The organism is Bacillus sp. FSL H8-0545, from assembly GCF_038006105.1.
GTDB lineage: Bacteria > Bacillota > Bacilli > Bacillales > Bacillaceae_G > Bacillus_A > Bacillus_A cereus_U.
Window position 1 is genome coordinate 3759086 of sequence record NZ_JBBOUO010000001.1, and the last position, 55365, is coordinate 3814450.

Consider the following 55365-nt stretch of genomic DNA (forward strand, 5'->3'; position numbering starts at 1 on the left):
GTTCATCAACAATTCCCACTTTACATGAAGGGATTTTCGAAGCACTTACACCTTGACTCATACAGCGTGCTACATCTCTTAAAAGTGTTGTTTTCCCCGTTTGCGGTGGGCCTATTACCATCGTGTTTAACCATCGTGATTCATAAAGATATGGCAGAAGCGGCTCAGCAATCCCTATTTTTTGACGGGCAATCCGAATATTAAAAGAAGAGACATCCCGAATCATTTTCACTGCACTTTTTTCTGTAATGACTTTTCCAGCTAGACCAATTCTATGTCCTCCTCGTAGTGTCACATATCCACGTTTCAATTCCTCTTCCATCGTATAAATTGAGAATTGACTTAATTTATTCAATAAATGGATTGCATCTTCCGCTGTAGCGATATAGTCATAAAAAAACACTTCTCCATGTGCGATACACTCTAGTGGCCTTCCAATTCGAACACGAATTTCCTCTAGAGCATCGTATTGTTTACAGCCTTCAACTAACTGTCTCATCGTTTTCGGTAAAACTTCTAATACTTCTTTCATAAGCTTCTCCCCACTATACTCGACTTACTATTTCAACAACGCGATAAAAATGCAGCCAATTCCAAGCGCTAGAAAAAAGAGTTTCAAGAAAGAAATCTCACTTGCTACACTCGCTATGCCAATTGTCATTGTTAAAATTAATACGGTCGGTCCAACAAACGCCAACATACCATTTATAAACAATGCTTTCTTCGCATCATTCACGTAAAGCATAAGCAAAGCGGCGAATATTTCCGCGCTACCTGAAAACAACCGAAGTAACCCCATAACAAGCACGGATGTTTCCATTGCCGCTAGCCACTGTTTCATTCTCCCACCTTCTCCCATAACAGTTACTACTTCCTTATTCTGAAAAAAATATATTTGTACAACCATATGCAGAGGTTGTCTATTTCAGAAGTAAAAACATAATTTTTCTCTATCGATTTTATTAAAATCTGAATATTCTCATTAATTTATGGTATATTTAATAGAAAAGGAGCATAGATGATGAAGGAAGTTACTTTATTACCACTCGATTTACGATATGCAAATGTGATTTTTGAGCTATCAAGCAATCCACATGTGAAAAATGCATTAGGGATAAAAGTAGATTCAGTGGAAGATACAAAGGCATTCATTCTTTTTGCAATTGGAGAGGAACGAAAAAAACACTCCTTATCAAGAGTGATTGTAAGTGAGGAAAATGAAGTAATTGGCCTCACGACACTTAAACATATTAATTACGAACAAAAGCACTCACATATTGGAAGTTGGCTCGGCTATCAATATTGGGAAAGAGGATATAACGAAGCTGCTAAAAAAGAGATCTTTAAAATCGCTTTTTTAGACTTGCAACTTACATACGTATTTGCCGGTGCTAAAACGATTAACATTCGCTCTTTAAAAGCACAAGAGAAACTACCTTACATTTCATTACATGCGGAAAAACAATTTCCAGACGTACACGCTGCTTTGGAGAAAGAAGTAAAATCACCTTGCGTACTGCATGTTGTATCATGCGAAAAATTTTCAAATTGGTTGGAAGTACGAAATGAGGGGGGAAAATATGAAGGGATTGAAAATTAGTTTAACAATTGTAGTAGAATTAGCTATTATTTATCTTTTTTCAAAAATGGTCGGCTGGTCATTTATGGAGAGCTTTTTCCTTGGCAGCCTAGCAATATTTGCAATTACGTGGTTAATTATTATGAGTACCTTTAGAAATAACAATATGGATCATGCAACGAATAAAACTTTTACCGGTATTGAAACTGGTGAAATACGCCCGTTTCAAATTGTTTTGACTCCATATATTATGGGTACCCTTTCACTCGTCACAGTTAGTTTTGTTATAACCGCAATTTACTATCTTCCCTATTTCCTATAAAGTGAAACTATAATCAGTGGGGGAGTTGTTCATCCCCCACTGATTATTAGCCCGCAAATAACGGGATAAAAAAAGCACTCGTGATAATCACGAGTGCTTTTCTACTATGCACGAGAAACGTATTTACCTTCACCAGTGTTGATGATAAGCATTTCGCCTTCGTTAATGAAGATTGGTACTTGTACAACAAGACCAGTTTCTAATTTAGCTGGTTTTGTTACGTTAGAAGCTGTGTCACCTTTAATACCAGGCTCTGTTTCTGACACTGTTAATTCAACTGTGTTCGGAAGTTCAACACCAAGTACTTCATCTTGGTATGTCATAATAGATACTCCCATGTTTTCTTTTAAGAATTTTAATTCGCGCTCGATTTGGTTTTCGCCAAGTTCGATTTGCTCATAAGTTTCGTTATCCATAAATACGTGAGACTCACCGCTCGCGTATAAGTATTGCATACGACGGTTTTCGATGTGTGCTTTTTCTACTTTTTCACCTGCACGGAATGTTTTCTCTTGAACAGATCCTGTGCGAAGGTTACGTAGTTTAGAGCGAACGAATGCAGCACCTTTACCTGGCTTTACGTGTTGGAAATCCATTACTTGCCAAAGGGCATTGTCCACTGAAATTGTTAAACCTGTACGAAAATCGTTTACTGAAATCATGTAAAAAAATCCTCCTGTGTATTACAAAATAATAAGTTCTTTTGGTGATTTCGTTATTACTTCATTACCTTCACTTGTTACAATGATATCATCTTCAATACGTACCCCGCCAACACCTGGAATATAAATACCTGGTTCTACTGTTACAGCCATACCTGGTTCAAGTACTGTATCAGAACGGAACGCTAAACCTGGTGCTTCATGGATTTCAAGACCGATTCCATGACCAGTAGAGTGTCCGAAGTATTCACCATATCCTTTTTCCGTTATGTAATCACGCGTTAATGCATCAGCCTCACGACCCGTTAAACCAGCTTTAATACCGTTCACACCACGTAGTTGTGCTTCTAAAACGATATTATAAATTTCTTTTAATTTATCAGATGGTTCACCGACTGCAATCGTACGAGTAATATCAGAGCAATATCCTTTGTAATAAGCGCCGAAGTCTAATGTGACGAAATCTCCTTTTTCTATCACTTTTTCAGATGCCACGCCGTGCGGTAATGCCGAACGAAGACCTGAAGCAACGATAATATCAAACGAAGAAGATGTTGCTCCTTGTTTTCTCATGAAAAATTCAAGTTCATTTGACACTTCAATTTCAGATACTCCCGGGCGAATGAATGATAGAATATGCTCAAAGGCAGCATCTGCAATCTGTGCAGCTTCCTTTAATATCTTAATCTCTGAATCAGTCTTTATCAAGCGTAACTTTTCTACAAGCCCAGAAGTTGGGATGAATTCAGCTTCGATCGCTTCATTATGCGTTACGTAAGAGCTATATGTAAGAGTATCTTGCTCAAAGCCTAGCTTTTGAATTCCAAGTTCTTTAACTTGTTTCGCAACTTCATCAAGAATTAATCCTGCATGCTGCACTATTTCGTATCCAGCCGCTTGCTTACTAGCTTGCTCTACATAACGGAAATCTGTAATAAATAGAGCACGCTCTTTTGAAATTAGTACAACACCAGCTGTTCCTGTGAAATTCGCCATATATCTACGGCTATGTTCATTCGTTAATACGATACCGTCAATACCAGCCTCATCAAACGCACTTCTTAATCTCTCGATCTTTTCCATTACTTTATGCCTCCCTCAATTTCTCCATTAATGCAAATAGCGCTAGCTTATAGCCATAAAAACCAAATCCAACAATTTGTCCCGCACAAACAGCCGCTGTCACAGATTCATGACGAAACGACTCACGCCCGTGAATGTTAGAAATATGTACTTCAATAACTGGAATCGACACGCTTGCGATAGCATCCCGAATCGCGTAGCTATAATGCGTAAATGCTCCAGGATTTAAAATGATCCCTTCATATATATCTTCAGCCTCATGAATGATGTCAATAAGAGCACCTTCATGATTCGATTGGAAACATTCTAATTCCACTCCCATTTTTTCTGCTTCTTGTTTCATATCTGCTTCAAGCGTCGCTAACGTTCCTTTTCCGTATACATTTACTTCCCTAACGCCAAGGCGATTTAGGTTCGGACCGTTTACGAGGAGTAACTTTTTCATTTTCTTAAAACTCCTTAATATTAAAGAATGTCTATACGACATTTTAACATAGGAATCACTTGTTTGAATAGTTTGTCTTCTCGAGCCCTTCTCCTCTATTCGTATTATTCGATTCGAATGCTACAGAATACGAAATAAAAACACCATATAATATAAAGATACATATTGTCGTTACAATTGTTTCTTTCGGTAAATGGAGTGCACTTTTAATAACAGGTGCCATTAGCCCCATCCCCAAAAATAATAATGCCCACCAAAACAAACCGTATAGTACGCCAGGTAATACTCCTTCAAACTTTTTAAAAAGAGCTTTATAGAGAAATGCCACTAAAATTGAAAGAAGTCCCATACAAACGATACCTAGTACATTTCCCCAAACCCCTTCTTTCCAATCTCCAAATGCAAACGGTAAAAGTAAATAGTTAGGGCCAGCTTCTGTAAATGAGAATATATGAAGGAAATACCATATCCCTCCCCAAAATAAGCCACCAAATAAACCAATTTGTACAAAGTTTCTTATTGTTGATTGTTCTTGATTCACATTGACACCTCCGCTCAATAGTATGCCCGAAACTATTTTGAAGCATGTTTAAATCCTGCAAAATTTGTCTATAAAAAGAATAAGAAATGTCCGACTCTCGTAACATTTTCACTTGTCATCTACCTGTATTTGTCGATAAAATAAAGGAAACTCGGTGATTGTCTTATTTCAAGATGACAGAACCAAGTATGACAATTGCCTCTTTTTCTACATAAGAGAGAAACAAATACAGGTTGGTGTTAACATGGCAGAAGAGTCAAAACAAATATATGGCGGGCAGGCAGTCATAGAAGGAGTTATGTTTGGCGGTAGAGAATATACTGTTACAGCGGTTCGTCGTAAAGATAAATCGATTGAATTTTATCGTTTACCACGCGTTCGTAATAAAGCATTGTCTCTACTAAAGAAGATTCCATTTTTACGAGGTATTGCCGCTATTGTGGATGCAAGTGCGAATGGAGCGAAACATTTAAACTTTGCTTCAGAACGATTTGATGTCCACCCAGAAGATGATGAACAATTTGCAAATAAAAAAGAAGAACAATCAAAATTAACGATGGTATTAGGAGTTGCAGCAGTTGGCGTTTTATCGTTCATATTCGGTAAAGTAATTTTCACAGCAGTTCCTGCACTTTTAGCTGAATTAACGAGACCGATTTTCCCATCTCATACAGGGCAAATCATTGTCGAAAGTGTCATTAAGCTCATGCTATTATTGAGCTATATATACTTCATTTCTTTAACCCCACTTATTAAGCGGGTATTTCAGTACCACGGTGCGGAACATAAAGTAATCAATGCTTACGAGAATAATCTTCCACTGACTGTAGAAAATGTTCAAAAGCAAACTCGCCTCCATTATCGCTGTGGCAGTAGCTTTATTATATTTACGGTCATTATTGGAATGTTTGTCTATTTCCTCGTCCCTACAGATCCGCTTTGGGCAAGGGTAGTAAACCGAATTTTATTAATTCCAGTTGTTCTCGGTATTTCTTTTGAAGTATTACAATTTACCAATCGATTACGAGATGTCCCTGTTTTACGAGTACTTGGATATCCAGGGTTATGGCTGCAACTATTAACAACGAAAGAACCAACAGATGATCAAGCGGAAGTTGCAATCGCATCGTTTGAAGAATTATTACGTTTAGAAAACAAACAATAATTATTTAAAAATGGTGTTCAACTCCTTTCCTCATCGTTAATATACTAATTTTAATATATGTTTTTAGGAGGTGTCCCTTATGAACGGTCGTTCGTTTACATTCGCTATATTTGTGCTTATTATCGGATTAGCAATATTCGGCCTTGTTTCATCTGTCATTACAAATCCAATGCTAGTATTGAAAAACATTGGTATCATGTTGGCTGTCGTCGGTATCTTTTACTTACTCTACAAAATGTTTACAAACTCTAGTGGTTCTGCAAATTCGCAAAGCTCATATAAGCGTGCAGCGAAACAATCGAACCGCAAACACGGGAAACAAAATGTAGCACCCCTAAGCAATTCTTTCTTGAAACGAAATGCTTCTGATGACAAGGGGAAAAAGGGTAATTCTCCATCGTTGAAAAGAAAAAGAAAACAATCTCATTTAACTGTCATTGAAGGTAAAAAAAACAAAAAGAAAGACCGTGCTTCCTTTTAGGAAATACGGTCTTTTTTTACCCCGGTTGGTGCGGGGCTAATAATCAGTGGAAGATGCGAAAAACCCTACTGATTAAAGTTTCCCTTTATATGTTGAAGCACTTCTTTCAAACTTTTTTCTTTCATACTTTCGATACGAAGGTGATGGTTTTCAAATTGCAAATTTCTTGTCACATCATTAGGCACGACGATACATTTTAATCCTGCTGCCACCGCTGCTTTCAATCCATTTAATGAATCTTCAAATACAACAGCTTCTGATGGTTCAATTCCTAATTCTTCTATCGTAACTTTATAAAGAGCTGGATCTGGTTTTACCTTCTCTACATCTTCTCGCGTTTTAATCACTTCAAAATAATCTCTAATTTGTAGCTCTTCTAAAAAACGAACGACCCACTCCCTAGATGAACTAGAGGCTAATGCGATTTTCAATCCAAGTTCTTTCGCTTCTTCTAAATATTCTTTTACCCCGTCACGCGCTTTTGGTATTTTCATTTTCTCTTTATGTAAAGTTGTTACTTTTCCCTTTAATGCATGCTCGTTAAATTTTTCTTTTAATTGCTCTTTTAAATATGCATAAAGCACTTCATCTGTCGTTCCAATACATTTTGCAAATTCCTCTAAAGGTAACTCGCCGCCGTATTCACGAACAGCATCTCTGAAAGAGTGAAACCATATTGTTTCTGTGTCCACAATTAATCCATCAAAATCAAAAATAATTGCTTTCATTATTCTCCCGTCCTTTTCGATTGAAATAAAAAAGGAAACGCCACACGTTCCCCTTAATTACTTTTCTCTTCATTTGCTTTTTGAACACCACGAAGTGTTTCTACTCGAACTTCATCTTGTTCAAAGTATTGTACTAAATCACCGATACGGTCAATTGATTCCCAACTTAAATGATGTTCAATTCCTTCTACATCATTATAAATTTTGCTTTCATCCACACCGATAATGCGCATAAACTGTTCTAACAATTCATGACGATATACGAGACGTTCTCCGATTTTTTTACCTTTTGATGTTAATACAAGCCCTCTATATTTTTCATAAATTAGATATTCGTCTTTGTCTAATTTTTGTACCATTTTTGTTACAGAGGATGGATGTACACTAAGCGCTTCAGCAATATCAGATACACGGGCATAACCCTTTTCATCAATCAACAAATAAATTTGTTCAATATAATCTTCCATACTAGGGGTAGGCATCGGTTTCCTCCATCCAATTTCATTTTGCTTATTCCGTACGAAGCAATCAATAAAATGATACACCAGAAAGAATAACGTGACAAGGTGGAAACGAGCCTAAATATATAAAACAAAAAAAGAATACAGGTTCCCCTTATGTAAAATATTGAATTTCTGCATCAGGAAAATACTCATATATATAACCTCTTATTGTTTCTTCCAATACTTCTGCATCATCCTTTTGATATACATATTTCCCAATCCCGTATCGTCCCCATTTATATTTACGCTTCTCTTCATCCATTTCAAGCTTTGTATTTGGATAACGCTCTTGAATGACCTTTTTTGCCGGTTTCGTAAAGCGATGCTGAATTAATTCGAACGTTAAATTTGGTATCACCATATCTTTCAACGCATTGTACAATCGCTCAAATAATTCTCGGTATCCTTCTTCCCACCCTTCATGCATATAAATTGGCGCAACAATAAAGCCAAGCGGATAATTAGCCCCCGCTACTTTACGAGCAGCCTCAATTCGCTCTTCAAATAGCGACGTTCCCGGTTCAAAATTTTTAATCACATAACGTGAATTAATGCTAAATCGAAAACGCGTTTTCCCATTATGCTTTGCATCTAATAAATGATCAACGTGCGAATATTTCGTAACGAAACGTAAACGTCCATGTTCACTTTCTCCGATAAACTCTATCGCCCGCTTTAATGCATGTGTTAAATGATCAATTCCAACGATGTCTGATGTACACGCCGCTTCAAATCTTGTTATTTCAGGGGCCCTTTCATCCATATATTGCTTTGCCTTCTCAAATATTTCATCTAGATTCACATACACGCGAACGTAAGGTTTACTCCCAAGTGTCGTTTGCAAATAACAATAATGACAATGCCCCATACATCCTGTTGCAAGCGGGATTGCATATTCAGCTGACGGTTTTGATGTATCGAACTTTAACGTCTTCCTCACCCCAACGACAAGTGTCGCTTTTGCATTACGATACTTTTGCAATTCATTTTCGCCTGGCAAATTTCTAATTTGATTGTGTGATGTCGTTTCACGAATTTCCAATCCCATCTTCGTAAACTTCTCATAAAGCTCTTTTCCAAGCGGATATTCGAGTGCCCTCGGTTCAAAGTAAACGAGTTTTGGCATAAATGGTTTCATGTGCTTCCCTCCTCTCGTTAGTATGGGAAACAAAGAAAAATTAACACAGATTAAAGTTTTCCACTTCAGTAACTTGTAAAGCAAGTTACTGGATGTTATAATTTGGATAACAGCTACCTTGCAAGGCAAGTTACCTGGATAAAAGGTGGTGAAATCATGCACAGTCAAATGTTAAAAGGTGTACTAGAAGGTTGCATTCTATATATCATTTCACAAGAAGAAGTGTACGGATATGAACTAAGTACAAAATTAAATAAATACGGCTTTACATTCGTAAGTGAAGGAAGCATCTATCCTTTATTGTTACGTATGCAAAAAGAGAAACTTATTGAAGGTACATTAAAGGCTTCCTCTCTTGGACCGAAGCGAAAATATTATCACGTAACTGATAAGGGATTAGAACAGCTTGAAGAATTTAAAAAAAGCTGGGGAATGGTTTCAACGACGGTAAACAACTTATTACAGGGAGAGTGATAGGGATGAAGGCGAAAGATTTAATCGAACTAAATAACCAAAAGCGTAAATTATTAACTACAGAAAATGAAAACACCTATAGTGACATGTTAATATACATCCGCTTGGCTAAAGTGCCAGAATACCATGCGGAAGAACTGCTAATTGAAATTCTAGATCATCTTATTGAAGCGCAGCAAGAAGAAAAAACTGCTTATGATATTTTCGGCAATGACTTACAGGCATACTGTGACGAACTAATTGCTGCCCTACCGAAGCCAAGTTTATGGGAACAATTATCGATTCCTTTATTTATAACTTGTTACCTGTTAGCAATATACTTTGCTGTTTCATCCGTGATTGCATTTACATTACCCCTATTTTCAAATGAAACACGTTTTAAATTTGTACACATTGATTTCATTTATCTACTTGCATTTATATTATCTGTACATCTTATGATACGTTTTGCCCTCGATTTTATTAATACTGATTTATTTAAAAACAAAACAACCATTTGGGGGCATATAGGAAGTTTTTTAATACGCCATAGCTTATGGATACTATTAATCGGTATTTCCTTTTTATTTATTAAACAGCCCTATACTACATTACAAATTTCACCTTGGATTGGCGCTTTGCTTGCCATCTCTTGCTATGCACTATATAAACTTTCCTTCAAAAAAGAATACTTAGAATTTAAAAAGGAGTAATGAGGTTATGACCGAAAAAGAAATGGTTAAGTTAAACAATGAAAAAAGAAAGTTATTAACAACTGAAAACGAAGTTGCTTATGGTGATATGTTAGTATATCTTCGGTTATCTAACGTACCCGAACATCAAGTAGAAGAACTTTTATTAGAAATATTAGATCATCTCATCGAAGCACAAGCAGAAAATAAAAATGCTTATGCTATTTTCGGAAATGATTTACGATCTTACTGCGATGAACTTATATCAGCTTTACCAACCCAAACAAAGCTGGAAAAAACTTCTTTAATCGGTTTTGTTATTAGCTTACTTCTTGCTATACAGTTTGGAATAGATGCACTTGTTTCGACTTTCATTTTAATCTTCGGGAAGAATATCGAACAATTAAGCCCAGCTTTTAGCATCCCTGGAACCACTTTGTTCGTTTCACTTATTATACTAGGCATACTTTTCATTTTATATTTATTAAAGCGCTATTCCTTTGATCAAAAGATGAATTGGAAAAGAAGGATTCTATTTGGATTCGCATTTGCTACTCCATTTTGTTCAGCTGTATTTTTAAATGTCTATTTTAAAAAACAACCTTATCTCATTTATCATCTAACCTTTTGGCAAAACGCCTTAATCGCTATCCTATTTTTTATTTTATATAAATTACTATACAAAAAATCAAATTTTTAACAGCCTTTCAAACGGCTGTTTTTCTTCTGTCTAATTTTACAAATTGAAAAATTTCATAAAGAAAATAAGAAAAATGCAAAATAATTAAAGTTAATTGTTGACGTGATGCTTTTATTATCGGTATCATAAATCTTCGTGAGCAATTATTTTTCGTTATACGATTTTTTTATTATTACTGAGTTTTTGAGAGGAGAAATTTGATGTCAGTTAAGAAGAAAACGCAAGTACGCACCGGCAAAATGGTACGTGAACTAATGTTAGCAGACGAAGATGTAAATGCTTCGCTAATTATGGTATATAGTGAAAACGGTGTAAACGCAGAAATTAAAATCGAGGGCTTAACGCCGAAATGTAACGAAGAATTATTTTTGAGCGGAAACGTGGATTGGAACAAGAGTGTTATTTATAAAATTGTTGATTTCACTGGGAACGCGGAAGTTGGTAAAGTTACATTAACAGCGATGAATAAGAACAATGTTTCCCTAGAAATTGAACGCGTTATGTGGAGCAAAGAAAATAAAGAAGCTGCTGAGCAAGAAGAAACAGTTGTAGAAGCTACTCCGAACAAAGAAGTAGTTGTAGAAGCTCCTAAAGCAGTTACACCCGCTCCTAAACCTATTGTGCGTGTAGAAACACCTGCTGTAGCACCTAAGCCTACTCCGGTACCAACGCCGAAGTCAGTAAGTGTTGAAGCAGCTGTAGAACTATCTACTCCAGCACCTGTAAAAAAAGCAGTACCTACTCCAGTTACAAAGCAAGAGACAGCACCGGTTACTCCTGTAAAACCGAAACAACCTGCTTTGACTGAAACAAATACAAAACTACAAGAAAATTATGTTAAACTTGTGAAAAAGACAATTGAAGTTTGTCAAGATTACGAGCTTGGCATCGACATAGATGATTCTATTGAAGGATTAAAAAAAGAGCTACAAAGCCAAGGTATTAGCGTTACATTCGACAAAGAAATTATGGACGTTGTAAATCGCCTTCGTTCTTTACAAGATAAAGGAATCAAAGTAGAAAAAGTACTTAATTTACTATAACAAAATAAGGAGATGGCAATTGCCATCTCCTTATTTTTTATAATTCCATTCATTACTTTCATACTTCTCTTTTGCTAAAGTTTGAACTTCATGTAACTGTTCTTCTGTTAATTCATACGGCACAAGCTCTACCTCTAATCCTTTTTCAAATCCAGTTTCAAATGCTGTGATTAACTGTTCAATCGTAAATGTACGATCTGTTAATTCGTTAATTGCTACTGCTTTAGAAGAAAACATGCTCTTCATACGCTCTTTTACACGTTCATTCGGGAATAAAAATAGATCGTATAACTCATCTAAATCTATTTCTAACGGAATCGAACCGTGTTGTAAGATAACACCTTTTTGACGGGTTTGAGCACTACCTGCGATTTTTCTTCCTTCAACTACAATTTCATACCAAGATGGTGCATCAAAGCATACGCCTGAACGCGGATTTTTTAAATTTTCACGATCCTCTTCTGTTTTCGGAACTGCATAATATGCTTCTAATCCTAATGCCTTAAAACCGTCTAATAAGCCTTGTGAAATAACACGATACGCTTCTGTAACTGTTTTAGGCATATCCGGATGATTTTCAGACACAATAACACTGTACGTTAATTCTTTATCATGTAGTACACCCCTACCGCCTGTTTGACGACGAACAAATCCATATTTCTTTTCGTTAACTACATCCATATTTATATCTTTTTCAACACGCTGGAAATACCCAACTGTTAATGTTGGTACTTCCCATTCGTAAAAACGAATTGTTGGGGGCATTTTCTTTTCACTTTGCCAATTTAATAAACATTCATCTAACGCCATATTAAATGCTGGTGAACATTGACCAGAGTTAATATAACACCATTTTTCTTTTCCCATCCTGCACCTCATATAACCAATTATTTTTCACATTCTCTAGTCTACCAAATTCGACAAAATTTGTGAAAGAATACGAAATTTCTTCTTATATACAAATGAATCTGTTGCATAAATACATATGGGCATTATAATATTGAAAGTAGGATAAGAAAAAAGGGAGCGATAGAATCGTGTCAACAAACTTGATTATTATACTAGCCGCAATTGCAGCATTCATCGGCTACACTGTATGGATGTATTTCTATCAGAAAAAATTAATTAAAACACTTTCAGAAGAAGAATTTCGCGCTGGCTACCGTAAAGCACAGCTTATCGATATTCGCGAAGCGGATGAATTTAACGCGGGACATATTTTAGGTGCGCGTAACATTCCATTATCACAAATTCGCCTTCGCCACAAAGAACTTCGCCAAGATCAACCGGTTTATTTATATTGCCAAAGCGGATTCCGTACAGGTCGTGCAGCTCAATACTTAAAAAAACAAGGCTACACAGATTTCTACCAATTAAAAGGTGGATTTAAATCTTGGTCAGGCAAAATTAAAAAGAAATAACATACAAAAACTAGCTGTATAATTCAGCTAGTTTTTTCATTCCATATTGTTCGCAATGTACAGTAGATTTTGTTTAATCACATCTTCATCTTTCTCATCTACATTACGATATAATAGCTGATATTCAATCCCCTTCTCTTTCCATATAAGCGTAGCAAATTCGTCCCCTCGCTCGTAATCATCCTTATTTTTAAAATAAGCAGGTGCTCCATTATTCAATTTCATTTGTTCTTGAAATCGATTCTCTTCTACGAGGTATGGAAAACTGTAAGAAAAGTTGGCCACTGTTAATTCTATATAATCGTGCCTTCCTTTCTCTTGTTGCTTATATTTAATCGTTAAGACAGCATTCTTCTTTCCCATCGTTCTTACCTCTCCCTTCACATCACTCGTAATGTCATAAGGTAAAAACGTTGGAACTTTAAACTTCGCCGGAAAATATTTTGGAAGTTCCTTTAGCGGAATCGGATCAGTAACACGGTCCTTAGCCCCTCCTGTTGTTCCTACAAATGTTTTTTCTTCTTGCATCGTTTGCTGAAATGAACATGAGCTAAGTATTACACTAGAAAACACGAAACAAATGATGCCTTTTTTCAATTTGTTTCCGCCCTTTCATACCGCTCTCTTAACGAGCGAAGCGTTTATACTCTCTTCTATTCGCTTCGTTATCAAACACCTCCTCCGAAAACTTTCCACGTTATTCTCACACATTTTGACAAAAATTCTTTGCAGACATACAAAAAAGACCTCGCTATTCTTACGCCCAAATAAAAAGGTTACGCGAATAACAGAAGTCATGCTTATAACATAGATTGTGAAAAGCTTTTCAGGTCAAGATTTTTTCATTCTTATTATTTTCCCCTTATAATTAAGTAAAGAGGTGATACATATGGCCAATATAAAACAAATTGCAAAAACTGCTGGTGTATCTATATCAACGGTTTCCCGTGTCCTTAATAATCATCCTTACGTAAAAGAAGAAAAGCGTAAGCGTGTTTTAGATGCAGTTGAAGAATTGAACTATGCAAAAAATATAAATGCTATCCATTTAATAAAAGGTAAAACATATACGATTGGCGTTATGCTACCTTTCATTAATGTTCCGTACTTTAGCACGATCATTGAAGGAATCGGAAACGAAGCGTTAGCAGCTGGATATCATATTAATTTATGCCAAACGAATTACGATAGTATTGAAGAAATTCGCGTTCTTGAAATGATGAAAATGAAGCAATTTGACGGGATGATTATTTGCTCTCGCACGAGTTCATGGGAACAAATTGAACCGTTCGCAAAATTTGCCCCTATTATTTCATGTGAAAAAATGAACCATCCCCTCATTTCATCTGTCTATGTAGATCATTATGAGGGCTTCCGTCTCGGTACTTCCTATTTACTCAGTAAAGGTCATGAAAAAATCGGCATTTGTTTAGCAAGAAAAACAAGTGTTAATTCAATCGAGCGTGAAAAAGCTTTTGCCGATACCCTTCGTCACGAAGGAAAAACAGTTCACCCTGATTGGATTTTCCATCAATGTTATACGATGCAGGACGGGGCAAAAATACTTCACCGTATTTTAAACATGAAAAATCGCCCAACCGCTATTTTCACAGCGAACGATCAAGTTGCTGCTGGTTTATTAACAGAGGCAAAAAAACATGGCATTCGCATACCTGAAGACCTCGCTATCCTGGGATTTGATAACCACGAAATTTCAAAAGCATTAGAAATTACAACTATTGAACACCCCGGTCTCACGATGGGATCACGTGCTTTTTCTTTATTTCATAAACAGATGCAAAACGAACAAATTATTGGGAACTCAGAAGAACTTTCATTCCATTTAATTGAGCGAAAAACAGTCTGAAAAAGGAGCGTTAATTATAGCGCTCTTTTTCAGCTCTTCACCTATTGACTTTATATTTTTCATCTCATATAATTAACCTAACGAACGGTAGGTAGGGGATGAAAATGACAGCAAACCGCATTAAAGCTGTAGCACTTTCTCATTTCGCGCGCTACGGCTACGAAGGAACTTCATTAGCAAATATTGCTCAAGAAGTTGGGATTAAAAAGCCATCGATTTACGCACACTTTAAAGGAAAAGAAGAGCTATATTTTACATGCTTAGAATCCGCTCTTCAAAATGATTTGCAGAGCTTCACAGACGATATCGAAAATTTTTCCAAATCGTCTACTGAAGAATTGCTCTTAAATTTGTTAAAAGGCTATGCAAAACGATTTGGTGAAAGTGAAGAATCAATGTTTTGGTTACGAACTTCTTATTTTCCGCCGGATGCATTTCGCGAACAAATTATTGATAAAGCGAATGTACACATTGAAAATGTCGGAAAACTTTTATTCCCTGCGTTTAAAAGAGCAAGCGAACAAGATGAACTGCATAACATTGAAGTAAAAGACGCTTTGGAGGCTTTTTTATGCTTACTTGACGGCCTTATGGTTGAACTACTATACGCAGGTTTAAATCGTTTTGAGACACGTTTAGAAGCTTCTTGGAAAGTATTTTGGCGCGGACTTTCAAACTGACGGATTGCTCCTTTGCAATGCGTCGTTTTGAAGCCCTTTACCTAACGACTGGTAGGAAGGAGAAATGACATATGGCATGGATTTATGTAATCATAGCTGGTATTATTGAAATCTTTTGGGTGATTGGACTAAAAAAAGCGGAGACACCACTTGAGTGGATAGGTGTCGCTCTATTAATTACAGTAAGTTTCGTCCTATTATTTAGAGCTTATAAAGATTTACCTGTCGGTACTGTGTACGCAGTCTTCACTGGAATTGGCGCAGGTGGAATCGTTCTTACCGAGATTTTCGTTTTCGGAGAGCCATTCTCAATTGTAAAAGTATTATTAATCGGTTTAATCTTCTTCGGCGTAATTGGTTTAAAACGAGTAACAGAAGAAAAAGAAGCGAAGGAGGCCGCATAAAATGGCTTGGGTATTTTTAATTCTAGCTGGTATTTGTGAAATTGTTGGTGTACTCTTTATGAAAGTAGCCACTGAAAAGAAGGGCTGGGCACCAAAAGTTATTTTAATCGCTAACTTCGGCGTAAGCTTCTTCTTCTTATCCCTTGCAATGAATACATTACCGATGGGAACTGCTTATGCAATTTGGACTGGAATCGGAACTGCCGGAAGTGCACTTCTCGGTATTCTTATTTTCCGTGAATCAGCGGATTGGCGCCGCCTTGCCTTCTTAAGCTGCATTCTGTGCGGCGCTGTTGGCTTAAAATTATTAGGCTAACGTGAGGTGAATGTCATGTGGAAAGAAAAAGGAAAACAAATGTTAGCATGGATTACACTCGGGATCGTCATTCTATTACAAATAAGTTTTCATATAATAGACTGGTTGTTTCATAGAGTAATATCCATTCTTACATTCCTTCCTAACATGGCACTTGAAATTGCATCTATCGTTTGGTCAATTATTGCCTCCATTGCAATCATCATTATATGGAGTATTGCCAAACTATGGAATAAGTTATTTAAAAAGGACAGTTCTTCTGAAAAAGAGTAACTGTCCTTTTTTCTGTCTATTTAGATTTTCTATAGAAATTTGATACGATAAGACAAAGCAGACCAACTATGACAACACTCATACCAATCCCTTTATGCAAACTAGGAAATAGCGGTGGTATATCCGAATAAAAATTTGCTAATATGAGACCAATTGAGCATAAAAGTGCCCCTATTCTATACAACCATTTTCTTTTTTTCATCATTCTCCCTCCTAAAATTTTCATACCCTCCTTTCTTTTGGACATACTACCTAAAAAAGGAGTGGATCCTATGCAAAATTCTATACATAAGCAGATCCTATTTTTATTTTTTCTCTTTCTCATTCTCATCATCGTTTTCAGCTTTATATTACATACTCCGAAAGATTTGCCGAATAGCGTTTCTGTTTATAAACTGCTGCTTTCATATTGTCATTATTGAAGAAGGTGCCTTTCATGAGGCACCTTTTAAAATTCTCTTTTTTCATATACTTTTACTGAAACGAAGAAAGATGCTATGAACATGCATATTGAACCCCCGAATAATAAGCTATTATATAATTGAATTTGTTCCAGGTTGATTTGAAAGAACGTCTCTAAAATAACAATCGGTGCTATAAATATGAATATCGTAATAAAAACAGTTTTTTTATACCCTAGCCAAAATGATATCGGTAAAACAAAGCTTAAATATACTAAAATAAAGCTAATACTAGCAACCACTGTCGTTTCAATAAATTCAAATACATTAGCTCCATTCTTCATTCCCATCGTGAAACAACCAATCGTTACGCTTATGAAAAGAATAATAATTGCTACTATATACTTTGCAAATACAATTTCTTTTTTCAATATTGGTAAACTATTTAATATAACTTCACTCTCATTTTTACTATCCTCATTAAATGTTTTAACGGTTGCCATAACTGTAAAAATGACTGACATAATTATGAATAAATTTTTCGTATCGGTTAAAGCCATATAAAAGAAAATAGGATACAGTATGTACCAAATTAAAAATTTCCATTGGACGATGAAATCTTTTAAAATTAGTTGTTTCAAAGCTATTCTCCCCCCTCACAAATCACGCTCATTATACAAATTAATTGAGAGTAACATAGACATGATTTATAAAAGAAGCAGCCCTGCTATAAAACAAATATTTATGAATATACTAGTGTTCCAAGCATTTTCTACACCTAACCATACGTTACTTACAATCAGTTCACTTAAATACCCAAATGCAATTCCGATAAAAGGAGAAATTTGTTTGGCACTGCTATACCCTACTGAAAATTCAATCGGAAGTACGATTATGCTATAAACAAAGCCACCTGTTATTCCTCCAAGAATCGCTCCCCATAGCATAAATCCAGTTATATGTTCATTTTGTAACTGAATTAAACCAACCACAAGTGAGAAAATCCCACCTAAAACAACTAAAATGCTTACAAATATGTATTTTGCTATGACAATTTCTTTTCGTTGAAATGGAAGACTATTTACTAGCATTTCACTTTTATTTTTATTCTCATAACTCATTGACAGCATCATTCCAAGAACAGGTATAAACATGCTAAATGTCGTCAGAAAACTATCACTACGAAAATCAACAATAGCAAGGAAAAACAAACATATAAGATAAGCAAACCCTAACTTTCTTTGCAACATCATATCTTTTAAGACTAGTTGCTTGATCATTTATTGCACCTCCTAATATGAAAATGCCCCTTCTATAACTCTGTCTCCTGAAACATTTTCATTGAGAGCAACATGGATATGACTATACTTACTAACAATCCGATACCAAGAACACTCATTGATAATATAGCATCTTCAGAGTGAAGTACTTTTAGCATGATTGTTTTATCACCAAAAACATTGCACATAAGACCAATCATACCCATTAAAGGAAAAATCATAATCACATTCAAGACAGTAGTAGCTTTATATCCTCCAATGTAATTAGTAGGTATCGTTACTACACAATAAATCAAAGTTGCTACTATTGCTGAAAATATTGCATATCCAGGAATAACTATATCTCTGTTCAATAAAATATTTCCTAATATTATGACTATAAAAGTTGTACTCAGACCGGCTATAATAAATAATGTGGTTGCAATATATTTAGCTATAACTATCTCTTTTCTTGTTATAGGCAAACTCACTAATACTTTTTCTGTTTTACTTTTCTCTTCATAATAAAAAGAAATATATATAATCGTACTACATGTTATAAATAATCCTATTGCAATCCCCATTGGTTCTACGGAATTTCTAAAAATAGATAAAATAGGTATTAAAAAATAGAAAGGAAACATCTTCTTCTGTAAGAAAAACTCCTTCAAAATCAACTGTTTCATACAAATTCCCCTCTCTATAAATCACGCGATCCATAAATTTTAATTGTTAGAAACATAGAAGCGATATATACACTAGCCAATATAATTCCTCCAACTATAAATACGCCAAGATGTGATGGATTCATAATCCAATTAATGAATGATGGTGCTGTTTCGTTCAGCCCATCCCCTATAAATATCCATGCAATTCCACCTACTGCCATCGATGCTCCTGACAATATACTTCTTGCTATCTTTGATTTCGTTCCGTAATAACTAGGAAAAAATGCCGCAACAAAAACCAAAGCGTAAACAGCCCCATTTACTACTCCATACCACGGAATTTCAATATACAAATTAGGATGGTATGCACCGATATCATCAATAACAGCGATACCTCTTATAAGAAAAACAACTAGCATAGTGGAAACCATGCCCCCTACAATGAATATTGCACAGGAAATATATCTAGCAATAATGATATCCTTTCTGCTTACCGGTAAACTATTTATAATAATGTCACTTTTATTCCTTTCATCCATAAAGATTAACGTCATAACGGAGGAAAGAGTTATAAATAGACAGCTCATCGGAAATAACATTTCACCATCTGGCTCTAATATAAAGAATAAAAGGGGCATACTCAGATTCACTAACCAAGTTACACGAAAAAAGAATAAATCTTTATATATGAGCTGACGCATAGGCACCTCTCCCTTTCGCAGTGTAAACGATGATATCATCCAAGGTCGGTTTTTCTAATATTACTTCTTGCCCAAACCAATCGATAATTGCTTGTTTATCCTCTGCTAAACCTTCAAAGCCAAATTTATTTTTTCGTAATCCAACAAATAGTTCTTTTCCTTCTCGATCTAATAAATCATTGCTTCCCTTTACGATTACGTAGTTCTCCATTAATTCATCTTTCTCACCAGTAAATATAATTTCTCCATCATTGATAAACGTAATATAATCTGCGATGCGTTCTAAGTCTGTAGTAATGTGCGTTGAAAATAAGACAGACACTTCATCTTCCATTACAATCTCTTGCAGCATATCAAGCAATTCACTTCGAACAACTGGGTCTAATCCTGCTGTTGGTTCATCCATAATGATAAACTCTGCATGGTGCGAAAGTGCGATTGCAATCGCAAATTTCATTTTCATCCCTTTGGATAACTCTTTAATCTTTTTATACTTTGGAACTTGTAATCTCTGCATATACGATTGATACTGCTTTTCGTCCCACTTTTTATATAACGGTGCAATAATCCGTTTCATTTGCTCACACGTTAAATCTTCGTAATAATGATTTTCATCATATACAAAACCGATATTTTGTTTTATTTCTTTTTCGGCTTTCTTATTGTCCTTACCAAAAATTTTTATATCACCGCTCTCTTTTCTGATTAAATTCATAATCATTTTGATCGTCGTACTTTTCCCAGCTCCATTCGGTCCGATAAATCCCATAATATATCCACGTGGCAATGTAAAACTTACATTTTTCACTGAGAAATCTTGATAAGTTTTACAAACGTTTTTTAGCTCTAACATCTCTTATTCCCCCTCGTATAAACACGCAATCATCTGTTGCAACTCTTCCAGTGAAAGCTGCAACACTTTACTTTCATTCACAATCTCTTCCACTTTACTTTCCAATAGACGTAGCCGCTGTTCTTTTAATAGTTCATTATTTTTACGTGAAACATAAGTGCCCTTCCCAGCAACAGTTTCTATATATCCTTCTTTTTCAAGCTCCTCGTACGCACGCTTCGTTGTAATTACACTAATTTGTAATTCCTTCGCTAAGCTACGAATAGACGGTAATTGGTCTCCACCCTTTAAACCACCATTTAAAATAAGCTGGCTTAATTGTTTCCTTATTTGCACATAAATAGGGTCTTGGGAAGAATTCGAAATAATAATATTCATGTTTTCCTCCAGTGTGTATATACTGTATATACCTTATATACACAGTATATACAAAACATCCTATTTTTGGCAAGAAAAAAAGACCAACATTTTCCTGTTGGTCTTTCGTATATGTATCACTTTTCAAAGCGATCTAACATTTCGTCTCTCATTCCGAAACTAACAACCGCAATTCCTACATACATAAAAAGAAGGAATGCTGGATGAACTGTATTGTACCAGCTGCTATCAACAATTAAATAAATCGTTAACGCCACAACAAGAACAAACGCTAAAATAAACATATAAAAGTGTCTTGTATTATCCATGATAAACTCCTCTCTTCTCTCTTCACCATTCAACAGTATATTGTATCGAATAATTCGATATGACTCAAGGTTAACTTTCTGTTATGTAATCAAGTTCTACCTTTACAATGTCCTCACACGCTATTGAAATGATTGTTCCTTGTTTATCAATCGCTGTCACTTCTCTATTATCCATTACACGGTGCGCTACTCTTTCTAACACTTTTCCTTGGTCTCTGTAACAAAATTCTTTTACATCTTTAATTGTTTCTCCATTTTCTAGATGGTATACCATTCTATAACATCTATATCCCACGCTTCCACCCCCGCCTTGCTCGTTTTTTCACATATACATAAAAATGAGTAATTTCTACCTCATCACATCTTCTTAATTTCAATAAAATTCTAACAAAAATAAATACTTTTATCAAACCGACTTTTTCAACAAAATCACCTATAAAACCGCATCTTTACAGCAATATGAAACAAAAAATATAAATTTTCAACATTTTTTCATTCTAGCCGCACCAATGTTGCAAAAAAAAAGAACCCGCATGTAGCGAGTTCTTTTTATTCCAATCACACTTGTACAGGTGCTAGCTTTTCATAACGTAAAACTGGTTTACGAGCAGCCAATGTTTCATCCAAACGTTTAATTACCGTTGTATGTGGCGCTTCTTGTACAACTTCTGGATTTTCTTCTACCTCTTTAGCAATTTGAATCATCTTATCAATGAAACCATCTAATGTTTCTTTTGATTCTGTTTCTGTTGGTTCAATCATAATACATTCTTCCACATTTAATGGGAAGTAAATTGTTGGTGGATGGTAACCGAAATCAAGCAGACGTTTTGCAATATCTAATGTACGCACACCAAGTTTCTTTTGACGACGACCTGATAATACAAATTCATGCTTGCAATGTCTGTCGAATGGAAGATCATAGAATGGTGCTAATCTTCTCATCATATAGTTCGCATTTAATACAGCATACTCAGTTACTGCACGTAGTCCATCTGGACCCATAGAACGAATATATGTGTATGCACGAACGTTAATTCCGAAGTTACCATAGAATGGTTTCACACGCCCAATTGCTTCTGGACGATCATAGTTGAAGTGATAGCCATTTTCCGTTTTCTCCAAAATCGGTTTTGGTAAGTACGGAATTAAATCAGCTTTCACACCTACTGGACCAGAACCTGGGCCACCGCCGCCATGCGGACCTGTAAATGTTTTATGAAGGTTTAAATGCACAACGTCAAATCCCATATCTCCTGGGCGTGCTTGGCTTAATACCGCATTTAAGTTTGCACCATCATAGTATAATTTACCGCCTGCGTTATGGACAATTTCTGCCATTTCTAAAATATTTTCTTCGAATAGGCCTAATGTATTCGGATTTGTTAACATAAGTGCTGCTGTTTCTTCGTTTACAACACGTTTTAAATCATCTAAGTCAACAAGACCATGTTCATTTGATTTCACCGTAATTGTTTCAAAACCAGCTACTGTTGCAGACGCCGGGTTTGTTCCGTGAGCAGAGTCAGGAACAATTACTTTCGTACGGTTAAAGTCACCATTTGCTTCATGATATGCACGGATTAACATTAAACCTGTCCATTCACCATGTGCACCAGCTGCTGGCTGTAACGTAACAGTATCCATACCTGTAATTTCAATTAAATGTTCTTGTAAGTCGTACATTAATTCCATTGCACCTTGCACTGTTTTTTCATCTTGAAGTGGATGAATATTGGCAAAGCCTGCGAAACGAGCTACGTTTTCATTAATTTTCGGATTATATTTCATCGTACAAGATCCAAGTGGATAGAATCCAGAATCAACGCCGTGGTTACGGTTTGAAAGAGCTGTGTAATGGCGCATAATATCAAGTTCAGATACTTCTGGAAGCTCTGCATCTTCAACGCGAATATAATCGCGCTCAAATACATCTTCTAATTTTACTTCTTCTACATCTAATTTGGGTAAGCTATATCCTACGCGTCCTTCTTTAGTCACTTCAAAAATAAGTGCTTGGTCTTGGTTCTTCATTGGATAGCCCCCATTTCGTTTACAAGTGTGTCAATTTCCTCTTTTGTACGAAGCTCTGTTACTGCTACAAGCATATGATTTTCATGCTCTTTATAATCACGGCCTAGGTCGTAACCACCGATAATATTCTTTTGTATTAATACATCATTTATTTCTTTAACTGGACGTTTGCAATCTACAACAAATTCATTAAAGAATGGTCCAGCGAACGTTACAGTGAAGCCTTTCGCTTCGAATTGACGCTTTGCATATTGTGCTTTAGAAATATTTTGACGTGCCATTTCTTTCACACCTTGTTTTCCAAGTGCAGTCATTGCAACTGATGCTGCTAATGCATTTAACGCTTGGTTTGAACAAATGTTAGACGTCGCTTTATCACGGCGAATATGCTGTTCACGTGCTTGTAACGTTAATACAAATCCACGTTTACCATCTGAATCTACAGTTTGTCCGACAAGACGTCCTGGAATTTTACGCATAAATGCTTTCGTTGTTGCAAAGTAACCACAATGAGGTCCACCAAACTGCGTTGGGATACCAAATGGCTGTGCATCACCGATTACAATATCAGCACCAAATTTTCCTGGTGGTGTTAATGCGCCTAATGATAATGGATTTGAAGAAACGATAAATAATGATTTTTGTTGATGAACGATTTTTTCGATATCAGCTAACTTTTCAACTTGTCCGAAGAAGTTTGGATATTGAACGATTACGCAAGCAACTGTATCATCTACTTCACTTTGTAATACGTCTAAATCTGTTACACCGTTTTTATGATCAATTTCAACAACTTCAAGATTTTGACCTTTTGCATATGTTTCAAGTACCGCTCTTGATTCTGGATGAACTGCATTAGACACAAGAATTTTCTTTTTGCGAGTATGACCAGCTGCTAACATTGCCGCTTCAGCTAATGCTGTACCTCCGTCATACATAGAAGAGTTCGCTACATCCATTCCTGTTAATTCACAAATCATTGTTTGGAACTCAAAAATTGCTTGTAATTCCCCTTGTGAAATTTCTGGTTGGTATGGTGTGTAAGCTGTATAAAATTCTGAACGAGAAATTACATGATCAACAATTACTGGAGCGTAATGATCGTATACACCTGCTCCTAAGAAAGAAGCGTATTCTTTTAAGTTCGCATTTTTGCTAGCCATTTGAGATAGCTCTTTTAAAAGCTCTGGCTCTGATTTTGCTTCTTTAATTTTTAAATCCCCTTTAAAACGAACACTCTCTGGAATATCAGAGAATAACTCATCAATCGTCTGAACGCCGATTGTTTGTAACATTTCTTTTTTGTCTTCTTCTGTCATTGGAAGATAACGATGCAACATGAAATCTACCCCTCTCCCCGTTACTTTGAACGTTTATAAAATGGTGTTGGAACAACTACTGCTTTGACGCGTTTATTACGAATTTCAATTTCTACTTCTGTATCAACTGTTGCGTATTTCACATCAATTAGTGCTAAACCAATGCTTTTCTTTAACGTTGGAGATTGTGTACCACTCGTTACTTCCCCGATTTTTTCTTCTCCTATAAATACAGGGTAATGCGTACGAGGAATACCGCGTTCGATTACTTCGATGCCGACTAATTTACGAGATGCACCGTTTTCCTTTTGCTCTTTTAACGTTTCTTTCCCAAAGAAATCTGCTTCTTTATTTGGTTTTACCGCAAAGCCAATTCCCGCTTCAATCGGTGTAATATCTTTTGATAACTCTTGTCCGTATAACGGAAGTGTTGCTTCGAAGCGAAGTGTATCACGAGCACCTAAGCCACATGGTTTTAACCCATCTTCTTCTCCAACTTCAAGAAGTTTCACCCAAAGTTTTGCAGCATCTTCACTCTTACAGTAAATTTCGAATCCATCTTCACCTGTATAACCTGTACGAGATACAAGTGCAGGAATTCCATCTACAAGAATATCGTTTTTAAATTTAAAGAACTTAATTTCTTTCAAATCTTCTGACACAACTTTTTGTAAAATGTCTTGTGCTTTTGGTCCTTGAATTGCAAGTTGCGCAACTTCACTAGAAACATTGACTACCTTTGCATCGCCAATTACATGACTTGCTAACCATTCGTAATCTTTCTCGATATTTGATGCATTGATTACTAATAAATAGTCTTCTTCACCACGTTTGTAGATTAATAAATCATCTACTGTGCCGCCATTTTCATAGCACATAGCTGTATATTGTGCGCCTCCTACCTTTAAGGTAGATACGTCATTTGTAACAACACGTTGTAAAAATGCTAAACTATCTACACCCTTTACCTCTACTTCTCCCATATGAGATACATCGAACAAACCTGCTTCTGTACGTACAGCTTCATGCTCTTCTTTAATGCTTGAAAATTGAACTGGTAATTCCCAACCACCGAAGTCGATTGTTTTCCCACCATACTTCGCGTATACATCAAATAACGGTGTACGTTGTAATGTAATCATGCTCTTTCCCCCTTATGCTCTGACAAATCAATAAAAGTTGCTTCCCATATCTAAACATTTTCATTCTGAAAAGATAAGGTTATACGGAATCTCAGTATATTTTTTTATGAAAGCGTAAATAAAAAGTTACTTTCTTGGATAAAATACGAAAGATTCCACACATTTCACACCATTATCCTAACATCATTCGCTATATTTCATCAATATTCTAGCATAAAAAAAAATTTAGAATTTTTTATTCTTAATCATATTAAATACAACTTTCGAGATTTAGTCCTGAATCATTGCCTATTCTTTAACTTTTAGTAATTGTGATAGTGCCTTATTACGAGGCTTATAATAAAGATTTTTAAAATAATCACTTTAGTTTATAAAAGGTGGGAGAGTCTTAATGAATGTCGATATTTCCGTAGATCGAACGTGGCAAAACAATTTTTTAAAAAGAATTGATGAAGATGGTCCTTGGACAAATTGGGATTTATATCATTTAGCTTATAAAACAGAGAAATCATTACTCGTTCCTACTTTTGATGGATTGCAAGCACCGAAACATTTATCACATTTCACGCCGCTTCCGCATCAATTGGAGGTCGCTCAAAATGTCATTGAACAAATGAATGGTAAAGCGATTCTAGCAGATGAAGTTGGACTTGGAAAAACGATTGAAGCTGGACTTATTTTAAAAGAATACATGGTTCGAGGACTTGTAAAAAAGGTACTCATTCTCGTTCCAGCTTCTCTCGTATCTCAGTGGGCATATGAACTTAACACAAAATTTTTTATTCCTGCGGTCGCTCAAAAGAAAAGTTATTCTTGGGAACAAGCTGATGTCATCGTTTCATCAATCGATACTGCGAAACGTTCACCGCATCGCGATATCGTTTTAAACCTAGAGTATGACCTTATTATTATCGATGAAGCACATAAACTAAAAAACAATAAAACAAAAAACTATGAATTTGCACAGCGATTAAAAAAGAAGTTTTGTTTATTACTAACCGCAACTCCTGTTCAAAATAAAATTGATGAAATCTTCAACCTCGTTTCTTTATTAAAACCAGGTCATTTAGGCAATCAATCTAATTTTGAAGAATATTATGCTTCAAAAAATCGTTCCACTGAATCCGATGAAGATTTAAAAGCTCTTATCAATAAAGTAATGGTTCGAAATAGACGCCATAACACTGGCATTGATTGGCCGAAGAGGCATGTACGAACAATCTTCGTTGAATTTAATGAAGAAGAACAAGCTTTGTATAATGAAATTGAAAATTGGCGTGAACAAAATGCCTTTACATCTGCTTTCTCATCCTTAACTTTAAAACGGGAAGCATGTAGTAGTCGGGAAGCTGTTTACTATTCATTAAAAAAACATGTAGAAAAACGGCAGAAAGAAAATGAGCATTACATAAAGGACCCACATATTGATGTGCTGATGGATAAAATTAATCATATTCCGTTCAACTCCAAAGCAAATAAAGCACTAGAGCTTATAAAAGAAATTGACGATAAAGTCATTATTTTCACTGAATATAGAGCTTCACAAATGTATTTACAATGGTTCTTACAACAACATGGCATTTCCTCTGTACCATTTCGCGGTGGATTTAAGCGCGGGAAAAAAGATTGGATGAAGGAGCTTTTCCAAAATCGTGCCCAAGTATTAATTGCGACCGAAGCTGGTGGTGAAGGAATTAACTTACAATTTTGTAGCCATATGATTAATTACGACTTACCGTGGAATCCAATGCGACTTGAGCAAAGGATTGGACGTATTCACCGCCTTGGACAAAAAAATGATGTTCATATTTATAACTTAGCAACAAAGCATACTGTTGAAGAGCACATTTTAAAACTACTATATGAAAAAATTAATTTATTTGAACGTGTAATCGGTGAACTCGATGAAATTTTAACGAGAATCAACATGAAAAATATTGATGCACATATTCAAGAAATTTTCGCGCAGTCAAAAAGCGAGGGTGAAATTCGAATCAAGATGGAAAATTTAACATCTATTATCGATTTTGCGAAACGCAATGAAGCAGAGGTGCAGGACTATGCAGCAAAATGAAATTCATAATTACTTATACAACTTTTTTGAGGCGAATAACTGTGAAATTTTAGAGCGTTCCCCTCACCTATTAGACGTGCAGTTAACAATTGAAATGGATAAATTATTAATGAACCGCCCTTTCTATTGGCACTATCTTGAAAAAACAGGAGGCGTTCCGAACCCGATGCGCCTTACTCTTATTACAAATCCGGAAAACGAAGAAAACGACGGTGAACTTATTCATTACGGTTCACCACGTTTGCATCAAATATTTGAAACGACAAAAGAACTAGGCTCATACATACGTTTATATGAGGAAGTGAAACATAGCGGGGCAACTCATACCCCTCTTCACCCTTGGCTTGGTGTAAATATAAAAGTATCTTATCAATGCGACCGAAAAAAAGACATACTTCATTCCATCGGTATTCATCTTATTTCCGGGACAATGCTTGCAAACTTTCATGACACTTTAGCAGAGATCAAACTCACACCGAAAATACCTGATTTTTGTTTTACGCTCTCACCTATCATTAAGCCACAAAGTGGCTTACAACGTATAGAGGATGCTTTAAAAAGTATAATTGCTGAAGATGACCACACGTGGGCAAAAGAAGCGAGAGTGCGTTGGAATCACGATTTAGACCTTTTAAATCGATTTTACGAAGATAGCGATGAACTTCCAGAAAGCTATGAAATTGAAAAGCAAGCATTACAAGAACAATACGAACCACGTATTACAATACAAATTATAAACGGCGGTCTCTTTTATGTTACCGCAAATCATTTTCTATCTTAAAGAAAGCTCCTTCAACTGTTGAAGGAGCTTTCTTTAAGATGTTTTTCCATCCTATTCTCTATCGTCATTACGCTCTTGTTGTTTTTTCTCTGTCATACGTTTTTGATTTGCACGGTCCTTCGCGCTTACATGATTTGCATCAGTTGGAAGATTTTCTTTTGAACGACCAATTCCATTGCTCATCTTTTCCCCTCCTTTTTACACACTTCAGAATGCACCTTTATTTTCAGCTAAAAGCACAATCCTTATACAAAAAAATAAGAGCAGCCAGTAGCTGCTCTTACTCATTCACGTATTTTTGAAACATATCATGGATGCCTTGATTTACGAGATTCGAGATCTGTTCGTCAGATTTATTCGGATAACGATCACGCAATCTGATAGATGCCTTCACCATTAAATTTTCTAATACAGAACGGCCACCTTCTCCATAAATAATTTCAGCATACTTAACAAGTCTTCCATCCTCTAATGTTGCTGGATTATGATTGAAGAAAAATTTACTCATTGTCTCCACCTCTCTCTTTGATAACGTTTACATTTATATAGATTATTTATGTTATTTATTTCACAATATTGTATGCATGTATATTTAATTAGTTTCATTATAAAGCAACATATCAATAGTAAATATGTGATTTTCCGTCCATTTTGTGAACAAAGTAAAAAAATGAAAGCGTTTCCTTTATTATATACTAAAAAAACTTACTACGCTAGGGGCAATTTCTTAATCTATTAAACATCTACTTTTCTTTTTTTTCATTAACCTTATACAATTTTCAGAAATTATATTATAAAATATATGTATGACTTAAGGAGGCCATGTATGAATCAAAATAAAAAAGCTATATTAGATCTTGTCTTTTATCTCGTATTCCCATTCCTCATTTGGAAATTTGCAAAACCTTATATCGATCCTTATTACGCAATGTTAATTTCCTCTGTTCCGGGAATTATTTATACACTGTATACCTTTAAAAAAGAAAAACAGTTTAACGTTACAGGGTTCTTTATTTTAATTACACTTATTTCTAATACAGCGGTAGACTTAATATCTGGATCAGCGGAACGAATGCTATGGAATGATGCATATTATCATATCGTACTTGGCTGCATCGTTATATGTACAATCTTTATGAAAAAACCACTTATGTTATATTTCGCAGCGGATATCGCAGCGCTGCAAGGCCATGACCGCGATAAAAGTCGTGAGCTTTACCGGGATAGTCGCATATATCCAGCACTGCAATATTTAACACTATTTTTCGGTCTTCAATTTATATTAAAAAGTTTCTTGAAAATCTATTTCATCACTGTTTTCGGTGTAGATGGATATGGTGAAATGAGAGCTATTATGACCGCTGTTGGGTGGGGCATTTCTATTTGTATCGGAATTGGATTTGTATGGGTAAACAATAAAATACATGCGGTTACTGAAGAAAAAGAATCTGTGCAATAAACCAAAATCCCCTAGCATCTTGTTATACTAGGGGATTTTGGTTTTGCTAAACATATTACGAAAAAGTTAGCTTGATTTTTTTCTTTTATTTTTTACATTTCGATAAAACAAAGCAGCGCTCAGTGGCATAACACCAAACCATTTATTTAAGAATGGCTCTTTCTCCGCACGACGTTGTTGTTTCTGTTGTTTTCGATCCTCTTTTGGAGCATCCATATATGACACAAATTGCTGTGTCACAAAGCGTACATAATCATTAGTAGACATATTATCATCACCTCTACTTTATTAGTATGTCCACTTTTTTATTCATTAATCTTTTGCTTTAATTCATTCATAATTTGCTTTACCGACTTATTTGTCGTATCGATATGAATATCAGCCTCTTCATAATAAGCTCGGCGCGATTCAAATTTCGTTACAAATGCAGCTATATCTTTCTTCTGAAATAGTGGACGTGTCGTATCTTCCCGAAGCCTTTCTGCAATTACATGTGGATCGCAATATAAATACACAACAGTTCCATTTTCCTTCATCCACTTTCGATTTTCCTCTCGTTCAATAATTCCTCCACCAGTTGTAATAATTACATTCTGAACCGGTAGTGAACGTAACATTTCACTTTCATATTCGCGAAAAACCATTTCGCCTTCTTCTGCAAAAATATGCCGAATCGCTTTCTCTTTCTGCTCTTCGATTTTTTGATCTGTATCTACAACTTCCATATGGAGTTCTTTACTTAACGCTTTTCCAATTGTTGTTTTCCCAGCTCCCATATAGCCGGTTATGTATATAGATTTCATTTTCGTTCCTCTCAATCATCCGTTATTATTTGTTATTATAACGAAAGATGCTACTTTATTTAATAAAAAAAACGTTTTGTTCTTCTTATGAAATGAAGAACAAAACGTAACATACTCCCTATTTTCTCGCAATCAAACAAGCTGGCTCACTTTTACTTATAAGTACCTCTTCTCACCCACTGCGTTGCAACCCATTTCTCGCCTTTCGTTACAGGTGCTCCTCCATGTAACGTAAGCTCATTTAGTGATTGGTCTTGATAAAAATACTCAAAGTATACTGCCATTCCCTTTCTAGGGTGTACAGAAAGATTTAATTTCGGAAAGAATGTCTCCCCGCCTTCCTCTACATCATTTAAGTACATCACAAGAGTACTTATACGATTATTAGCAGCTGATCTACTATGTTCCGCAAAATAATCATAGTGCGCTTTATATTCTTGATCCACTTCATAATTTAAAATGTGCAATCCTTCTCCATGCGCTACAGGAACATTCATGATAGATGAAATTCGTTTTTCAATCTTCGAAGTTAGTTCATTCTCTTCCAAAAATGCACCGCTACTCGTTCGAATATCATTTACATCACGTGATGAACCAATTTTAGACCGCTCTATTTTATTTTTAGAAAATTCGATTAATCCGTCACATTCTTCATCACTTAATACATTTGCTAATACGACAATAAGGGGTTCTTCGAATTTTGAAATAATTTGTATTTCCCTATCTTCTGTCATAATCGTATTTCCTTTATGATCAAAAATAGTTTGTTCCTTATTTTCATCTATTTGATTGTTAGTTGTCATTTCCTTATCTCCCTAGAAAAAATGATTGGATAGCATGAATATATCATATTCTTTCTACCTTTCTCTTTTTTGAGAAAATTTAAACTTTTAACTATCCTTTTTATCCCTTTCCACAAAAAAATTGACTCTCAACACATTGGAAATTAATGCTTCTCCCCCGCGTATTTTACACATTATCCTTCTACCCAATCCAATATTTTATTATCCCTTTTCCTATAGCGAAAGCTCACTTTGTAGAAAACTCTCTTTTTTGTAACACATTGCAATGAAATGTTAATAACATCATTTTCAAAGACGTACTTTCCACTCCCTTCTCCTCTTTCATACTGAAATAAAAAAACATCCTCTTTTTTTTTTGCTGTAAGTCTCTTTTTATATCTGAAATAGCTCGATCAATAAGTTCCTCCATAAAAAAACTTTGTTCTATTTCAGAATAAAATTTTTTTTCCGAAAGTAACATATTCGTTTCGTACATCAAAAAAGAAATGAATAAAATAAGAAAAATAATTGTTCCTGGCATTGCAAATCCATCTTGTTTTCTCATGTCTCTATCTCAATTTCACTATAGCGTACAGCCACGCCTTTATATATTTCACCACTTATATCTTTCACATATATATAGAGCAAATGAGGTGTTAATTTATACGAAATCGCTTCAATCCTTTGCAATATAGATTCCCTTCCGCGCATATTTACTTTTCTTATTAAATTACTATTCACTTTTTCATACGTCACTTCATCGCCATTACGAAGTTGGAAGTGCAAAATATGTTCATCATTTTCTAGTGCTATCTTCCTCCCACTTAATACTTCACGAAACTCTAATTGCATTTGTCCTAAAAACACATCCCACTCCCATTCATTTAATCCTTTTGAATGTGTATTTTCTATTCCCATAATATGAAGACGTGGTAAAAGTAAAAAGAACATTGATAAAAGCAACAAACATGCAATCATTTCTATTAACGTAAATCCCGCTTCCTTTTTACCTTTTCTCTGCATAAAGGCATTGCTCCATCGCTTTTCCTCTCATATCTTTCCACATCGTACAAACCTCATCTCCTCTCCAATATGTGTAATATACAATTCCTTTTATGACTTGCTCTTTTTCTCGCTTTTCCTCATTCTCATACATAAATAAGGCCGCTTCTTTTTTTAATAGTATTAATGCTTTATAGCTCATTTTTATATTTTTTCTTTCTTGCATAATTAATAATGTTTGCGGGAGCAATAACGATACCGCCATCATTATTAAACTTAACGCTACAACCATTTCAACCATTACTGATCCTTTTTGACACTTCACGATACGTAAATCTCCCTCTGCCAAGCTGAAATACAATCTCATATTTATACCCTCGATAGGAAAGTAAAATCGTACCACCTCTATTAATATTCCCGCTCGGATTATATGTCATCGGATTCGGAAAGGTATGCAAATCAATTTGGACATCTTTATCATATTCTCTCTTAACAATTAAAAAGCCCGTCTCCGATTCCGAAATATAATACATCTGTTTCCCTTTAAACCAGCGTAACGTATAATGTTTTTGACGCTTAATCGCCAACTGCTGCATATACAAAATATCATTTGAAAACTGTTTCAAAAACTGCTCGGCTCTTTGTTTTTCATATAATGAAGTAACGTTAAAATGCGTAACAACACTCAGTACAGAAATAGCAAATAAGACAAGTAGCATTTCTAAAAGAGTAAAACCTTTTTGTTTCACGATTTCCCGGCTGATACTGTGCCATCATCGGAAATATGGATTGGTTCACCTTTCGGACAAGTTTTAGAAGTAATATACTTTCCTGTTTCAAGTTCCTCTATTGATGGAATCTTATTATGTTGCAATTGATATGCTTGTATTTGTGCTTCTATAGATTTCACATAGGCTGCACATCCTTTTCCTTGCACAGATGAGCGCTGTGTAACTACATTTGGAATAATTAATAGTAATAATACAGTTATGACAACCATAACTAATAACATTTCTAAAAGAGTAAAACCTTCCTCATTCTGCATGTAAATCCCCCCCTAAATTGAATTCATCATTTGAAACATCGGCATAATCATCGCTAAGTACATCAGAATGACTATAACCCCAAGACATGTAAATAAAATGGGTTGAATCACAAATAACATACGTTTAATTTTTTGTTCTACCTTTTCAATAATGTGCTCACTGTAATCACCAAGCTCATTTGCTAAATTACCGTTTGCTTGTCCATGCGTAATGATATAAGAAAGTTCTTTCTCATAATAACCGCTTTTATCAATAATAGATTGTAACGGTTCTCCTGCAATTAATTGCCGCTCAATTCGGGCTGCTTCATACTGAAAGAATGGATGATACTTTTGCTTCATCATTATTGTTAATGCTTCGTGCACTGACAATCCACCGTGTAATAAACCACTTAATTGAGCGGAAAAATAATGCGAATGATTTAAAATAGAAAATGTTTTCATAAGGGGAATACGGATCATAATCTTTACCTGTTGAGTAGGCGGAAGTTTTCGGAAATAAAATATATATAAACTAAATCCCGTTATAACGATAAGAAAAATGATATAAATGAAGTAGGGTAATAATTTAATTGCAACTAAAATTTGCTCCGTAAGTGGTGGTGCTGTAGAATGTAAAGAACTATACATCATTTCAAACTGAGGCAATAAAATGAGGTTAAAAACAGAAAGCATAATCATTAAAAAAAATGATAAAAACATAGGATATTGCATTACTTTCATCATATCTTTCCTATATTTATCCTTCTTGTAAAGAAGTACACTCCCTTGTTGCAAAGCAAAAGAAATATCACCGTGTCGCTCTGCATAAAACAAATAACTTAACACCTCCGGATGAAACATTAATTGATGAAAAGAAGCGTGCAAACTTTGTCCATTTTTCAATCCCTCGATCATATGCTGTAACTGTAACTTCTTCCCTAACGGTAGTTGAAACTGCAAAAATTCTAACGCCTGTAAAAGTGAGTAACCTTTCTCTAATAAATCACTTAATCTTTTCCATAATAATACTTGATCACTTAAACTCCATTTTCTCTTAAACATATACATCTTCTTCTAAAAAGCCTAAAGCATATCCTTTTCGCACCGACGATTCCAACGTTTCATAGTGATACGTAACATGTTCTCCACTTGCTTCTTTAATCGCTTGTTTTAATTCATATCCATATAACAGTTCATAAATGCTTGCCTGCCTCACTTGCCTCATTGATTTACATAAAGTTGAACACTTCCCTCTGCAAAACGGACATTTTAATTCAACGAGTCGCTGAGCAGCTACAGCCAATAATGATTGTTCAATTTCTTGCCTTGTAATACCATAATCCATAAATCGTAGTATCGCTCCTTTCGCATCATTTGTATGCAAGGTTGTCATCACTAAATGTCCCGTCAAACTGGCCCTTACAGCTACTTTTGCTGTTTCTTCATCACGAATTTCGCCAACTAAAATAATATCTGGATCGTGACGCAAAATAGCCTTTAATCCCGTTTCATATGTGATACCAGCTTTTTCATTTATTTGAATTTGTAATAAACCGTCTTTTCTTCTCTCAACTGGATCTTCCAGCGTAACGATGCGACGTGTTTCTCCTTTTCTTGCTACTTCTAATAACGCATACATTGTCGTTGTTTTTCCAGAACCAGTCGGCCCAGTAAATACGAGTAACCCATGAGAATGCTTTAAAAAAGAGAGTAATTTTTCCGCTGTACTTGGAAATAACGAAAGATGAGACAACGGCTGAACAGATGCTTGTAAATGGAGGCGAATAACTAGACTTTCTTGATATACTGTTGGAAGTGTTGAAAGGCGTAAATACACTTCTGATCCATCAATTTGCAAATATAATGAACCATTTTGAGGCTTTCTCCTCTCTCCTATATCCATTGATGCTAAAAACTTAAAGTGCGAAACAAGCTTTTCTCCAAATTCCTTTTCAATACACCTTTTCGTAATTAAATCTTTCCCTATACGTAATTGAATCGCCACATCCTTTTGCCTGGGCACAATATGTAAGTCTGATGCTTGCACCCTACAAGCTTCTTTCATAATCATATTTGCAAAAAGCTCGACACTATTCATCAAGTTTCCCTCCTCACTATGTATATATCATGAAAAAATGCACAAGAAAAATTAGAGATTTTGTATTTTCACTAAGAGAAAAAGGAAAAATATGTTTGTGAAATTATGAACAATTTCCGAATTATTGTCTGAAATTACCTATATGGAAGTTTATCTGTATTATAATGTTAATATCTTGGATAAAGTGATAAAGGTGGAGATCCTAATGGAACAAGCTTTAAAAATTACAGGTGTATTATCTGACCCTACTCGTTATTATATTTATAAATATATTTCGCAAAAGCATAATTACGTAACTGTACAAGAAATTGCAGATGAGTTTAACATTCATCCAAACGTAGCGCGTTTACATTTATCTAAATTAGAAGATGTTAATATGCTCAAATCAGAAACAAAAAAAACTGGGAAAGGCGGCAGACCAAGCAGACTATACGTCTTGTCTCAAGATGTCATCCAGTTACAATTCCCATTTCGCGATTATCAATTATTAGCGCAGATAGCATTTAATTCACTGCTAAGCTTAGGTAGCGCTGGTGAAAAAGCGCTATATGAAACAGGGAAACAATTCGGCAAAGAATTAATGCAACAACATATGCATCGCTTAAATGTAAGTGCAGAAGCATTGACGATAGAACAAAAAATGCTAATCGCAAAAGAAGCATTCTCAACAGCTGGTTTATCTCCTGCTTTTGAATTAAGTACAGATGGCACAAAAATTTTCTATGATGTACACAATTGCCCATTTAAAGAAGTTGCTGCGCATCATCCGACTGAAATTTGTAATATGCACGGAGATATGATGAAGGGGATTTTTGAAATCCTATTCCCGAACGTGGAATTAACACGAAACGATAGTCTACTAGATGGCTGCAAATCTTGTAACTATAAAGTGAAACTTTAATCAGTGGGGGTTTTGTTCATCCCCACTGATTATTAGCCTTCACCAATCGGGCGTTTACGGGCAGCCCGACTCCCACCTAACTTCTTTGCTCCAGCCGAATTTTGAGGTGGGAGTTTTACTGCCCGTTAATGCGGGATAAAGTTCAAATTTAGTTTTTCAACTAAGAAGAAGTCAATATTATAATTGGCTTCTTTCTTTTATATGAATGAATATTTACAATAGTTAGAAAAATAAACTATAATGAAAAGAGGTTTTACTTTTTTTTAGAAAAGGAGGGAGATGGCATGGAGCGCATGTTTCGCGTTCTCGGCTTTTGGACTGGAATTTTCTCGGTTATGTTTTACGTAGGGGATATGCATTCGACCGCACTACTATTTTTAGGACAAACAGGATTCTTCGTACTTTTAAGTTATTTAAAATTAACAGAGCGTATGTATATATACGTATTCGGGGCATATTTAACCGTTTTCTTCATCGGATTTACATGGTACACAACATTTTTACTTGTCCCTGGAGCTGGACATTAAAAGATGGCAATTTGCCATCTTTTTTTTAATTCCGCAATTCCCTAGTTGACTTATGGGTTTTATTACCTTATATTCTATATAACACATTGGAATTAGGGGGAATTAACATGAATACACTGCTTGTCGGAATTAACATCACAGTCATGCTCATTTTAGTTGGCGTATTGTATTATATGCAACGTAAGCATGTATCTTTTAATAAACGTGTATTTACTGCTTTAGGAGTCGGAATTATCTTCGGTCTTATATTACAATTTATTTATGAGCCTACTTCTAAAGTAATTATCGAATCAAATACCTGGTTCGGTTTAATTGGTAACGGTTATGTGAAGTTACTTCAAATGATCGTTATGCCACTTATTTTAGTATCTATTATTTCAGCATTTACAAAATTACAATTAACGAAAAACCTTGGTAAAATCAGTGGTCTTATTATCGGAATTTTAATTCTTACTACAGGAATTGCCGCAGCTGTCGGTATAGCTGCAAGCGCAGGATTTGATGTATCAGCAACAGGATTACAACAAGGTGATGCAGAATCCGCTCGTCTGAAATTAGTAGAAGAAAGATTTACTTCTATTGAAAAGACAACAATTCCAGACAAATTATTAGAACTGTTGCCTACAAATCCGTTTCTTGATTTAACAGGTGCTCGTCCAACATCAACAATTTCTGTTGTAATATTTGCAGCATTTATCGGTATTGCCTTTCTCGGTGTAAAAAGAAAGCATCCAGAACAAGCAGAGCTATTTAAGAAGATGCTTGATGCTGTATATGCAATCGTAATGCGTATGGTAACGTTAATTTTACGCCTGACTCCATACGGCGTATTAGCTCTTATGGCAAAGACAGTTGCTGGTAGCGATATAAATGCTATTTTAAAACTTGGTAACTTCGTGTTAGCTTCTTACGTAGCTCTTATCGTAATGTTTATCATTCACTTATTATTAATCGCATTATCTGGTTTAAATCCAATTCAATATTTGAAAAAAGTTTTCCCTGTATTAACATTTGCATTCACATCTCGCTCTAGTGCTGGTGCAATGCCATTAAATATTGAAGCACAAAAAGAAAAACTTGGTATTTCTGAAGGAATCGCTAACTTCGCTGCATCCTTTGGGGTATCTATCGGTCAAAACGGTTGCGCAGGTATTTATCCAGCGATGCTTGCTATGATGGTCGCTCCAACTGTAGGAATTGATCCATTACAACCACAATTCATTTTAACTTTAATCGCTGTCGTTGCTATTAGCTCATTCGGTGTTGCCGGCGTTGGTGGCGGTGCAACATTCGCAGCGTTAATCGTACTATCTACAATGAACTTACCAATCGGCATTGTCGCTCTTGTTATCTCAGTTGAACCATTAATCGATATGGGTCGTACTGCTCTTAACGTAAGTGGTTCTATGACAGCAGGTCTTATTTCTAGTAAATGGCTTGGTGAATTAGATCAGGATACGTACAATCAAGATGCTGTAAAAACTGGTGAGATTGCATCATAATAAAAAGGACGCTAACAATTTACTGTTAGCGTCTTTTTTTATTATATTCCATCTCTATACATCTTATCTTGAAAGTTATCACTCCAAGTATTCTTCTAGTTGCTCTTTTAACTCCTCTTCAATCTCATAGTAAGATTCATCAACAAGTTCCCCTATTTTCTTACTCCCCAAAATTCTCGATTGAATTGGCATTCCTAAAAAAACATTTTCGCATTTCCAAATTGGAATGATGTAAAATTCAATCATCTCCTCTTCTTCATCTAATACCGCTATAGAAACTGATGAATAATAGCCCATTTCAAATGGATTCTCCTTATCTCTTGCAAATTCCATACATAATTTCATATTTTTTTCTATGTATAAATGTGAATACTCTTTACAAAGTTTAAGTGATATTCGCTCTATTTCCTTTTCCATACATTGAATTTTCTCTTTCAATTCCAATGTAAAATTTTGTTCTTTATACTTCATTTCCGCCTCCTTACACACAGAAAAAGAGAATACAATAACATATTCTCTTTTCTCAAATATATTTCATTATCTCACAGCCCGTCCTTTTACAAATAACCATTTTGCTCGCACCATGTATGAAATTGTCCTACATCTACTCCAACTAACACGATATCCTTTAGCTCTACAGCAATACTTTGTTCCCCAATTACAATAGCAAAGTGGGTTTCTAATTGTTTTTCATTTTTCTTTACAGTTCCAATTCGGTTCCGATGCGGCCCATCTTTTATATATGCTTTTTGTCCTACAATATCAAAGTTCAAGATTCTCACCTCTTTTACTGCGCTCAAATTGGAAATACAATCTCCACCTCGGAAAATTTCCTTTCATTGCACTATTTCTCTATATATATGACGAAACAATAAAAGAGTCCTTCCTTCTTTACAATTATTTTTTCTTTGTTTCATTTTTATGATTAAAACGTAAAGATTATAATAAAATACACTTGGAAGCGCTTTCTACGTAACTTTTTATGTTATAATATAAAAGTAGAACTTCGTAAAGAGGGTTAAAAAATGAATACAAACATGATTAAAAAAGTAATTGAAGCATTAAAAGTATATGGCTTTCAGGATGTATCATTCTGTGAAGAAACGAAGCAATTTTTATTTCATAACGAAACCGATATTATGAGCGGCTATGCAGCAATAACATATAGTAGTCAATTCGAAAAATTTAACGTACAAATTCATCCAATTGAAACGCATCACCAAGCAGAGTTACAAGAGGTTGAAAGACATATACAAGCTTGCATACGAAAAGTAGAGTATTTAAATGCACTTCTTACTGGACAAACAAAGCTAGATGATAAAATTATTATTATGTAAAAAAAAGAACGTGATATCCTCACGTTCTTTTTCTTTATATGTTCATCTTTTCTTTCAATTGTAATCCTGTAATGGATTGTAATACATCCATTACCTCTCCAAAAGTCATATCAAAAATCGTTTTATCTTCTATGTATGGAAACTGTCTAAAACGCTTTTCTAACATTTTCACTGCATCCGATGTGAAATTTGCGCTATCAATGCCAAATTCTGTTTCAAGAAGCACGATCCAATCTAACACGTGAAAACCTAATCCATTTACGAATGAAATCAGTTTTTCTTCTGGCTGTGAAGCTAAGAATACGTTTCGCTCCATCTCACTAAAAAGTTCTTCTCCTAAAATTCCTGCTAACTCATCATCATGTTCGCGTTCAATAATCTCTTCATAACCGTAATCATCAACAAGCTCTTCTACTTCTTCACTATCTGCAAAAAGTAATTGACTAAGAATTGCATCTTTCTTAAATTCACTGTTTTGTACAACTTCTAAAAAACTTGTTTCCCATCCATTTTCTAATTTCATATTTATAACTCCTTTATATGCTTTACTTATAATAACTGTGCCCAAAATAGACTAATGGTAACCTTCACTCTTTTTTGCAAGAAATATTTCTCGCTACATTCCCACGTCTAACATTCCACTTTATTCAATATATATGAGACAAGCCCCTCAATTTCTCCTTCGAAAATATCAACTTCTCGTAAATGGTAGAATGTAGTTTGCAACTCATTGCCCTTGTGATATATATAAATTTTCTTTTCTAAAGCAATTGCCATCCCTAATTCTTTATGACTTCCATTCCCACCCTCTAGTATGAGTAAGAAAACATCAGCTTCTCGTATCGCTTCTTGTTCTTCTTCACCAATCTTTTGCAATTGTTCTCTATTGGTTGCTCTTTCATTTTTCGTCCAATCATATGTATGCTGCCATCCCACTTCTTTCAATTGGCTTGATACGAAACGAACAAGATGTTTATTTTGAAATCCTGAAGCAATATAAAATTTCATTTATATCCACTCCTTCAATATGTATGGGGAAACTCCTTTTTTAGCGTTAATGGGATTTTTTCAAAAAAAATCCCCATCTTTAGAACTTATTTGCGTTTCAATGATGGGGTGCCTCATGATCTTCTTTTATTTTTTGTTTTTTATAACTTTCATCAGCTAACATTTCTAGTTCAGCTGTTATTTCTGATTTTTCAAGCTCTCGTTCTTGTGAAAATTTCCGTGAAATATAAACAATAACACTACCAACGTACAACACAAAGCATATAATAAGTGCAGTATTTTCATAGAGACTTAGCTCCAACACAGTCACTCCTAATCCATTCGTATTTTCACGCTTAATCAATTGGAATTTCCCTATTAACCATTTGTTATTGTAACATAAAAATATCAATTCTTGGAATCTTTCATCCTACTAAAAAAGACATGATTGTTTAATCATGCCTCTGAAATATGTTGAATGATAGTTTTAATCGCTTCTTTTCCATTATATTTTTTTAATGCTGTTTTATACATCTCATTATTATGAGATAGCTCTTCTATATGCTTTATAAGCTCGTTCACCGTTACATCCTCTTCGTATAATACCGATGCATACCCTTGTCTTTCAAAGGATTCAGCATTTAAAATTTGATCTCCACGGCTTGCAAATTTCGATAACGGAATTAAAACCATCGGCTTTTGCATTGTTAAAAATTCAAAAATCGCATTGGATCCCGCACGTGAAATAACAAAATCTGTTGCTGCTAATATATCCGGCAACTCTCCATGTACATATTCAAATTGTCTATATCCTTCTTTATTTTGTAAGGATTCATCAAGATTTCCTTTTCCGCAAAGATGCACAATTTGATAATTTTTCAGAAGATCTGGAAGTGCCGACCGAACCGTTTCATTAATTTTCTTTGCTCCTAAACTTCCTCCCATAACAGTAATAACTGATTTCTTACGGGAAAATCCTAGAAACTTTAAACCTTTTTCAAGATTTCCTCTTAGTACGTCTTCACGTACAGGCGATCCTGTATATATTACTTTTTCTTTCGGTAAGTGCTTCGCAGCTTCTTCAAATGTAACAAATATTTTCGAGGCAAAACGGAGCGCAATTTTATTTGCTAGTCCAGGTGTCATATCAGATTCATGTAATAAAACTGGCACCCTATTTAGCCATCCTCCAATTACGACTGGTACGGATACGAAACCACCTTTTGAAAAAATAACATCCGGTTTTAGTTTACGAATTGTTACGTACGCATCCATAACACCCTTCATCACGAGAAAAGGATCTTTTATATTTTTTAAATCAAAATAACGACGTAGCTTCCCGCTTGCAATACTATGATACGGAATTCCTTCTTTTTCTATAATCGTTTTCTCAATCCCTTGATGAGAACCAATATAAGAGATACCCCAGTTCTGCTTTTGTAAATGTGGAATAATTGCTAAATTAGGCGTTACATGCCCTGCCGAACCGCCACCTGTAAAGACTATTTTTTTCATACGTCTCCCCCTTCTACACTATAGTACACTAAAATACCTTGCCTCAGGGTGAGAAAATACCATAGCCGTTACAGACGCTTCTGGCTCCATCATAAATCCTTCTGTTAATGAAATACCAATTTCTTCTGGATGAATTAAGCGAAATAATTTTTCTTGATCAGCAAGTTCTGGGCATGCTGGATAACCAAATGATACGCGTATTCCTCTATATTTTGTACGGAATCTCTCTTCCATCGTCAGTTCAGGTGAATCTGAAATTCCCCAACGATCACGAATAAGCATATGTGTTTTTTCAGCAAGTCCTTCTGCTAATTCAAGTGCTAACGACTGAATCGCATGACTGCGTAAATAATCTCCCTTCGCCTTCCATTCCTCTGCAATATCTCGAACCCCTTCTCCAACGGTAACAGATAAGAAAGCGACATAATCCATCTCATCTCCAATCGGGCGTATATAATCTCCTAAAGTACGGTATGGTGCTTTCCCTTGTCTCGGAAATTCAAATCGCTCTATGATACGTGTGTGATCTTCCGGATCGTATATAATTATATTTTGTCCATCACTTTGCGCCGGGAAAAATTGATACACCGCTTTTGGTTTTAACCAAGATTGTCCTTCCACCAATAATTCGTCTATTAAATCATTCAATTCATGCGCTCTTTTATCTCCCTCTTTCAAAAGCTTCTTCACATTTCCTTTTAATCCAAGGTGATGTCCAAGTAGCATTTGTCTATTTAGAAATGGAGCGAGATGTGCAACGGGAATATCGCGTAATACAATTCGTTTTGTTGAATCAGGTAACATAACCGCCGCCTTCGCTAATGGCTCAATTACTGCGGGAATTTCTATTTTTTTCTCCTCTTGTTTCACAATATGAAGATGGCGTTCCTTTTTATCTCGCTTCATCTTTTCACGTTCTTCTTCTTTTTGTAATTTGTTAATAATATCAAGACCCGTCATTGCATCACTTGCATAACATACGAGCCCTTTATAAGATGGAGAAATACGATTATCTGTAAATTTCCTCGTTAGTGCTGCACCGCCTACAACAATTGGAATATCAATATTCGCTGCTTTTAAATCTTCAGCCGTTGTTACCATTTGTTGCGCTGATTTTACTAACAAACCAGAAAGACCAATAATATCAGGTTTCTTTTCTTGTACTTCTTGAACAATTCGATCCGAACGAACATTAATTCCTAAATTAATAATTTCATATCCGTTATTTGATAAAATAATTTCAACGAGGTTTTTCCCAATATCATGTACGTCACCTTTTACAGTCGCTAATAATACTTTCCCTTTTTTCGCACTATCACTAGATTCCATATGTGGCTCTAAATAACTTACGGCAGCTTTCATACTTTCAGCACTTTGCAATACTTCAGCAACGATAAGCTCATTACCATTAAATAATCGCCCCACCTCATCCATTCCTGTCATAAGTGGACCATTAATAATATCCAGAGGTTTTCGTCCTTCTGTAAGCGCGAGACTTAGATCTTCTTGTAGTCCTTGCTTCGTACCTTCTACAATATAATTTGCCAGTCGTTCATCAAGCGTTAGCGTTTCTTGTACAACGATATCTTTCTTTTTGGCAACACGATAAAAGTTTGTGAATTTTTCTAACGTTTCTTTCGTCGTTTCAAATAATAATGCATCCGCAAGACGTTTTTCTTCCTCTGGAATTGACGCATAGCGCTCTAATTTTTCCGTGTTAACAATCGCATAATCTAATCCTGCTTTCGTTGCATGGTATAGAAAGACAGAGTTTAATACTTCACGTCCAGCTGGTGGTAAACCAAAAGATATGTTACTCACACCTAGAATCGTTAAACATTCTGGTAACGCTTCTTTAATAAGACGAATTCCTTCTATAGTCGCTGCCGCTGAGCCTATATATTCTTCATCACCTGTTCCTACAGGAAACACAAGCGCATCAAAAATAATATCAGATGGGCGTATACCATACTTCTTCGTTAGTAATTCATAGCTTCTTTTAGCAATCTCTATCTTTCTTTCTGCACTAACTGCCATACCATCTTCATCAATTGTCCCTACAACTATCGCAGCACCGTATTTCCGAAGAAGGGGTGTCACTTTTTCAAAACGTTCTTCTCCATCCTCTAAATTAATAGAATTGATAACACCTTTTCCTTGAATATAAGTAAGAGCTTTCGCCATAACATTTTCATCTGTTGAATCAATCATAATCGGTACTTTTAACACTTTCGTAACTTCTGCCAAGAATCTTTCCATATCTTCTATTTCATCACGATCAGGGTCTGCCATACAAATATCAATAATATGAGCATTTTTCTTCACTTGCGCTCTTGCCACTTCAGCAGCCTCTTCAAATTTCCCTTCTGCTACTAATCTTTTAAACTTACGCGATCCAATTACATTCGTCCTTTCTCCAACAAATAAAGGCCTCATAGAATCATCGTATTGCAACGCTTCTAGTCCACTAATTCCATGTCCAACCCTTTCATGATGCTCACGAGGATTAATTGAGGCAAGCGCCGATTTCATTACACGTATATGTTCTGGTGTTGTGCCACAACAACCACCAATAATATTAATCCATCCTTCTTCAGCAAAACGTTTTACTTTTTCAGCAAGTGACGCTGGAGATTCGTGATAATGCCCATCTTCATCAGGAAGACCAGCGTTTGGATAACACGAAATATAACACTCCGATAAATCAGATAGAGAACGAATATGTTCCCTCATAAATTCTGGACCAGTAGCACAATTTAATCCAACCGATAATGGCTTCATATGCTCTACCGATAAATAAAAGGCTTCGATCGTTTGACCCGCTAAAGTCGTTCCCATCGGTTCAATTGTTCCAGAAATCATAATGGGTACTATTTTGTTTAGTTCTTCAAACGCCGATTGAATTCCAATGTACGCAGCTTTCACATTACGCATATCTTGACTTGTCTCAACGAGTAATACATCAACTTCTCCTCTTAATAGTCCTCTCGCTTGCCTTGTATAGGCTTCGATTAACTCTTCAAAAGTTACACCACCTGTAACACTAATCGCTTTCGTCGTTGGTCCCATCGCTCCCGCAACATATACTTCTTTCCCGCTTTCTTTGACCGCTTGCTTCGCCAAAAACGCTGCCCTTTCGTTTAACTCTTCATCTAAATGAGACAATGCATAATCACTTAATACAATATTCGTCGCGCCAAATGTATTCGTTTCAATAATATCTGCTCCAGCTTCAATGTAGACTTTATGAATATTTAAAATAACATCCGGTCTTGTTTTTACTAAATATTCATTACAACCTTCGTATTCTTCTCCTCCAAAATCTTCCGCTGTTAAGTCTTCTTGCTGGATCATCGTTCCCATTGCACCATCTAATATTAAAATTTCATGTTGTAATCTCTCTTCTATTCGTTTCATCAATTAATACCCTCTTTCACTTCTTGCTTTTCTCTCACATATTTCACGAGATGTTCTGTAATTTCATATTTTAAAAACGGCGTAATAAGATAAATACCGTTAAAATATTTCATCGCCGCATCAATCAACTCTTGTGAAATACGAATTCCTTCCTCGATAGCAGCCTCTTTCGTTTTATGTCCATCCATTCTTTGTCTTACATCTTCAGGGAGCGTAATACCCGGTACTTCAAAATGAAGAAAATCTGCATTCCGCTTACTTACTAACGGCATAATTCCAATAAAGATAGGTTGTTCCAAATGCTTTGTCGCTTCATATACTTCTTCTATTAAAGCAACATCATATATCGGCTGCGTTAAGAAATATTCAGCTCCAGCATCAATTTTTCGTTCCATTCGCTTTACCGCTGCTTTTAAATGCCTTACATGAGGATTGAATGCCCCTCCGACAGAAAATCTTGTTGCCGGACCAATTGATTTCCCTAAAATAGAACGACCGTCGTTCATCTCTTTAATCATTTTAATTAGCTCTATAGATGACAAATCATATACAGAAGTTGCACCTGGAAAATCACCAACGCGCGCTGGATCACCAGTTAAAGCTAGCACTTCTTCCATACCTAATGCTGATAATCCAAGCAAGTGAGACTGTAGTCCAATGACGTTATGGTCTCTACACGTTAAATGCGTCAATACTGGAATATCATGCTTCGTTAATAATGCACCCATAGCCATATTCGAAACGCGAGGAGATGCTAATGAATTATCTGCTAGAGTAATAGCATCCGCTCCAGCCCTTTTCAGTGCTCTTGCCCCTTCAAAAAAACGCTGCGTGTCTAACGTTTTCGGTGGATCTAATTCCACTACAACTGTCGTTTGTTTCTTTGCCTTTTCTGCGAGAGTAACATGAACTCTCGAACGTTTCTCATGTGTATGGACCACTTTAGGCCTTACAATCGTCTTCTTTGCTATTACAGGTGCAACATTTGCAATAGCACGTTTCATTCCCTCAATATGTTCCGGGGTAGTACCACAACAACCACCTAATAAACGAATACCTTGTTCAATAAAGTTTGGTGTCATCTCTTCAAAATACGCTGGACTTCCCTCATATACGTAACGCCCTTCCACATAATTCGGGAGACCTGCATTCGGATATGCTGATAAATATCCATTTTGAGGAATCGATATCATTTTGAAAGCTTCCGTCATATGAAGTGGCCCCAGTTGACAGTTCAATCCCACAACATTGGCACCGTAATCCAAAAGCTGTTTTAATATTTCATTGACATCATTCCCATTTTGAGTCGTACCTGCCTCATGTAACGCTAACTGAGCAACAATCGGAATATTCGTTTGTTTACGCAATACTTTAACGGCATGCAATAATTCAAATTCATCATAAAAAGTTTCTAATAGTAATCCATCAACCTGTTCTTCTAGTAAAGCACCTGCCTGCTCAAGTAACATAAATTCTCTCTCTATATCAGTCGTTGTAACAGCACCAATATGTTTCATACCTCCAATTGTCCCTAAAATTGCATTCCGCTCTGTTACTGATGCTTTCGCAATATTCACTGCCGCTTTATTAATTTGGACAACTTGATTTTCTAGACCATACATGCGGAGTTTCGCTTCATTCGCACCATACGTATTCGTTTGAATAACATCCGCTCCAGCAGCTACATATTGTTTATGGATCGATATAATTAAGTCCGGGTCAGACAAATTCAATTCTTCAAAACTACTTTGTAAACCATGCGAATGTAATAACGTTCCAACCGCACCATCACCTATTACAACTCCTTTTGATAATAAATCTAGTAATTTCACGAATCTCCCTCATTTCTATCAATATAAAAACCCCCTCTTCACTTTGAAGAGGGGGACATAATTGTTCCTCCTCTTATTATGCAAAACACACGTTTTGCAGGTTTTAGCACCGTTTCAAACATTTAGTTTGAAGGTTGCCGGGTTTCACAGGGCCTTTCCCTCCACCGCTCTCAATAAGAGTTTGTCTTTATTATTTTATTTATGTAGCTAAAGGGAAATACGTTCCCCTTTTAACAATGTTTGTTAATTTTTTATAAATTTAGCATGCACTAAAATAAAAGTCAATGACACTTGCGGAAAAATAAAAATTATTTAAAATAAAGTTGCAATTCAATTATCTTTTGTTGTAAAGTTAAAAACATAATAAAAATTTCATACGAACATTCTTATCTAGAGAGGTAGAGGGACTGGCCCTATGACGCCTCAGCAACCATTAACATTCATTCGTTAATAAGGTGCTAATTCCAGCAAATTGTGAAAGATTTGACAGATGAGAAGAAGACTCTATTCAAACCGAAAGCCTTCTTCTTAGAAGGCTTTTTTTATTTTCACTTAGTCGTTCACTTTAAAAAGGGGGAATTTTCACATGTCAACAATCGAAACAAAACTAGCACAAATCGGGAACCGTAGCGAAGCTACAACAGGAACTGTTAATCCACCTGTTTATTTCTCAACTGCTTATCGTCACGAAGGAATTGGTAAATCTACTGGCTTTGACTATTCAAGAACTGGAAATCCGACTCGCGGTCTTTTAGAACAGGCAATTGCAGACTTAGAAAGCGGTGAGCAAGGGTATGCCTGTAGTTCAGGAATGGCGGCTGTTCTCCTTGTCCTTTCACTATTCCGTTCCGGAGATGAGCTTATCGTATCCGAAGACTTATACGGAGGAACATATCGTCTATTTTCCGAACATGAAGACAAGTGGAATATTCGATGTAGATACGTAGATACACAATCTATTAAACAAATTGAGCAAGCAATCACATCTCAAACGAAGGCTATTTTCATAGAAACACCGACTAATCCATTAATGCAAGTAACTGATATCGTAAGTGTAGCAAGTGTAGCGAAAAGGCACGGACTACTTCTTATTGTAGATAACACGTTCTATACACCTTATATACAGCAACCATTAACAGAAGGTGCAAACATCGTCCTTCATAGCGCAACTAAATATTTAGGCGGACATAACGATGTACTAAGCGGACTTGTCGTTGCGAAAGGGAAATCTCTTTGCGAGGAGCTTGCTCATTATCATAATGCCTCTGGTGCTGTCTTAAGCCCGTTTGATTCATGGCTATTAATTCGAGGGATGAAAACTTTAGCACTCCGCATGAAACAGCATGAAGAAAACGCTCATGCAATTGTTGCTTATTTAAATGATGAAGATGGTGTGACAGATGTATTTTATCCAGGAAGAGGTGGTATGATTTCATTTCGCCTTCAAGATGAAACTTGGATTAATCCTTTCTTACAATCTTTATCCTTAATTACATTTGCTGAAAGTCTTGGCGGCGTCGAAAGTTTAATGACTTATCCAGCAACGCAAACTCATGCCGATATTCCAGAAGATATTCGAACAGCACGCGGTGTGTGTAATCGTCTTCTCCGTTTTTCAGTCGGCATCGAAAATAGCAATGATTTAATTCAAGACTTAAAGCAAGCAATTAAACTTGTAAAAGAAGGTGTAAAAATATGAGCTATTCCATAGATACACTTTTACTGCATAATCAATACAAGCATGACTCACACACAGGAGCTGTTAACGTTCCCATCTATAACACATCAACATTTCATCAGTTTGATGTAGATGCTTTCGGAAAGTATGACTATAGTAGATCTGGAAATCCAACACGTGAAGCTCTTGAAGATATCATTGCTTTATTAGAAGGCGGGACAAAAGGATTCGCCTTTGCATCAGGCATTGCAGCCATTTCTACTGCATTTCTCCTTCTTTCACAAGGTGACCATGTTCTTATTTCAGAAGATGTATATGGAGGCACTTATCGAATTGTTACTGAAGTTCTCTCCCGTTATGGTGTTTCACATACATTTGTTGATATGACCAATGTGGAAGTAGTAAAAGAAAACATTAAACCAAATACGAAGCTCTTTTATGTAGAAACACCTTCTAACCCACTTTTAAAAGTGACAGATATTCGTGCTGTTTCTAATCTTGCAAAATCTATTGATGCTCTTACTTTTGTTGATAATACATTTTTGACACCACTATTTCAAAAGCCACTTGATCTTGGCGCCGATGTTGTTCTTCATAGTGCAACAAAATTTATTGCTGGTCATAGTGATGTCACCGCCGGATTAGCTGTCGTAAAAGATGAAGAGCTTGCTCAAAAGCTCGGCTTTCTACAAAACGCTTTTGGTGCTATTTTAGGACCGCAAGATTGTTCTCTCGTGCTTCGCGGCATTAAAACATTGCATGTACGTCTCGAACATTCAGCTGCAGGTGCCAACAAAATCGCACATTTTTTACAAGAGCACTCTAAAGTTCAAAATGTCTATTACCCTGGATTACAATCACATCTTGGTTATAGTATTCAACAAAATCAAGCAACATCGGCTGGGGCTGTTTTATCTTTCACCTTACAATCCGAAGATGCACTGCGCCAATTCTTATCAAAAGTTAAACTGCCCGTTTTTGCGGTTAGTCTAGGAGCTGTTGAATCTATTCTTTCATATCCAGCAAAAATGTCACATGCAGCCTTATCACAGGAAGCACGTGATGAAAGAGGTATTTCCAATTCATTACTCCGTTTATCGGTTGGTCTTGAAAATGTTAACGATTTAATATCCGATTTCGAAAATGCTCTTTCTTATGTAGAAGAACCTGTAAATGCATAGAGAGAAAAGAAGATATGAAATTAAGTTTTCATATCTTCTTTTTATGCTGTCTAGCATATTCATTTTAATGTTTTTTCTTTTTGTATCGTTCATTAAAAAATAAAAATATATCATCTATTTCCAAGTAATGGATTAATTGATATATTAAGAAATAAAAAAGGGGTAAAAATAATGGATACTTGTGCAGATATTTTAATCGTTATCGATTTACAAAATGGGGTATGTTATAGCGGAGAGCATTTATTTGATTTACAAAACTTGCTTACAAAAGTAAATAAAAGAATTTCTTCATACAGAAAATCAAATAAACCAATCATTTTTGTTCAACATTGTGATGATGATTTAGTACCCGAAAAAGAACTTTGGGCTATTCATACCGATCTAGATGTTCAAGAACAAGATTTTTTGTACGAAAAACACATGCAAATTCATTTTATAAAACAAACTTAAAAGAAATTTTAGATCAATTATCTGTACATCGTATTGAATTTTGTGGTGCCCAAACAGAGTACTGTATGGATGCTACGATTAAATTTTCTCATGGATTGGGATACGAAAACTTCATGGTGCAGAAAGCAACCTCTACTTTGAATAATTCATTTATGTCTGCACAAGAGACGATTGATTTTTATGAAAATATATGGAACCACAGATTTTTAAAGTTGATAAAAAATGAACTCTAGAATAAATGACTAATGACTTGCTCATTCTAAGATTTATCAGTTACATCCAAACATTTCATTATCATCATAAAGAAGCTGATCATAATCAGCTTCTTTTCTTTTAACCTGTTATATATTCTGTATATAATATTATAATTCCTTTGTCATATTATTTTAAAAATTTCGTATATTCATTTGAAAGAATAAGAAAATCATGATAAAATTGTGTTACGAATATATCTATATCTTTCAATTTTTGAAACGCATCAAAATTTTCACCCAAAAATGTCATTTTACAAAACTGTGCAAATTTATCTATTTTATTTACATCAGGGTCTCTTTTCTTACAATTTCTTTACTTTAGGACTTTTTTTCTGCAACAACTGTTTTCTTTTCTTTAATTTTTTGGTATGTATAGTATGGTATAACAGCTCACACGGAGGTGGAAAAGAACATGTTAGAAACCTTTCAAAAAGAAATAGAACTTTATGAAAGCAATGCAGAATTATTGAAAGTGCTTGCTCATCCTGTTCGCTTATGTATTGTAAAGGGATTAATTGAACGTGGCCCAAGCAACGTTTCTACAATGTACACAGGCTTAAACATGCCACAATCTACAATTTCACAGCATTTAGCAAAATTAAAAAGTGCTAAAATCGTTTCTAGTGAAAGAAAAGGATTGGAAATTTACTACAAAGTAGAAAACGAAACAATTATTCAACTCGTTCGCGTATTATTAGGTTAGGGACCTATAGGCAGAGAAAAAGAACGTATTCTATATTTTTCATCTCATATCTTTAATATAAATATATATCATGAGAGGAAATATATAATACTACATAAGTCGTATTAAAAAACAAGACACAGAAATATACTGTGTCTTGTTTTTTCATATTGTTAAATATTGATTCAAAAGTAAATTCTTCATATCTTTCGTGTGCATAACAACATCAAAGGCACTTCCTAAGCTTCCGTTCAAAATCATAGAACGAACTGCTCGATTTCGTTTTTGAGTTTCAGAAAAAGGGTTGGTATCTTGATGGCTAGCAAGCTGATCTAATATTCCTGCTGCTAACAAAAACTCTGATTGCTTCCTATGCCATATCGTATTAATTCCTTGTAGCTCAAAATTCATCTTCAACTCATCCCAATGAACGTGCGTAGTAAGGTCCATTTCTCCTGGATATGCAAGCGGATTACGAATTAGCTTATGCTTATAATATCCTCTTAAACTTCCTTCATGATGTGCAGGATGCATCCATTCTTCTTTTGTATATCCATAATCAACTGTAATACATATACCTTTCTGAAACCATTTCGCAATCTCTTCTATATACTCTTCCATTGCAATAGGCACTTCAAAGCGCTGTCCCTCAGCAATATGAATGTTATATTTCAATAAGTAACGACCGACTCTTTTCTCTATCGGTCTAAATACTTCTGTAAGGTTTCCCTCATCTGTATACGTGATACGTACTTCATACAAAATTCCATTTCTTTTCTCAACTATCTCAACAGGAAACGCATCAAATAATTCATTCGAAAAAATAATTCCTTCGAAAGACTCTCCCATTTCAATATAAGATGTATAATACGACACATTATCAAATAAACAAAGCTTCTCCTGTTGTAGCCTTCTATGAAAAGGGCTCACTTCAATAATTGAATAGTTTAAATTGATAAAGGTTTCCGGAGATAATTGTTTCCATTCTTGTAAAATATCATAGGCAAACTTTCCTGTTCCCCCACCAATCTCACAAATATTTGGAGAAACTTCTCCCTTTTCAACAAGCCGAATAAAAAACTTAGCAAAAGTCTTCGCAAATACAGAAGATACATTGCTACTCGTAAAAAAATCTCCCTGTCTTCCAATTTTTTCACGTTCTCTCATATAATACCCATGTTCCTCTGCATATAATACGAGGTTCATATACGTACTATATGAAATCGAATGATCCTTTTCTTTTCCCATCCATTCTCTTAAAATGAGCTCCATCCCCATAATGACTCCTTATTGTAAAAATGGATTATTTTCTTTTTCAAAACCAATGCTTGTTTCTGGACCGTGTCCACATAGCACCGCTGTTTCATCTGGTAATACAAATAATTTCTCTTCAATACTTCCAATTAATTCAGCAAAACTTCCACCAGGTAAATCCGTTCTTCCAATACTCATTTGGAACAATACATCTCCAGAAAATACAGCATTCGCTTCTTTACTATAATAAGAAATACTTCCTGGAGAATGTCCTGGTGTCTCAAAAATTTCAAAACTAAAAGAATCAATCGTTAATGTACCCTCTTCGTCAATAATATGATCTGCTGGTTTTGCTGTAATACTGCGGTTCATCATAAAAATTTGTGAGCCATTCACAGTTGCATCACCTAACCAATCCGCTTCTTCTTTATGTACGTATACAGGAATATGAAAAGCGTCTCTCACCGCATCAACAGCACCGATATGATCGAAATGAGCATGTGTTAATAAAACCGCAAGTGGTTTTAACTGTGCTTCTTGTAAATATGTAACAAGTTTCTCTCCTTCATGGCCAGGATCAAAGATAATACACTCATTTTGATCATTCGTTAAAATATAAGCATTTGTTTGTAATGGGCCTAACGGCATTTGTATCCATTTCATATGAAAATCTCCTCCAGTTATTTAATTTACTTTTAATGATACAACATTTCTTTCTCTTAGGAAAAGAAGGGGTGTTATCTCGACAATCATTTTTAAAACATGTACAATATAAAAGAGTAAATATTCTAAAAACTCATCCTAAGGAATGAGTAGACAGAGGAGGATATTGTATGGGCCTTGTTATTATTTTTACGCTAGTCACTCTGTTAGCTGTATTTGCTACGCTTAGAACACTTCGCGAAAAAAACTTATTCGCGGGCGGCTTCGCTATTGCAACCGTACTTGTTTTCGGATGGTTTACAATCATGACTGTTCTATATAATGGGTACCCACCAGCAGCTTAATCCATTTACATTTTTATTCTCCAACAAGATCTTGCATAAAAAGAGGAAGGGGGCCCCTTCCTCTTCTCATTATTCACAACTTATATCATCTTCGCCTCGTATTTGTGCTTTTTTACAAGCCACGCTCCTCCAATTACACCTGCATCATTACCAAGTATTGCAATTGCTAACTTTGTGCTCTTTACAGCACGAGAGAAAGCATATTGCTCGAAATAACGTTGAATTGGCTCTAATAGTGCATCTCCAGCTTTGGATACGCCACCACCAATTACGATTTTCTCTGGGTTCAACGTACTAGCAAGGTTCGCTACAGCTAATCCTAAATAAGAAGCTACTTTTTCCACTACTTCACCTGCTAGTTCGTCACCTTGTCCAAGCGCTTCAAACACATCTTTTGATGTAATAAGCCCTTCTTCTGCTAACATAGAACGTAAAACACTTTCTTTATCTGTCTCTTGTATTTTTTGCATAGCAACACGCACAATACCTGTTGCAGAGGCTACTGTTTCTAAGCAACCCGACTTCCCGCAATTACATGGAAAAGCGTTCTCTGTAACAACTGTAATATGTCCAATCTCACCAGCAGCACCGCTTATACCATGTACAATCTCACCATTGGCGATAACACCACCACCAACACCAGTGCCAAGTGTCATACAAATTAAATCTTTTGCTCCTTCGCCAGCACCTTTCCACATTTCACCAAGCGCCGCTAAGTTTGCATCATTATCAATCACAACAGGTAATCCTGTTTCTACTTCTAGCAAGTCTTTTAACGGATAGTTTTTCCATCCTAAATTAACCGCTTCATAAATCATTCCAGATGCCACATGTACAGGACCAGGAGCTCCCATACCAATACCGATTAGCTTGCTTTTTAATTCACCTAATTCTTCTAACTTTTTATCAATAGCTTTCGCTACATCAAGTGTAATATGTTTTCCTTGTTCATTCGTATTCGTAGGGATTTCCCACTTATGTAAAATTTCACCGTACACATTAATAAATGCTAATTTAATCGTTGTACCACCAAGGTCAACACCAACTAACCATTTCTCTTCCATGTTACGTACCTACCTTTATCTAATTCTTATTTATCTCTTTTTGAATTTCTTGCTTCAACAAAAATAAAGCTGTTTGATAGTCTTGTGGATCGATTAACTGTGATTGATTTAATTCACGCAATTCATCTTGCATTAATTGTAAATCAGCAATTCGATTACCCGTATAAATAATCGTGCCAAATTTCTTTAACA

General features: G+C 35.5%; 71 protein-coding genes, 3 pseudogenes and 2 riboswitches (2 of these 76 only partly in view). Of the genes and pseudogenes, 27 read left to right on the forward strand and 47 right to left on the reverse strand.

Features of this window, described 5'->3' with window-relative positions; translation table 11 throughout:
• Window positions 1-532, reverse strand: the 5' portion of a protein-coding gene (spoIIIAA, locus tag MHI07_RS19655) for a stage III sporulation protein AA (RefSeq protein WP_002111764.1). It extends 395 nt beyond the left edge of the window; 532 of the gene's 927 nt are visible here — the first part of the coding sequence; the start codon lies at window positions 530-532; the stop codon falls past the left edge of the window.
• 27 nt (window positions 533-559) lie between these two features.
• On the reverse strand, window positions 560-841 hold the full coding sequence (locus MHI07_RS19660; RefSeq protein ID WP_000816054.1) for a YqhV family protein: 282 nt from the start codon (window positions 839-841) through the stop codon (window positions 560-562).
• Window positions 842-1018: 177 nt separating this feature from the next.
• On the opposite strand from MHI07_RS19660, the gene MHI07_RS19665 reads away from it, so the two are divergent.
• Together MHI07_RS19665 and MHI07_RS19670 are read left to right on the forward strand one after the other, a co-directional pair.
• Window positions 1019-1600, forward strand: coding sequence for a GNAT family N-acetyltransferase (locus MHI07_RS19665; protein WP_340825778.1), 582 nt, complete (start codon window positions 1019-1021; stop codon window positions 1598-1600).
• Entirely contained in the window at window positions 1581-1901 is a 321-nt protein-coding gene (locus tag MHI07_RS19670; protein ID WP_002160523.1) for a hypothetical protein, read from the forward strand. The genes MHI07_RS19665 and MHI07_RS19670 overlap by 20 nt, the downstream gene beginning before the upstream one ends.
• Before the next feature lie 104 nt (window positions 1902-2005).
• Here the strand turns inward: MHI07_RS19670 and efp are convergent, their stop codons facing one another.
• Genes efp through MHI07_RS19690 form a run of 4 tightly spaced genes read right to left on the reverse strand, consistent with a single transcriptional unit; the run spans window position 2006 to window position 4632 of the window.
• Entirely contained in the window at window positions 2006-2563 is a 558-nt protein-coding gene (efp, locus tag MHI07_RS19675; RefSeq protein ID WP_002033989.1) for an elongation factor P, read from the reverse strand.
• A 21-nt stretch (window positions 2564-2584) separates the two neighbouring features.
• Window positions 2585-3646: a Xaa-Pro dipeptidase gene (gene pepQ / locus MHI07_RS19680; RefSeq protein WP_002160522.1), complete on the reverse strand. Its 1062-nt coding sequence runs from the start codon at window positions 3644-3646 to the stop codon at window positions 2585-2587.
• Between the two features lie 4 nt (window positions 3647-3650).
• Window positions 3651-4091 (reverse strand): type II 3-dehydroquinate dehydratase, encoded by a 441-nt coding sequence (gene aroQ, locus MHI07_RS19685; RefSeq protein ID WP_002160521.1) that lies wholly within the window; start codon window positions 4089-4091, stop codon window positions 3651-3653.
• Between the two features lie 55 nt (window positions 4092-4146).
• Window positions 4147-4632, reverse strand: coding sequence for a YqhR family membrane protein (locus MHI07_RS19690; RefSeq protein WP_002160520.1), 486 nt, complete (start codon window positions 4630-4632; stop codon window positions 4147-4149).
• Between the two features lie 244 nt (window positions 4633-4876).
• Here MHI07_RS19690 and MHI07_RS19695 point away from each other — a divergent pair, with 244 nt between their 5' ends.
• Together MHI07_RS19695 and MHI07_RS19700 are read left to right on the forward strand one after the other, a co-directional pair.
• Window positions 4877-5797 (forward strand): DUF1385 domain-containing protein, encoded by a 921-nt coding sequence (locus tag MHI07_RS19695; protein WP_002160519.1) that lies wholly within the window; start codon window positions 4877-4879, stop codon window positions 5795-5797.
• Window positions 5798-5876: 79 nt separating this feature from the next.
• Window positions 5877-6278 (forward strand): SA1362 family protein, encoded by a 402-nt coding sequence (locus MHI07_RS19700; protein WP_016106131.1) that lies wholly within the window; start codon window positions 5877-5879, stop codon window positions 6276-6278.
• 65 nt (window positions 6279-6343) lie between these two features.
• Here the strand turns inward: MHI07_RS19700 and MHI07_RS19705 are convergent, their stop codons facing one another.
• From MHI07_RS19705 to splB, 3 genes are all read right to left on the reverse strand, one after another.
• Window positions 6344-7006 carry an HAD family hydrolase gene (locus tag MHI07_RS19705; protein ID WP_340825786.1) on the reverse strand — a complete coding sequence of 221 codons (663 nt, stop codon included), beginning with the start codon at window positions 7004-7006 and terminating at the stop codon, window positions 6344-6346.
• Between the two features lie 53 nt (window positions 7007-7059).
• Window positions 7060-7488, reverse strand: coding sequence for a transcriptional regulator MntR (gene mntR / locus MHI07_RS19710; protein WP_001143080.1), 429 nt, complete (start codon window positions 7486-7488; stop codon window positions 7060-7062).
• Window positions 7489-7621: 133 nt separating this feature from the next.
• A complete protein-coding gene (gene splB, locus MHI07_RS19715; RefSeq protein WP_215572033.1) occupies window positions 7622-8647 on the reverse strand; it encodes a spore photoproduct lyase in 1026 nt (341 codons plus the stop codon).
• A 156-nt stretch (window positions 8648-8803) separates the two neighbouring features.
• Between splB and MHI07_RS19720 the strand changes: the two genes are divergently transcribed.
• The 4 genes from MHI07_RS19720 (at window position 8804) to MHI07_RS19735 (ending at window position 11535) form a co-directional block, all read left to right on the forward strand.
• Window positions 8804-9121, forward strand: a complete 318-nt coding sequence (locus MHI07_RS19720; RefSeq protein WP_002160515.1) for a PadR family transcriptional regulator — start codon at window positions 8804-8806, stop codon at window positions 9119-9121.
• A gap of 5 nt (window positions 9122-9126) precedes the next feature.
• A complete protein-coding gene (locus MHI07_RS19725; protein WP_340825792.1) occupies window positions 9127-9813 on the forward strand; it encodes a DUF1129 domain-containing protein in 687 nt (228 codons plus the stop codon).
• A gap of 7 nt (window positions 9814-9820) precedes the next feature.
• Window positions 9821-10492 (forward strand): DUF1129 family protein, encoded by a 672-nt coding sequence (locus MHI07_RS19730; protein WP_340825794.1) that lies wholly within the window; start codon window positions 9821-9823, stop codon window positions 10490-10492.
• A 200-nt stretch (window positions 10493-10692) separates the two neighbouring features.
• On the forward strand, window positions 10693-11535 hold the full coding sequence (locus MHI07_RS19735; protein WP_340825796.1) for a hypothetical protein: 843 nt from the start codon (window positions 10693-10695) through the stop codon (window positions 11533-11535).
• A gap of 30 nt (window positions 11536-11565) precedes the next feature.
• On the opposite strand, the gene MHI07_RS19740 is transcribed toward MHI07_RS19735, so the two are convergent.
• Window positions 11566-12402: a lipoate--protein ligase family protein gene (locus tag MHI07_RS19740; RefSeq protein WP_340825797.1), complete on the reverse strand. Its 837-nt coding sequence runs from the start codon at window positions 12400-12402 to the stop codon at window positions 11566-11568.
• Window positions 12403-12572: 170 nt separating this feature from the next.
• Between MHI07_RS19740 and MHI07_RS19745 the strand changes: the two genes are divergently transcribed.
• The gene (locus tag MHI07_RS19745; RefSeq protein ID WP_002034000.1) at window positions 12573-12956 is read left to right on the forward strand and encodes a rhodanese-like domain-containing protein; all 384 of its coding nucleotides are present in this window, start codon (window positions 12573-12575) and stop codon (window positions 12954-12956) included.
• Window positions 12957-12992: 36 nt separating this feature from the next.
• On the opposite strand, the gene MHI07_RS19750 is transcribed toward MHI07_RS19745, so the two are convergent.
• Window positions 12993-13529, reverse strand: coding sequence for a DNA polymerase III subunit delta (locus tag MHI07_RS19750; protein ID WP_078181004.1), 537 nt, complete (start codon window positions 13527-13529; stop codon window positions 12993-12995).
• A gap of 316 nt (window positions 13530-13845) precedes the next feature.
• Between MHI07_RS19750 and MHI07_RS19755 the strand changes: the two genes are divergently transcribed.
• The 5 genes from MHI07_RS19755 (at window position 13846) to MHI07_RS19775 (ending at window position 16496) form a co-directional block, all read left to right on the forward strand.
• A complete protein-coding gene (locus MHI07_RS19755) occupies window positions 13846-14823 on the forward strand; it encodes a LacI family DNA-binding transcriptional regulator (protein ID WP_340825799.1) in 978 nt (325 codons plus the stop codon).
• A 98-nt stretch (window positions 14824-14921) separates the two neighbouring features.
• A complete protein-coding gene (locus tag MHI07_RS19760; RefSeq protein ID WP_133059681.1) occupies window positions 14922-15503 on the forward strand; it encodes a TetR/AcrR family transcriptional regulator in 582 nt (193 codons plus the stop codon).
• Between the two features lie 71 nt (window positions 15504-15574).
• On the forward strand, window positions 15575-15907 hold the full coding sequence (locus MHI07_RS19765) for a DMT family transporter (protein ID WP_340825802.1): 333 nt from the start codon (window positions 15575-15577) through the stop codon (window positions 15905-15907).
• A gap of 1 nt (window position 15908) precedes the next feature.
• Complete coding sequence (locus tag MHI07_RS19770) at window positions 15909-16223, forward strand: DMT family transporter (RefSeq protein WP_002015033.1); 315 nt, start codon at window positions 15909-15911, stop codon at window positions 16221-16223.
• A gap of 15 nt (window positions 16224-16238) precedes the next feature.
• On the forward strand, window positions 16239-16496 hold the full coding sequence (locus MHI07_RS19775) for a DUF3975 family protein (RefSeq protein WP_002160507.1): 258 nt from the start codon (window positions 16239-16241) through the stop codon (window positions 16494-16496).
• 16 nt (window positions 16497-16512) lie between these two features.
• Here the strand turns inward: MHI07_RS19775 and MHI07_RS19780 are convergent, their stop codons facing one another.
• The 12 genes from MHI07_RS19780 to gcvT form a co-directional block, all read right to left on the reverse strand.
• Complete coding sequence (locus MHI07_RS19780; protein WP_340825804.1) at window positions 16513-16698, reverse strand: hypothetical protein; 186 nt, start codon at window positions 16696-16698, stop codon at window positions 16513-16515.
• Between the two features lie 246 nt (window positions 16699-16944).
• Complete coding sequence (locus tag MHI07_RS19785) at window positions 16945-17538, reverse strand: ABC-2 transporter permease (RefSeq protein WP_340825806.1); 594 nt, start codon at window positions 17536-17538, stop codon at window positions 16945-16947.
• Between the two features lie 66 nt (window positions 17539-17604).
• On the reverse strand, window positions 17605-18177 hold the full coding sequence (locus tag MHI07_RS19790; RefSeq protein ID WP_340825808.1) for an ABC-2 transporter permease: 573 nt from the start codon (window positions 18175-18177) through the stop codon (window positions 17605-17607).
• A 32-nt stretch (window positions 18178-18209) separates the two neighbouring features.
• The gene (locus MHI07_RS19795; protein ID WP_340825810.1) at window positions 18210-18842 is read right to left on the reverse strand and encodes an ABC-2 transporter permease; all 633 of its coding nucleotides are present in this window, start codon (window positions 18840-18842) and stop codon (window positions 18210-18212) included.
• A 14-nt stretch (window positions 18843-18856) separates the two neighbouring features.
• Window positions 18857-19525: an ABC-2 transporter permease gene (locus MHI07_RS19800; protein WP_340825812.1), complete on the reverse strand. Its 669-nt coding sequence runs from the start codon at window positions 19523-19525 to the stop codon at window positions 18857-18859.
• Window positions 19506-20378, reverse strand: a complete 873-nt coding sequence (locus tag MHI07_RS19805) for an ABC transporter ATP-binding protein (RefSeq protein ID WP_215579653.1) — start codon at window positions 20376-20378, stop codon at window positions 19506-19508. The genes MHI07_RS19800 and MHI07_RS19805 overlap by 20 nt, the downstream gene beginning before the upstream one ends.
• 3 nt (window positions 20379-20381) lie before the next feature.
• Window positions 20382-20756: a GntR family transcriptional regulator gene (locus MHI07_RS19810; protein WP_002160500.1), complete on the reverse strand. Its 375-nt coding sequence runs from the start codon at window positions 20754-20756 to the stop codon at window positions 20382-20384.
• A gap of 116 nt (window positions 20757-20872) precedes the next feature.
• Window positions 20873-21064 (reverse strand): hypothetical protein, encoded by a 192-nt coding sequence (locus MHI07_RS19815; protein ID WP_002160499.1) that lies wholly within the window; start codon window positions 21062-21064, stop codon window positions 20873-20875.
• A 70-nt stretch (window positions 21065-21134) separates the two neighbouring features.
• The gene (locus MHI07_RS19820; RefSeq protein WP_000262495.1) at window positions 21135-21338 is read right to left on the reverse strand and encodes a DUF3929 family protein; all 204 of its coding nucleotides are present in this window, start codon (window positions 21336-21338) and stop codon (window positions 21135-21137) included.
• A gap of 284 nt (window positions 21339-21622) precedes the next feature.
• Window positions 21623-23098 carry an aminomethyl-transferring glycine dehydrogenase subunit 2 gene (gcvPB, locus tag MHI07_RS19825; RefSeq protein WP_340825814.1) on the reverse strand — a complete coding sequence of 492 codons (1476 nt, stop codon included), beginning with the start codon at window positions 23096-23098 and terminating at the stop codon, window positions 21623-21625.
• Window positions 23095-24438, reverse strand: a complete 1344-nt coding sequence (gcvPA, locus tag MHI07_RS19830; protein WP_002111800.1) for an aminomethyl-transferring glycine dehydrogenase subunit 1 — start codon at window positions 24436-24438, stop codon at window positions 23095-23097. Before gcvPA ends, gcvPB begins: the two co-directional genes overlap by 4 nt.
• A gap of 20 nt (window positions 24439-24458) precedes the next feature.
• Window positions 24459-25559 (reverse strand): glycine cleavage system aminomethyltransferase GcvT, encoded by a 1101-nt coding sequence (gene gcvT, locus MHI07_RS19835; protein WP_002111803.1) that lies wholly within the window; start codon window positions 25557-25559, stop codon window positions 24459-24461.
• A 391-nt stretch (window positions 25560-25950) separates the two neighbouring features.
• On the opposite strand from gcvT, the gene MHI07_RS19840 reads away from it, so the two are divergent.
• Both MHI07_RS19840 and MHI07_RS19845 read left to right on the forward strand, forming a co-directional pair.
• On the forward strand, window positions 25951-27633 hold the full coding sequence (locus tag MHI07_RS19840) for a DEAD/DEAH box helicase (protein ID WP_002111804.1): 1683 nt from the start codon (window positions 25951-25953) through the stop codon (window positions 27631-27633).
• Entirely contained in the window at window positions 27620-28414 is a 795-nt protein-coding gene (locus MHI07_RS19845) for a YqhG family protein (RefSeq protein ID WP_002160497.1), read from the forward strand. Before MHI07_RS19840 ends, MHI07_RS19845 begins: the two co-directional genes overlap by 14 nt.
• A 51-nt stretch (window positions 28415-28465) precedes the next feature.
• Here MHI07_RS19845 and MHI07_RS19850 read toward each other — a convergent pair whose 3' ends face one another.
• Both MHI07_RS19850 and MHI07_RS19855 read right to left on the reverse strand, forming a co-directional pair.
• Window positions 28466-28597, reverse strand: coding sequence for a hypothetical protein (locus tag MHI07_RS19850; RefSeq protein WP_002111807.1), 132 nt, complete (start codon window positions 28595-28597; stop codon window positions 28466-28468).
• 97 nt (window positions 28598-28694) lie between these two features.
• The gene (locus MHI07_RS19855) at window positions 28695-28922 is read right to left on the reverse strand and encodes a hypothetical protein (protein ID WP_000032698.1); all 228 of its coding nucleotides are present in this window, start codon (window positions 28920-28922) and stop codon (window positions 28695-28697) included.
• Window positions 28923-28994: 72 nt separating this feature from the next.
• Between MHI07_RS19855 and MHI07_RS19860 the strand changes: the two are divergent.
• A pseudogene (locus tag MHI07_RS19860) lies at window positions 28995-29113 on the forward strand (GTP pyrophosphokinase).
• Between the two features lie 127 nt (window positions 29114-29240).
• On the forward strand, window positions 29241-29873 hold the full coding sequence (locus MHI07_RS19865) for a VC0807 family protein (protein ID WP_078181635.1): 633 nt from the start codon (window positions 29241-29243) through the stop codon (window positions 29871-29873).
• Between the two features lie 66 nt (window positions 29874-29939).
• Here the strand turns inward: MHI07_RS19865 and MHI07_RS19870 are convergent, their stop codons facing one another.
• The 10 genes and pseudogenes from MHI07_RS19870 to comGA all read right to left on the reverse strand — a co-directional run bounded on the left by MHI07_RS19870 (window position 29940) and on the right by comGA (window position 35585).
• The gene (locus MHI07_RS19870) at window positions 29940-30140 is read right to left on the reverse strand and encodes a YqzE family protein (protein ID WP_002015009.1); all 201 of its coding nucleotides are present in this window, start codon (window positions 30138-30140) and stop codon (window positions 29940-29942) included.
• 38 nt (window positions 30141-30178) lie between these two features.
• Entirely contained in the window at window positions 30179-30676 is a 498-nt protein-coding gene (locus MHI07_RS19875; RefSeq protein ID WP_002160495.1) for a shikimate kinase, read from the reverse strand.
• A 152-nt stretch (window positions 30677-30828) separates the two neighbouring features.
• A complete protein-coding gene (locus MHI07_RS19880) occupies window positions 30829-31479 on the reverse strand; it encodes a 2OG-Fe(II) oxygenase (RefSeq protein WP_016106149.1) in 651 nt (216 codons plus the stop codon).
• A gap of 173 nt (window positions 31480-31652) precedes the next feature.
• Window positions 31653-32023 (reverse strand): annotated as a pseudogene (comGG, locus tag MHI07_RS19885) (competence type IV pilus minor pilin ComGG).
• A complete protein-coding gene (gene comGF, locus MHI07_RS19890; RefSeq protein WP_340825822.1) occupies window positions 32020-32481 on the reverse strand; it encodes a competence type IV pilus minor pilin ComGF in 462 nt (153 codons plus the stop codon). The pseudogene comGG and the gene comGF overlap by 4 nt, the downstream one beginning before the upstream one ends.
• The gene (locus MHI07_RS19895) at window positions 32465-32761 is read right to left on the reverse strand and encodes a hypothetical protein (RefSeq protein WP_002160491.1); all 297 of its coding nucleotides are present in this window, start codon (window positions 32759-32761) and stop codon (window positions 32465-32467) included. The genes comGF and MHI07_RS19895 overlap by 17 nt, the downstream gene beginning before the upstream one ends.
• Window positions 32754-33209: a competence type IV pilus minor pilin ComGD gene (gene comGD / locus MHI07_RS19900; protein ID WP_002160490.1), complete on the reverse strand. Its 456-nt coding sequence runs from the start codon at window positions 33207-33209 to the stop codon at window positions 32754-32756. The genes MHI07_RS19895 and comGD overlap by 8 nt, the downstream gene beginning before the upstream one ends.
• Window positions 33206-33505: a competence type IV pilus major pilin ComGC gene (gene comGC, locus MHI07_RS19905; RefSeq protein WP_002160489.1), complete on the reverse strand. Its 300-nt coding sequence runs from the start codon at window positions 33503-33505 to the stop codon at window positions 33206-33208. Before comGC ends, comGD begins: the two co-directional genes overlap by 4 nt.
• A 12-nt stretch (window positions 33506-33517) precedes the next feature.
• Entirely contained in the window at window positions 33518-34555 is a 1038-nt protein-coding gene (gene comGB / locus MHI07_RS19910) for a competence type IV pilus assembly protein ComGB (RefSeq protein WP_340825825.1), read from the reverse strand.
• Window positions 34542-35585: a competence type IV pilus ATPase ComGA gene (gene comGA / locus MHI07_RS19915; protein WP_016106153.1), complete on the reverse strand. Its 1044-nt coding sequence runs from the start codon at window positions 35583-35585 to the stop codon at window positions 34542-34544. The genes comGB and comGA overlap by 14 nt, the downstream gene beginning before the upstream one ends.
• 205 nt (window positions 35586-35790) lie before the next feature.
• Here comGA and MHI07_RS19920 point away from each other — a divergent pair, with 205 nt between their 5' ends.
• From MHI07_RS19920 to MHI07_RS19930, 3 genes are all read left to right on the forward strand, one after another.
• Window positions 35791-36486: a helix-turn-helix transcriptional regulator gene (locus tag MHI07_RS19920; RefSeq protein WP_002014995.1), complete on the forward strand. Its 696-nt coding sequence runs from the start codon at window positions 35791-35793 to the stop codon at window positions 36484-36486.
• Window positions 36487-36770: 284 nt separating this feature from the next.
• On the forward strand, window positions 36771-37013 hold the full coding sequence (locus MHI07_RS19925; protein ID WP_002015110.1) for a DUF2626 domain-containing protein: 243 nt from the start codon (window positions 36771-36773) through the stop codon (window positions 37011-37013).
• A 107-nt stretch (window positions 37014-37120) separates the two neighbouring features.
• A complete protein-coding gene (locus MHI07_RS19930) occupies window positions 37121-38515 on the forward strand; it encodes an L-cystine transporter (RefSeq protein ID WP_002160483.1) in 1395 nt (464 codons plus the stop codon).
• 78 nt (window positions 38516-38593) lie between these two features.
• Here the strand turns inward: MHI07_RS19930 and MHI07_RS19935 are convergent, their stop codons facing one another.
• A complete protein-coding gene (locus MHI07_RS19935; protein WP_016106155.1) occupies window positions 38594-38986 on the reverse strand; it encodes a hypothetical protein in 393 nt (130 codons plus the stop codon).
• Window positions 38987-39072: 86 nt separating this feature from the next.
• Window positions 39073-39288 carry a DUF3912 family protein gene (locus MHI07_RS19940; protein ID WP_002160480.1) on the reverse strand — a complete coding sequence of 72 codons (216 nt, stop codon included), beginning with the start codon at window positions 39286-39288 and terminating at the stop codon, window positions 39073-39075.
• 252 nt (window positions 39289-39540) lie between these two features.
• Here MHI07_RS19940 and MHI07_RS19945 point away from each other — a divergent pair, with 252 nt between their 5' ends.
• Entirely contained in the window at window positions 39541-39852 is a 312-nt protein-coding gene (locus MHI07_RS19945; RefSeq protein WP_002160479.1) for a hypothetical protein, read from the forward strand.
• Between the two features lie 34 nt (window positions 39853-39886).
• On the opposite strand, the gene MHI07_RS19950 is transcribed toward MHI07_RS19945, so the two are convergent.
• The 6 genes from MHI07_RS19950 to MHI07_RS19975 form a co-directional block, all read right to left on the reverse strand.
• Window positions 39887-40375, reverse strand: a complete 489-nt coding sequence (locus MHI07_RS19950) for a hypothetical protein (protein WP_002160478.1) — start codon at window positions 40373-40375, stop codon at window positions 39887-39889.
• A gap of 107 nt (window positions 40376-40482) precedes the next feature.
• Window positions 40483-40860 carry a nucleoside 2-deoxyribosyltransferase gene (locus MHI07_RS19955; protein WP_340825837.1) on the reverse strand — a complete coding sequence of 126 codons (378 nt, stop codon included), beginning with the start codon at window positions 40858-40860 and terminating at the stop codon, window positions 40483-40485.
• 97 nt (window positions 40861-40957) lie between these two features.
• Entirely contained in the window at window positions 40958-41200 is a 243-nt protein-coding gene (locus MHI07_RS19960) for a DUF3966 domain-containing protein (protein WP_085960924.1), read from the reverse strand.
• 95 nt (window positions 41201-41295) lie between these two features.
• Window positions 41296-42354: an undecaprenyldiphospho-muramoylpentapeptide beta-N-acetylglucosaminyltransferase gene (locus MHI07_RS19965; RefSeq protein WP_340825839.1), complete on the reverse strand. Its 1059-nt coding sequence runs from the start codon at window positions 42352-42354 to the stop codon at window positions 41296-41298.
• An 18-nt stretch (window positions 42355-42372) separates the two neighbouring features.
• Window positions 42373-45771 carry a methionine synthase gene (gene metH / locus MHI07_RS19970; protein WP_215582174.1) on the reverse strand — a complete coding sequence of 1133 codons (3399 nt, stop codon included), beginning with the start codon at window positions 45769-45771 and terminating at the stop codon, window positions 42373-42375.
• Window positions 45771-47603, reverse strand: coding sequence for a bifunctional homocysteine S-methyltransferase/methylenetetrahydrofolate reductase (locus tag MHI07_RS19975; protein ID WP_215579668.1), 1833 nt, complete (start codon window positions 47601-47603; stop codon window positions 45771-45773). Before MHI07_RS19975 ends, metH begins: the two co-directional genes overlap by 1 nt.
• Window positions 47604-47673: 70 nt before the next feature.
• Window positions 47674-47783, reverse strand: a riboswitch (SAM riboswitch).
• Between the two features lie 203 nt (window positions 47784-47986).
• Window positions 47987-48100, forward strand: a riboswitch (SAM riboswitch).
• An 89-nt stretch (window positions 48101-48189) separates the two neighbouring features.
• Between MHI07_RS19975 and metI the strand changes: the two genes are divergently transcribed.
• From metI to MHI07_RS19995, 4 genes and pseudogenes are all read left to right on the forward strand, one after another.
• Window positions 48190-49302, forward strand: coding sequence for a cystathionine gamma-synthase/O-acetylhomoserine thiolyase (gene metI / locus MHI07_RS19980; protein WP_002160474.1), 1113 nt, complete (start codon window positions 48190-48192; stop codon window positions 49300-49302).
• The gene (gene metC, locus MHI07_RS19985) at window positions 49299-50462 is read left to right on the forward strand and encodes a cystathionine beta-lyase (RefSeq protein ID WP_340825844.1); all 1164 of its coding nucleotides are present in this window, start codon (window positions 49299-49301) and stop codon (window positions 50460-50462) included. The genes metI and metC overlap by 4 nt, the downstream gene beginning before the upstream one ends.
• Window positions 50463-50633: 171 nt before the next feature.
• A pseudogene (locus MHI07_RS19990) lies at window positions 50634-51145 on the forward strand (cysteine hydrolase family protein).
• Window positions 51146-51578: 433 nt separating this feature from the next.
• Window positions 51579-51869, forward strand: coding sequence for an ArsR/SmtB family transcription factor (locus MHI07_RS19995; protein WP_000894375.1), 291 nt, complete (start codon window positions 51579-51581; stop codon window positions 51867-51869).
• A 144-nt stretch (window positions 51870-52013) separates the two neighbouring features.
• On the opposite strand, the gene MHI07_RS20000 is transcribed toward MHI07_RS19995, so the two are convergent.
• The gene (locus MHI07_RS20000) at window positions 52014-53126 is read right to left on the reverse strand and encodes a class I SAM-dependent methyltransferase (protein WP_002160471.1); all 1113 of its coding nucleotides are present in this window, start codon (window positions 53124-53126) and stop codon (window positions 52014-52016) included.
• 9 nt (window positions 53127-53135) lie between these two features.
• Window positions 53136-53765, reverse strand: coding sequence for an MBL fold metallo-hydrolase (locus MHI07_RS20005; protein WP_016106164.1), 630 nt, complete (start codon window positions 53763-53765; stop codon window positions 53136-53138).
• A gap of 170 nt (window positions 53766-53935) precedes the next feature.
• On the opposite strand from MHI07_RS20005, the gene MHI07_RS20010 reads away from it, so the two are divergent.
• Entirely contained in the window at window positions 53936-54109 is a 174-nt protein-coding gene (locus tag MHI07_RS20010; protein WP_002111850.1) for a DUF2759 domain-containing protein, read from the forward strand.
• 80 nt (window positions 54110-54189) lie between these two features.
• Here MHI07_RS20010 and glcK read toward each other — a convergent pair whose 3' ends face one another.
• Both glcK and MHI07_RS20020 read right to left on the reverse strand, forming a co-directional pair.
• Window positions 54190-55173, reverse strand: a complete 984-nt coding sequence (gene glcK / locus MHI07_RS20015) for a glucokinase (protein WP_002145726.1) — start codon at window positions 55171-55173, stop codon at window positions 54190-54192.
• Window positions 55174-55192: 19 nt separating this feature from the next.
• Window positions 55193-55365: the 3' portion of a YqgQ family protein gene (locus MHI07_RS20020; RefSeq protein ID WP_002160470.1), read on the reverse strand. It continues 28 nt past the right edge of the window; the window shows 173 of its 201 coding nt (coding positions 29-201); its start codon lies beyond the right edge, outside the window; it ends in the stop codon at window positions 55193-55195.

Coding starts and splice junctions, on each gene's coding strand:
- MHI07_RS19660 (WP_000816054.1), bottom strand. CDS start 841: ATGAAACAGTGGCTAGCGGCAATGGAAACATCCGTGCTTGTTATGGGG.
- MHI07_RS19665 (WP_340825778.1), top strand. CDS start 1,019: ATGATGAAGGAAGTTACTTTATTACCACTCGATTTACGATATGCAAAT.
- MHI07_RS19670 (WP_002160523.1), top strand. CDS start 1,581: ATGAAGGGATTGAAAATTAGTTTAACAATTGTAGTAGAATTAGCTATT.
- efp (WP_002033989.1), bottom strand. CDS start 2,563: ATGATTTCAGTAAACGATTTTCGTACAGGTTTAACAATTTCAGTGGAC.
- pepQ (WP_002160522.1), bottom strand. CDS start 3,646: ATGGAAAAGATCGAGAGATTAAGAAGTGCGTTTGATGAGGCTGGTATT.
- aroQ (WP_002160521.1), bottom strand. CDS start 4,091: ATGAAAAAGTTACTCCTCGTAAACGGTCCGAACCTAAATCGCCTTGGC.
- MHI07_RS19695 (WP_002160519.1), top strand. CDS start 4,877: ATGGCAGAAGAGTCAAAACAAATATATGGCGGGCAGGCAGTCATAGAA.
- MHI07_RS19700 (WP_016106131.1), top strand. CDS start 5,877: ATGAACGGTCGTTCGTTTACATTCGCTATATTTGTGCTTATTATCGGA.
- MHI07_RS19705 (WP_340825786.1), bottom strand. CDS start 7,006: ATGAAAGCAATTATTTTTGATTTTGATGGATTAATTGTGGACACAGAA.
- mntR (WP_001143080.1), bottom strand. CDS start 7,488: ATGCCTACCCCTAGTATGGAAGATTATATTGAACAAATTTATTTGTTG.
- splB (WP_215572033.1), bottom strand. CDS start 8,647: ATGAAACCATTTATGCCAAAACTCGTTTACTTTGAACCGAGGGCACTC.
- MHI07_RS19720 (WP_002160515.1), top strand. CDS start 8,804: ATGCACAGTCAAATGTTAAAAGGTGTACTAGAAGGTTGCATTCTATAT.
- MHI07_RS19725 (WP_340825792.1), top strand. CDS start 9,127: ATGAAGGCGAAAGATTTAATCGAACTAAATAACCAAAAGCGTAAATTA.
- MHI07_RS19730 (WP_340825794.1), top strand. CDS start 9,821: ATGACCGAAAAAGAAATGGTTAAGTTAAACAATGAAAAAAGAAAGTTA.
- MHI07_RS19735 (WP_340825796.1), top strand. CDS start 10,693: ATGTCAGTTAAGAAGAAAACGCAAGTACGCACCGGCAAAATGGTACGT.
- MHI07_RS19740 (WP_340825797.1), bottom strand. CDS start 12,402: ATGGGAAAAGAAAAATGGTGTTATATTAACTCTGGTCAATGTTCACCA.
- MHI07_RS19755 (WP_340825799.1), top strand. CDS start 13,846: ATGGCCAATATAAAACAAATTGCAAAAACTGCTGGTGTATCTATATCA.
- MHI07_RS19760 (WP_133059681.1), top strand. CDS start 14,922: ATGAAAATGACAGCAAACCGCATTAAAGCTGTAGCACTTTCTCATTTC.
- MHI07_RS19765 (WP_340825802.1), top strand. CDS start 15,575: ATGGCATGGATTTATGTAATCATAGCTGGTATTATTGAAATCTTTTGG.
- MHI07_RS19770 (WP_002015033.1), top strand. CDS start 15,909: ATGGCTTGGGTATTTTTAATTCTAGCTGGTATTTGTGAAATTGTTGGT.
- MHI07_RS19775 (WP_002160507.1), top strand. CDS start 16,239: ATGTGGAAAGAAAAAGGAAAACAAATGTTAGCATGGATTACACTCGGG.
- MHI07_RS19780 (WP_340825804.1), bottom strand. CDS start 16,698: ATGAAAAAAAGAAAATGGTTGTATAGAATAGGGGCACTTTTATGCTCA.
- MHI07_RS19790 (WP_340825808.1), bottom strand. CDS start 18,177: ATGATCAAGCAACTAGTCTTAAAAGATATGATGTTGCAAAGAAAGTTA.
- MHI07_RS19795 (WP_340825810.1), bottom strand. CDS start 18,842: ATGAAACAGTTGATTTTGAAGGAGTTTTTCTTACAGAAGAAGATGTTT.
- MHI07_RS19800 (WP_340825812.1), bottom strand. CDS start 19,525: ATGCGTCAGCTCATATATAAAGATTTATTCTTTTTTCGTGTAACTTGG.
- MHI07_RS19805 (WP_215579653.1), bottom strand. CDS start 20,378: ATGTTAGAGCTAAAAAACGTTTGTAAAACTTATCAAGATTTCTCAGTG.
- MHI07_RS19810 (WP_002160500.1), bottom strand. CDS start 20,756: ATGAATATTATTATTTCGAATTCTTCCCAAGACCCTATTTATGTGCAA.
- MHI07_RS19815 (WP_002160499.1), bottom strand. CDS start 21,064: ATGGATAATACAAGACACTTTTATATGTTTATTTTAGCGTTTGTTCTT.
- MHI07_RS19820 (WP_000262495.1), bottom strand. CDS start 21,338: ATGGTATACCATCTAGAAAATGGAGAAACAATTAAAGATGTAAAAGAA.
- gcvPB (WP_340825814.1), bottom strand. CDS start 23,098: ATGAAGAACCAAGACCAAGCACTTATTTTTGAAGTGACTAAAGAAGGA.
- gcvPA (WP_002111800.1), bottom strand. CDS start 24,438: ATGTTGCATCGTTATCTTCCAATGACAGAAGAAGACAAAAAAGAAATG.
- gcvT (WP_002111803.1), bottom strand. CDS start 25,559: ATGATTACATTACAACGTACACCGTTATTTGATGTATACGCGAAGTAT.
- MHI07_RS19840 (WP_002111804.1), top strand. CDS start 25,951: ATGAATGTCGATATTTCCGTAGATCGAACGTGGCAAAACAATTTTTTA.
- MHI07_RS19845 (WP_002160497.1), top strand. CDS start 27,620: ATGCAGCAAAATGAAATTCATAATTACTTATACAACTTTTTTGAGGCG.
- MHI07_RS19850 (WP_002111807.1), bottom strand. CDS start 28,597: ATGAGCAATGGAATTGGTCGTTCAAAAGAAAATCTTCCAACTGATGCA.
- MHI07_RS19855 (WP_000032698.1), bottom strand. CDS start 28,922: ATGAGTAAATTTTTCTTCAATCATAATCCAGCAACATTAGAGGATGGA.
- MHI07_RS19865 (WP_078181635.1), top strand. CDS start 29,241: ATGAATCAAAATAAAAAAGCTATATTAGATCTTGTCTTTTATCTCGTA.
- MHI07_RS19870 (WP_002015009.1), bottom strand. CDS start 30,140: ATGTCTACTAATGATTATGTACGCTTTGTGACACAGCAATTTGTGTCA.
- MHI07_RS19875 (WP_002160495.1), bottom strand. CDS start 30,676: ATGAAATCTATATACATAACCGGCTATATGGGAGCTGGGAAAACAACA.
- MHI07_RS19880 (WP_016106149.1), bottom strand. CDS start 31,479: ATGACAACTAACAATCAAATAGATGAAAATAAGGAACAAACTATTTTT.
- comGF (WP_340825822.1), bottom strand. CDS start 32,481: ATGCAGAGAAAAGGTAAAAAGGAAGCGGGATTTACGTTAATAGAAATG.
- MHI07_RS19895 (WP_002160491.1), bottom strand. CDS start 32,761: ATGGTTGAAATGGTTGTAGCGTTAAGTTTAATAATGATGGCGGTATCG.
- comGC (WP_002160489.1), bottom strand. CDS start 33,505: ATGCAGAATGAGGAAGGTTTTACTCTTTTAGAAATGTTATTAGTTATG.
- comGB (WP_340825825.1), bottom strand. CDS start 34,555: ATGTATATGTTTAAGAGAAAATGGAGTTTAAGTGATCAAGTATTATTA.
- comGA (WP_016106153.1), bottom strand. CDS start 35,585: ATGAATAGTGTCGAGCTTTTTGCAAATATGATTATGAAAGAAGCTTGT.
- MHI07_RS19920 (WP_002014995.1), top strand. CDS start 35,791: ATGGAACAAGCTTTAAAAATTACAGGTGTATTATCTGACCCTACTCGT.
- MHI07_RS19925 (WP_002015110.1), top strand. CDS start 36,771: ATGGAGCGCATGTTTCGCGTTCTCGGCTTTTGGACTGGAATTTTCTCG.
- MHI07_RS19930 (WP_002160483.1), top strand. CDS start 37,121: ATGAATACACTGCTTGTCGGAATTAACATCACAGTCATGCTCATTTTA.
- MHI07_RS19935 (WP_016106155.1), bottom strand. CDS start 38,986: ATGAAGTATAAAGAACAAAATTTTACATTGGAATTGAAAGAGAAAATT.
- MHI07_RS19945 (WP_002160479.1), top strand. CDS start 39,541: ATGAATACAAACATGATTAAAAAAGTAATTGAAGCATTAAAAGTATAT.
- MHI07_RS19950 (WP_002160478.1), bottom strand. CDS start 40,375: ATGAAATTAGAAAATGGATGGGAAACAAGTTTTTTAGAAGTTGTACAA.
- MHI07_RS19955 (WP_340825837.1), bottom strand. CDS start 40,860: ATGAAATTTTATATTGCTTCAGGATTTCAAAATAAACATCTTGTTCGT.
- MHI07_RS19965 (WP_340825839.1), bottom strand. CDS start 42,354: ATGAAAAAAATAGTCTTTACAGGTGGCGGTTCGGCAGGGCATGTAACG.
- metH (WP_215582174.1), bottom strand. CDS start 45,771: ATGAAACGAATAGAAGAGAGATTACAACATGAAATTTTAATATTAGAT.
- metI (WP_002160474.1), top strand. CDS start 48,190: ATGTCAACAATCGAAACAAAACTAGCACAAATCGGGAACCGTAGCGAA.
- metC (WP_340825844.1), top strand. CDS start 49,299: ATGAGCTATTCCATAGATACACTTTTACTGCATAATCAATACAAGCAT.
- MHI07_RS19995 (WP_000894375.1), top strand. CDS start 51,579: ATGTTAGAAACCTTTCAAAAAGAAATAGAACTTTATGAAAGCAATGCA.
- MHI07_RS20000 (WP_002160471.1), bottom strand. CDS start 53,126: ATGGGGATGGAGCTCATTTTAAGAGAATGGATGGGAAAAGAAAAGGAT.
- MHI07_RS20005 (WP_016106164.1), bottom strand. CDS start 53,765: ATGAAATGGATACAAATGCCGTTAGGCCCATTACAAACAAATGCTTAT.
- MHI07_RS20010 (WP_002111850.1), top strand. CDS start 53,936: ATGGGCCTTGTTATTATTTTTACGCTAGTCACTCTGTTAGCTGTATTT.
- glcK (WP_002145726.1), bottom strand. CDS start 55,173: ATGGAAGAGAAATGGTTAGTTGGTGTTGACCTTGGTGGTACAACGATT.